Source organism: Nonomuraea sp. NPDC001684, from assembly GCF_053596515.1.
In genome coordinates this window covers 1-45,074 of the sequence record NZ_JBSFGJ010000029.1, presented here as the reverse complement: position 1 = coordinate 45,074, position 45,074 = coordinate 1, and the positions used below count along the sequence as shown (strand labels likewise).

Sequence of the window (45,074 nt, the reverse complement as noted above, 5' to 3'; positions counted from 1 at the left end):
GCTCCGACGACGCCACCTGCGACTTCACCAAGAAGGCCACGTCGTACGACCTGATCCTGGTGGCCGGCTCGGCCAAGGACAGCCTGGCCGAGCTGCTCGACCTGGCCGACCAGTTCAGCATGCGGGTCTTCCCTGCGCTGCCGCTCGCCCCGCGCGACTCCGAGACGCCGACCAGGGCGAACAAGCGGCACATCGGCACCCTCACCACGCTGACCCGGCGCATCCTCCAGGACTACGGCGTGCGCTTCGCCGACCGGCAGGCCCTGGGCGGCGTCTACCAGCCGTTCGAGGTCCAGATGGGGGCCACGCTGGCCACCAACCCCACCCTTGAGGTGTACGCCGACCAGCACCGGATCGTGGAGCAGGAGCTGGGCAAGCCGATCCTGATCAGCCCGTACCTGGACGCGCGCAAGCGGGTCGGCTTCGGCCAGACGCCGGCGCAGGTGGCCGAGGCGTTCAAGGCGCTGGCCCGGACCGGCGTCGGCATCATCGCTCCGCAGGACAGCCGGGGGACCGGCAAGGTCGGCCTGTTCTGGCCGGACGAGCGCGACACCGAGGTGGACGACCGGCTGCGTCCGGTGGTCGGCGAGGCCACGTACGGCACCGCGTACCACGGCTCGACCCGCGACTACTACCGGGAGATGGCCAAGGCCCGCGACGAGATGCTCCAGGCCGGTCACGAGGTGGAGCTGTGGGCGAACGTGGAGGCGTTCGAGCCGTCCGGCAAGCAGCCGTGCGCCCCGCAGGGCACCCGCGGCCAGACGGACAAGAAGCGCCTCGACCAGGCCGTCACGATGGCCGGCCGGTACGTCCAGAAGATCGTCTCCTACATGTGGAGCGACTTCATGACCTGCGGCGACCCCTCGCTCCAGGACGAGATCGCCGGCGACTGGCAGCGCCCGATCGCCGTGGACGCCATCAGGCGGCCCCGCGACCCCCAGGACGGCGTCGAGGTGCGCGGCTACAACCTGGACGGCAGCACCGTGCTCGTCGAATGGTCCGGCGGCACCAAGGAACTGGTGGTCGCGGCCGTCGGCTGGCTGGACAAGGACCCGCTGGACGAGCACCCGGCCCGGATGGCTACGGCCTGGGTGCCGTTCGACTGGACCCAGGTGCCGCCCGGGGAATGGGTCAAGATAGGGATCAAGGGGGCGTCCGGCAAGGAGGCCACGACGCCCCTCCACGTACGCATATCCGCATAGGGCAGACGGGACTCCGTGTAACGTGCCGTCCATGGTCCCGAGCATCCCGGTCAGCGTCGACCTGGTCGTGCTCACCGTGCGCAACCATGCGCTCAGCGCCCTGGTGTGGCGGCGCGACAACCCGCCGTTCATGCGCCGCTGGTCGCTGCCGGGTGGCTTCATCCAGCTCGACGAGGACCTGCCGGCCGCCGCCCACCGCATCCTGGCCGAGCGGGCCGGGCTCCCGGGCGCCCCGGTGCACCTGGAGCAGCTCCAGACGTACGGATACCCCGACCGCGACCCGCGCCAGCGCGTGCTGAGCGTCGCCTACCTGGGCCTGGCCCCCGACCTGCCGGCCTCGGAGAAGGCGCACATGAGCTGGCAGCCGGTCGAGGCGCTGTCCGTCATGGCCTTCGACCACCGCCGCATCATGCTCGACGGCGTCGACCGCGCCCGCGCCAAGCTGGAGTACACGTCCCTGGGGGCGGCCTTCTGCCCGCCGGAGTTCACCGTCGCGGATTTGCGCCGGGTGTACGAGATCGTCTGGGGGCGTCCCCTCGATCCCCGCAACTTCCACCGGAAGGTCACCAAGGCGGAGGGCTTCCTGGTGGAGACGGGCGCCACCACCACCAGAGACGGCGGCCGCCCCGCCAAGCTCTTCCGCCGCGGCCCCGCCGAACTCCTCCACCCGCCCATGCTCCAGGAGTGACCATCCCGGACGACCTCATCGACGTCATCGAGACCCCTCGCCTGTCGCTCGTGCCCCTGCGGGTCGAGCACGCCGCGGAGATGGCGGCCGTGCTCGCCGACCCGCGCCTGCACGAGTTCATCGGCGGCGCCCCCGTCACCGAGCAGGAGCTGCGCGCCCGCTACGAACGCCTGGCCGCGGGCCCGCCCGGGTGGCGCAACTGGGTGCTCCGCCTGCGCGCCGACGGCCGGCTGACCGGCTACGTGCAGGCGACCGTCGAGGCGGGCACGGCCGAGATCGCCTGGGTGGTCGGGGTGCCCTGGCAGGGCCGCGGCCTGGCCGCCGAGGCCGCCCGCGCCCTGGTCTCCTGGTGCGACGCCCACGACATCGGCACGGTCGTCGCCCACATCCACCCCGGCCACGCGGCCTCCGCCGCGGTCGCCGCCCACGCCGGCCTCCACCCCACCGACCTCGTGCACGACGGCGAGACGCGCTGGGAACGCGTCCGGCCGTGAGCCCTCTCGACGTGCGGGGGCTGGCGGATGCTTCATCGGGCGTGGCCTTTTAAGGTAGTTCTATGCCTCGTTTCCGCCACATCCTGGACACCATGCCCCCCTACAAGCCGGGCAAGGCCGTGGTCTCCGCCGACGGCCGGTCGTACAAGCTCTCCTCGAACGAATCCCCCTACGACCCGCTGCCTTCCGTGGTGGAGGCCGTCGCCGAGGGCGCCCGGCAGATCAACCGCTATCCCGACCCCGGCGCCGTCGGGCTGACCGAGGCCATCGCCGAGCGGTACGACGTGCCGGTCGAGCACATCGCGCTGGGCGCGGGCTCGGTCACGGTGGCCCAGCAGCTGTTCGAGACGGTCGGCGAGCCCGGCGTCGAGGTCGTCTACGCGTGGCGGTCGTTCGAGGCGTACCCGTTGCTGGCGGACCTGTCGGGGGTCACGTCCGTCCAGGTGCCGCTGGCGGGCGAGGACCACGACCTGGACGCCATGGCCGAGGCGATCACCGACCGCACCCGCATGGTCTTCGTGTGCAACCCCAACAACCCCACCGGCACCGCGATCCGCCGCGACGCCCTGGTGTCCTTCCTCGACCGCGTGCCGGAGAACGTGCTCGTGGTGCTGGACGAGGCCTACCGCGAGTACGTCCGCGACGAGGACGTCCCCGACGGCCTGACGCTCTACCGCGACCGGCCGAACGTCTGCGTGCTGCGCACCTTCTCCAAGGCGTACGGGCTGGCGGGCCTGCGGGTCGGCTACCTGATCGGGCACGAGCCCGTGGCGGCGGCCGTCCGCAAGACGATCATCCCGTTCGCCGTCAACCACCTCGCGCAGGTCGCCGCCATCGCCTCGCTGAAGGCCGAGGACGAGCTGCTGGAGCGGGTCGAGCGGGTGGTCAAGGAGCGCGGCCGGGTCCGCGAGTCGCTGATCGAGCAGGGCTGGACGGTGCCGCCGACCGAGGCGAACTTCGTCTGGCTGCGGCTCGGCGAGCGCACCCTCGACTTCGCCGCCGCCTGCGCGGTGGAGGGCGTGGCCGTACGGCCGTTCGCGGGCGAGGGGGCCCGGGTGTCCATCGGCGACCCCGAGGCCAACGACGCCTTCCTCGCCGCCGCCAAGGAGTTCCGCGGTTAGGCGCTGACCTCTTCGGCGAGGGCTGCGGTCCTGGCTTTGGCGCGTCGTTCGGTGGAGACCACCAGGGCGACGCCCACCAGGATCACCGCCCCGCCGGCGATGATCTGCGGGGTCACCTGCTCGTTCACGACCAGCACGCCGAGGAGCACGGCGACGACCGGGTTGACGTAGGCGTACGTGGAGACCAGCGAGATCGGCGCGTTGCCCAGCAGCCAGGTGTAGGCGGTGAAGCCGACCAGCGAGCCGACCAGCACCAGGTAGGCCAGCGCCGCCCAGGAACGTCCGGAGACCGCCGCCAGGTCGAGCCGTTCGCCGAGCACCGTGCCGGTCACGGCCAGGCCGGCGCCGCCGACCAGCATCTCGATCGAGCTGGCCGCGAAGGGGTTGGCGGGCATGGGGATGCGCGCCGACAGGAACGAGCCGACCGACCACGAGAACGAGGCCACCAGGATCACCACGATCCCGGTGGTGTCCACCGACTGGCCGCCGGTCAGCGACAACGCCGCGACGCCGGCGAACCCGACGAGCACGCCGGCCAGCGTCAGCACGGCCGGCCGGTCCCTGACCAGGATCCGGAACACGACGAGCCAGAGCGGCACCGAGGCCACGAGCAGCGCGGCCAGGCCGCTGGAGATGTGCTGCTCGGCCACGGCGACCATGCCGTTGCCGCTGGTCAGCAGGAGCAGGCCGACCAGCCCGGCCCCGCAGACCTGCCGCCACGACACCCGGAACGGCTCCAGGCCCTTCCTGATCAGCAGGAAGCCGCCGAGCAGCAGCGCGGCCGTCACGAATCGCAGCGCGCCGCTCAGCATGGGGGGCATGGTCTCGATGGCGATCCTGATGCCGAGGTAGGTCGAGCCCCACACCACGTACACGATCGCCAGGGCGCTCCAGACGAGGACGGGAGCCCGGCTGTCAGTGGTGTTCGCACTCATGGGTCATGACTTTATCGGGCGACCACGACAAAGCACCTGCGGGTATCGGACTTAGGGATTTGGCGCGATATTAGCGACAGGCGGCTTTCGTGCCACTGTTGAGCGGACGGGCCGGTTGAGACGATCGGAACTGACCAGCAATGAAGGGACATGTCGTAGATGTCAGCCGTCACCTCCACCCCTGCCGCCCCCAACGCCGCCGCCCTCGCCCACTTCGCCGCCCGCCTGGCCTTCGAGACCGACGTCTCTGACGTGGCCGCCGACCTGGCCGCCGGCGCGCCGGGCGTCGTGGTCGTGGACTCGCGCAGCCGGGAGAGCTGGGACCAGGGGCACGTCCAGGGGGCGGTGCACCTGCCGACGGCCGAGATCGCCGCCGGGGCGGCCGTGCTGATCCCCCGGGAGGCCACCGTCGTCACCTACTGCTGGGGGCCCGGCTGCAACGGCGCCACGCGGGCCGCCCTGGAGTTCGCCCGGCTCGGCTACGCGGTCAAGGAGATGCTCGGCGGCTTCGAGTACTGGGCCAGGGAGGGCTTTCCGGTCGAGACGGCGTCGGGCGTGACCCGGCGACCGATCGACGCCCTGACGGCGCCGGTGTCGGGGATCGCGTGCGCCTGCTGACGCCGGTGTGGGATGGCGTGCGCCTGCTGACGCCGGTGTGGGTGGCGTGCGCCTGCTGAACGGCGATGGGCGGGCGCCTGCTGAAAGCGTCCCAGGCGGGTTGTGGTGACCGGCTATATCCGGACATGCCCGCCGGTCCGACAGTGCCGCCAAACGGCCTCACAGCCCCGTCCGGACGCCTTCCGTAAAAAGGGTGGCGGCGAAGGGGCTGTGCGGGAAAGTTTGGCGCCCCCGTCCGAATCCCGTCGATCGGGGGCGTGGGAGAACATACCCGCATCTACTCGGGTCAACCAATAAGACCACAAGAGTCAAGCGGATTGTCTGTACCTTTGACTCCCCAGGTCAAGAACCGGGCACCCGTCGCCCCTGAAATGGGACGACGGGCCCCGTACGGTCACCGCGGTCCGAGCTTCTCCACGATGAGCCGGTAGAGCTGGCGCGGACGCCCCGGCTGCGGGGTGCGGTTCGGCGGAAGCGGCCACGCGAGTCCCTCGTCAACCAGCGTGCGCAGCAACCGCCGAGCCGTGCGCGGCGTCACCCCGAGCATCTTGCCCGCGCCCTCGGCGTCGACCACCGTGTCGCCGCCTTCGAGCTTGGCCGCCAGCCTGGCCAGCACCTCCACGCCCTTCGGCTTGAGCGCGGTCGACCCGGAGGGTGGCATCCGGGGGGCCGGGATGAGGGCCCGGCCCTCGCGGTCCACCGCGAACCCCTGCGCCTGCTTGCCCGCCTGGGTACGGGCCAGCGCGGCCCGCGCGTGCGACTCCGCGTCGTGTGTCGTCCGCCCCATTCCGACGCCCACCTCGACCGCCAGCCCGAGTTCGTCCCGGATCCTGGCCGCGAAGGGCAGCACCCTGAACCCGTCGGTGGCCGCGGCGATCGAGCCCCTGGTCGCGGTGACCAGGTAACTGTGATCGTCGATCGGCCAGACGGTCGCGTTGATCCGGTTCGCCTCCTGGACCAGTAACCGGTGGAGCGACAGCCGCAGCTCGTCGCGCCAGTAGCGCGGCGCCGCGCGCCGCACGGGCTCGCGCAGCGTCGGCACCTCCACCAGCACCACGGTGAGCTGCGACTCCTCCAGCCGGTGATGCGCCCCGAGCAGCGCCGCGGTGTGCAGCGCCGTCCGGACCGCGGCCGAGGTCGGCCTGATCCTGATGACCGGCACGCCGGCTGCGTGCAGGCGTTCGGCCACCGCGGGCAGGCACGTCAGTGCCCCCGAGGTGGCGCCCTGGCGGGCCAGCCGTTCGTGGTAGGCCGCGATCGTGCCCGTGGCTCCGGGCTCGTCGCGGCTGTGCACGTCCGTGGCCGGTATGCCGAGGTCGGTGTACGCCTCCTCGACATCCGCCCTGCTGACCACGTCCACGCTGACCCGTTGCGGGTCCATCCGAGTGTCAAGTGCGGCCTTCGCCAGCGCCGCCACCAATGCCGCTCCGCCGAGTTGCACGTAGGTCGCGGGCATCGTCAGCACGCCTGATCGCCTGGCCAGGTCATAAGGGACCGGGCTGGCGAACAGGCACGCGTCGACACCGGGACCGAGCCGCGTCACCTTGTCGGGCGCCTCCTGCTCATCGCGGTACGCGGCCGCGACCAGGCGACACGGCAGCGGTGCCGCGGCGTGACCCATCAGCATGACTCGCTCGACCAGGTCGTGGGGTCCGACCACGCCGATGGTGAGGTCCGGTGTCATGGCGCCCGGGCGTGACACTCGGGGAGTTTCTTCGGCCCTCTCGACCAATGTTCGTCCCATCCTGCCGTCCGTTGCAGTGCTCTCTTTTGGAACGATCGCTCGCGGGGGCCGTAATGTCACGCCCGACTTTTCCGGAAAGTCGTTCTGGTTGACCGCCCGACAAGATGTCTCAGCAGCTCAACGCGGTTTTTCTCATGTTTTTTAGCGCTCAGAAATCTCTCGTGTAATGTCCGCGCCGAGCGCGCGCATTCGCGCCGCGAGATGTGCGTGGCCGCGATCGATGAGGTATCCGGACTCGATGACGGTCTCTCCTTCGGCCGCCAGACCGGCGAGCACGAGCGCGATACCGGAGCGCAGATCGTGCGCCGTGACTTGCGCGCCCTTGAGCGGCGTGCGCCCGCGCACGACGGCCCTGCTGTCGTCGACCTCGACGTCGGCGCCCATCTTGTTGAGCTCGCCGGCCAGGGCGAAACGGCCGTCGAAGATGCGCTCGTGGATGTAGCTCGTGCCGTCGGCCAGGGCGGCCACCGTCATCATCGGCGACTGCAGGTCGGTCGCGAAGCCGGGATAGGTGTCGGTGATGATGTTGATGGGCCGCAGCGGACGGTCGCACCGCACGTGCAGCACCGCGCCCTGCCGGGCGAAGTCGACGCCCATCTGCTCCAGCTTGTAGCGGACGACGCCCAGGTCGAGGCCGGTGCCCACGAGGCTGAGCTCGCCGCCGGTGATCGCCGCGGCCATCGCGAACACGCCCGCGTCGAGCCGGTCGGGCATCACGGTGTGCTCGACGGCGTGCAGCTCCTCCACGCCCTCGACGGTGATGAACCCGGTGCCGCCGCCGCTGATGCGCGCGCCCATCTTGGTGAGCATGTCGATGACGTCGAGCACCTCCGGCTCAAGAGCCGCGTTCTCGATCACCGTCGTGCCCTTGGCCAGCGCGGCGGCCATGATCAGGTTCTCGGTGCCGGTGTGGGAGGGCGTGTCCAGGTAGAGCGTCGCGCCGGTCAGGCCGCTGGCCTTGACGTGGATGACGGTCTCGCCCTCGTCGACGACCGCGCCCAGCCGCTTGTAGCCCAGGTAGTGGAAGTCGAGGTTGCGGCTGCCGAGGTTGCAGCCGCCCACGCCCTCGACGATCGCCTCGCCCAGCCGGTGGAGCAGCGCGGGGGTGAACAGCACCGAGCCGCGGAACCGGCGCGCGATCTCGGCCGGCAGCACCGGGCTGCTCAGCCGGGAGGCGTCGATGACCAGCGTGCGCTCGGACTCGTGCAGCTCCACGTACGCGCCGATCGCCTCGGCCAGCTCGACCGCGCGCCGGACGTCTTCGATGATCGGCACGTTCCGCAGCACGGTACGGCCCTTGGCGGCCAGCAGAGCCGCACCGATCATGGGAAGCACGGCGTTCTTCGCGCCCTGGATGAACGCGGTTCCACGCAGTGCGTTGCCACCGCGCACGCGGTAACGGACCATTTCGTGCGGCTCCTTGAAATCAACGGTGAGGCTCGATCGGGCCAACAGTAGTGGCTGACACCAGGTGACCCAGCCGAATCATCCGCTAAAGGGAGCCCCCGTGACGCGCTCATACGCTTCTAGGTATCGCTGCCTTGTGCGCTCGACAACATGCTCGGGAAGCCGAGGTGGGGGGTTTCCGGAGGATTTGTCCCATCCGGATTCGGGCGAGAGCAGCCAATCACGTACATATTGCTTATCGAAAGAAGGTTGCGCCCTGCCCGGCTGCCATTCGTCGGCCGGCCAGAACCGCGACGAGTCCGGCGTCAGCACCTCGTCGCCCAGGGTCAGCACGCCGTCGGCGTCGAAGCCCAGCTCGATCTTGGTGTCGGCCAGGATGATGCCGCGCTCGCGGGCGATCTCCGAGCCGCGCGTGTAGACGTCGAGCGTGATGCGCCGCAGCTCGTCGGCCGTCTCCGCGCCGACCTCGGCGACCACCTGCTCGAAGGAGATCGGCTCGTCGTGCTCTCCCTGGGGGGCCTTCGTCGAGGGGGTGAAGATCGGCTCCGGCAGCCGGGAGCCGTCCTCCAGACCGGGGGGCAGCGGCACCCCGGAGACCGTGCCGGTCGCGCGGTACTCCGACAGGCCGCCGCCGGTCAGGTAGCCGCGGGCCACGCACTCCACCTGGACCATGCGCAGCGGCTTGCACAGCACGCTGCGCGCGTCGTCGCCCCTGGCCAGGATGTGGTTGGGCACGACGTCCTTGAGCTGGTCGAACCACCACAGCGACATCTGCGTGAGGATCGCGCCCTTGTCGGGGATGCCGGGCTCCAGCACGTAGTCGAAGGCCGAGATCCGGTCGGAGGCGACCATCAGCAGCAGGCCCTCGTCGGTCTCGTAGAGGTCGCGTACCTTGCCGGAGTGCAGATGCTTCATCGGGCGATGTCCGTCCTGTGGTGCGAGCCGCGCAGCTCGACGCGGTCGACGAGGTCGTAGGCGTTGCGGCGGGCGCTCGCCTGGTCGGGGCCGTGACCGACGACGGTCAGCACCCGGCCGCCGTTGGAGACGACCTCGCCGCCGGGGCCGCGCGCGGTGCCGGCGTGGATCACGTACGCGTTCTCGGTCTCGGTCAGGCCGGTGATCACGTCGCCCTTGACCGGGGTGTCGGGGTAGTTCTCCGCCGCGATCACCACGGTCACCGCCGAGCCGTCCTTGAACACCGGGTCGAGGCCGAGCTCGCCGGTTGCGCAGGCCATCAGCAGCCCGCCGAGCGGCGTCTCCAGCCGGTCGAGCAGCACCTGCGTCTCGGGGTCGCCGAACCGGGCGTTGAACTCGACCACCTTCGGCCCCTTCTGGGTCAGGGCCAGCCCCACGTAGAGCACCCCCTGGTACGGCAGCCCGCGCCGGCCCAGCTCGGCGATCGTCGGGTGCACGACCTCGCGCATGACCTGCTCGGTCAGCCCTTCCGGCGCCCAGGGGAGCGGTGTGTACGCGCCCATGCCGCCGGTGTTGGGCCCCTCGTCGCCGTCGTAGGCGCGCTTGAAGTCCTGGGCGAGCTGGAGCGGCACCGCCGTGCTGCCGTCGCAGAGCGCGAACAGCGACACCTCGGGCCCGTCGAGGAACTCCTCGATGACCACCCGCTCGCAGGCCCGCGCGTGATCCAGCGCCTGGTCGCGGTCGCGCGTGACGACCACGCCCTTGCCCGCGGCGAGGCCGTCGTCCTTGACGACGTAGGGGGCGCCGAACTCGTCGAGCGCGGCGGCGGCCTCCTCCTCGGTCTCGCAGGTGCGGGCCCGGGCGGTGGGCACGTCGGCGGCATTCATGATCTCCTTGGCGAACGCCTTGGAGCCTTCGAGCATGGCCGCCTCACGGGTCGGCCCGAAGCAGGCGATGCCGGCCTCGCGCACGGCGTCGGCCACGCCCGCGACGAGCGGCGCCTCCGGCCCGATGACGACGAGGTCGGCCCCCAGCCGCCCGGCCAGCTCGGCCACCTGCGCGGGATCGACGGGATCGACGGGATGAACGGTCGCGACGCCCTCGATGCCCGCGTTACCGGGAGCACAGTGGAGCTCGCTGACCTGGGGATCGAGTTTGAGCGAACGGCACAGGGCGTGCTCACGCCCTCCGGAACCAATGACTAGAACGCGCACGTGCCCCATTGTCGCAGGCCCGGCCCCCTCGCCCGGCGCGGGTCCCGGGCGGGTTGCAGGCACGTCGAATGCCGGAACAAGCCCGCATCTTTGTGCGGTTCTACCTGAACCGAGCACCCTCCGGCGAGTATCGTCGTTTGGGTTCACCCGCCTGTGGTAGGTTAAGGCGGCTTTGCGGCGTCTCTTGTGATTGGAGGTGGTCCGGGATGAAACCTGGCGATCCCAGCAGTACGTGCTCTCCCACGTACGCCCCAGTTACCCCCGACCACTCCAATCCGGCAGCCTGATCGTGCCTCCACGCATTTGTGTCGATTGAGGTGACTTTTCATCGCGCGTGGAGCGTGCCAGGTCGGGCGGAAAGGGACTGCCATGCGCTCGTCCACGCTTTTCCGTCGCATCAACCGTCACCCTGTTCAGCCGCATGCCGCACGCCCGCTCACCAAGCCGGTGCGTGAGGTCTGCGTGCCCCCTGTCGACTCCATCGTCGAATTCGGCGCCTACATCCAGGGCAAGAAGGTCTGCGCCCCGGGCATCGTCGAGTCCCTCGACCTCGTCCGCGAGCACAACAAGAACTCCGATGGCGCGAACGCGTTCGTCTGGGTCGGGCTGCACGAGCCCGAAGCGCCCGAGGTGGAGTGGTTGTCCGAGGTCTTCGGGCTGCACCCGCTGGCCGTCGAGGACGCGGTCAAGGCCCACCAGCGTCCCAAGGTCGAGCGCTACGGCGAGTCGCTGTTCATGGTGCTGAAGACGGTCGCCTACCTCGACCACGACGAGCTGACGGCCAACAGCGAGATCATCGCCACCGGCGAGATCATGGTGTTCCTCGGGGTCGACTTCGTGGTCACCGTGCGCCACGGCGAGCACTGCCCGCTGACCCTGGTCCGCGAGCGCCTTGAGGACAAGCCCAAGCTGATGAACCGCGGCCCGGCCGGCGTGCTGCACGCCATCGCCGACCACGTCGTCGACCAGTACCTCCAGGTGGCCGACCTGATGCAGCTGGAGCTCGAAGAGGTCGAGGCGACCGTCTTCGCCGACGTCAGCTCCCGCGACATCAACCGGATCTACCAGCTCAAGCGGGAGATGCTGGAGATGAAGCGGGCCGTGACCCCGCTGCAGTCGCCGCTGTCGGCGCTGCCGCAGCGCCGCGTCATCCCCTCGGAGATGCGCGAGTACTTCCGCGACGTCGGCGACCACCTGTCCCGCGTGTGCGAGCAGGTCGAGTCCTCCAACGAGCTGTGCAGCTCGATCCTGCAGGCCGCCCTGGCCCGCTCGAACGCCCTGGCCAACGAGGACATGCGCAAGATCTCGTCGTGGGTCGCCATCCTGGCCGTGCCGACGATGATCGCCGGCATCTACGGCATGAACTTCGACTTCATGCCCGAGACCAAGCAGGTCTGGGGCTATCCGGCGGTGCTGGCCGTGATGATCACTGCCTGCGTGCTGCTGCACCGCGGCTTCCGCCGCAACGGCTGGCTCTGAACGGCGCGTCCGGACGCTCGGGGGCTCGCGCGGTGCTCAGACGCTCACGGGCTTGAGCGGCGCTCAGACGCTCACGGGCTTGAGCGGCCGGACGCCCTCCGGCAGTTCGAGGCCGCGCTCGCGCCACAGCTCCCGCATGCGGTCGGGGTAGTCGGTCACGATTCCGGCCACGCCGAGGTCGATCAGGCGGCCGGCCAGGGCCTGGTCGTTGACCGTCCAGACCGCCACGTCGAGGCCCGCCGCGGCCGCCTGGGCCATCAGCTTCTCGTCGACCATCACGTGCTCGGGCGAGAGCGTGGTGGCTCCGGCCTCGCGGGCGGCGGCCGGGATGTCGTCGCCCAGCCCGCCCTCGTGCCAGTGGAGCGTGTCGAGCTCGATCAGCGCGAACCGCCTGGCCGCCGGCGCCAGCCGGGCCGCGTGCCTGATGACGCGCCAGTCGAAGCTGAGGACGGCGGCGTTGCCCAGCCGGCCGTGCCGGTCGAGCTCCTCGACCACCAGCTCGGTGAACATCTCCGGATCGGCCGTCAGCTCCGGCCTGGTCGGGTCGGACTTCAGCTCGACGTGCAGCCGCACGTGCTCTGCCTCGTAGGCGTTGACCAGCCCGAGCACCGCGCCGAGCGTCGGCATCCTGGTCTCCGGCATGGCGACCTGGGTGAGCGCGAACGGGTCGTCGAGGTGACGCGGCAGTCGTACGCCCACGTCGAGCGTGCGCAGCTGGGCGAGGCTGAGCGCGTTGATCGGCTTGCCCACGTACGGGAAGAGCGGATCGCCCTGCCGCAGCGGACGGCGGTCGGCACTGGTGACGGCCGAGACCGTCAGGTCGTGCGTGAGCACGAGGCGGCGATCGGCGGTGAGGGCGACGTCGAGCTCAAGCGCGTGAACGCCCAGCTCCATCGTGCGGCTCAGCCCTGGCAGGGTGTTCTCCGGCCACAGGCCCCGCGCTCCTCGGTGACCATGAATCTCAACGCGCACACCGGGGACACTACCCGGCGCGAGGCCCGCTGAGGCAGTGCCACGCCGTGTCCTTTTTATCCTGCTACGCCCCGGTCGGAAGGGAAGGCGCCAAGAGGGCTCTCCGCCCGCTTATTGCACGATAAATGCAACTACCTTGCAATAAGCTGGAGCTCATGACGGAGGTTCTCAAACATGCCCATTCAGCAACAGTCCGGGCATGGGTGGACGGCTGGGTGATCTCCCGCAACGCCCCGCGGCCCGTACCCGAACCGTGGGGCCTCAGAGTGGACGTCGGCCTTCCCGGCCACGTGGCGCGGCACGTCGTCCCCACCCCTACCGCGGAGATCCTGGACCACCTGACCGGCACCCTCACCGTCCCCGGCACCTGGCTCAAGCTCTGCGCCCCCGCCGAGGCGGTCGCCCCCTCCCTGCCCCCGCGGTGGTCCGTGCAGGAGCAGGAGTACATGATGACCACCGCGTCCCTGGCCCGCACCACCCCGAAGGCCCCCGCGGGCTACACCCTGGCGATCACCACCAGGGCGGGGGTGACCGTGGCCCGGCTGCTCACGGCCGCGGGCGAGGTCGCGGCGCGCGGCCAGTTCGCCGTCGCGGACCGGGCCGCCGTGATCGACCAGGTGGAGACGGCCGCCGAACACCGCCGGCGCGGCCTCGGCACGGTCGTCATGGCCGCGCTCGCCGCCGCCGCCGTCTCCCGGGGCGCTCGCACGGGCATCCTGGTCGCCACCGAGGCGGGCCAGGCCCTGTACGAGACCCTGGGCTGGACCCTGCACACCCCGATGACCGCCGCCGTCCTCACCGCCGGAGGCCCGGCGGAGGAGGAGCCCGCCGTCCGGCCGTAGTCCGGTGACACGCGAGGAGCCTGCCGTCCGGCCGTAGTCCCCTGACACGTGAGGGGCCCGCCGTCCGGCCGTAGTCCCTTTCGCACGCGAGGGGCCCGGCGCGTTCCCGCGCCGGGCCCCTCGTCACGTGCCGGTCAGACCAGCGACCGCACCACGACGGTCTGGTCGCGGCCGGGCCCGACGCCGATCGCCGAGATCGGCGCCCCGCTCATCTCCTCCAGCGCCCGCACGTACGACTGCGCGTTCGGCGGCAGGTCGTCGAACGACTTCGCGTTGGAGATGTCCTCCTTCCAGCCCGGCAGCTCCTCGTAGACCGGGACCGCGTGGTGGAAGTCGGTCTGGGTCATCGGGATCTCGTCGAACCGCTCGCCGTCGACCTCGTAGGCCACGCACACCGGGATGCGCTCCAGCCCCGACAGGATGTCGAGCTTGGTGAGGAAGTAGTCGGTGACCCCGTTGATCCGGGTCGCGTAGCGGGCGATCACCGCGTCGAACCAGCCGCAGCGACGGTCACGGCCGGTGGTGACGCCGTACTCGCCGCCGGTCCTGCGCAGCCACTCGCCCGTCTCGTCGGTCAGCTCGGTCGGGAACGGCCCCGAGCCCACGCGGGTCGTGTACGCCTTCAGGATCCCGATGATCTTCGTGAGCCGGTTCGGCGGGATGCCCGCCCCGGCGCACGCGCCCCCGGACGTCGGCGAGGAGGAGGTGACGAACGGGTACGTGCCGTGGTCGATGTCCAGCAGCGTGCCCTGACCGCCCTCCAGCAGCACGAACTTGCCCTCGTCCAGCGCCTTGGAGAGCACCAGCGAGGTGTCGGCGATGTGCGGCTTGAGCCGTTCGGCGTAGGCCAGGTACTCCTCCAGCACGGCGGCCGGGTCGATGCCGCGCCGGTTGTAGACCTTGGTCAGCACCTGGTTCTTCTCGGTCAGCGCGACCTCGATCTTCTTGGCCAGGATGCCCGGGTCGAGCAGGTCCTGGACCCGCACGCCCATCCGGGCGATCTTGTCGCCGTACGCGGGGCCGATGCCGCGTCCGGTGGTGCCGATCTTGGCCTTGCCCAGATAGCGCTCGGTGACCTTGTCCAGCGCCTTGTGGTGCGGCATGATCAGGTGCGCGTTGGAGGAGATCAGCAGGCGTTCGGCGGAGATGCCCCGCGCGGCCAGCCCGTCGATCTCGCTCAGCAGCACCCCCGGGTCGATCACCACACCGTTGCCGATCACCGGTACGACGTCCGGCGACAGGATCCCCGTCGGCAGAAGATGCAGAGCGTATTTCTGGTCACCGATGACGACGGTGTGTCCCGCGTTGTTGCCACCCTGATAACGGACGACGTAGTCGACGTCGCCACCGAGCAGGTCGGTGGCCTTGCCCTTGCCCTCATCGCCCCACTGGGCCCCAACGAGAACGGCAGCCGGCATTGTTCAGTCTCCCGAGCACAAAACGAAACCCCTGGCGCAAGTGCGACAGGGGCTCTTGCGTAGAGAGACTACCCGAGTCTGCCCATTCGTCCCAAGGCGCGTGGGCCCAATGCGGGCCCAATGCGCTGCTAACCCTTGGTCAGCGCCTCATATCCGGTCTCGCTGCTGTCCTTGAGGAACTGCAGGCAGCGCTCGGCCTCGTCCTTCTCGCCGATGGACTGCGCCGCTCTGGACAGGGCGTGCAGGCAGCGCAGGAAGCCGCGGTTGGGCTCGTGCTCCCAAGGGATGGGACCGTGGCCCTTCCAGCCGTTCCTGCGCAGCTGGTCGAGGCCGCGATGGTAGCCCGTGCGGGCGAAGGCGTAGGAGGTGACGGCATGGCCCTGCGCGAAGTACTCCTCCGCGAGCGCGGCCCAGGCCGCCGGGTGGGCGGGGAAGCGGGCGGCCACGTCGGCGGCCTTGGCCCCGGATTCCAGCGCCTCCCTGGCCTCGGGCAGGTCCGGCAGGTGAGTCGGGGGCGGCCCGGCGAGAAGGTTATCCATAGGACAAGTCATACCCGCCGTGCCGCCCAAGTGGCTAGGAGATCTTCGTCCCACTGCTCTTGAGGTTGTGGCAGGCCTCCGCCACGCGGGCCGCCATGCCGGTCTCGGCGCTCTTGCCGTAGGCGCGCGGGTCGTAGGCCTTCTTGTTGCCGACCTCGCCGTCGACCTTCAGCACGCCGTCGTAGTTGCGGAACATGTGGTCGGCGATCGGCCTGGTGAAGGCGTACTGGGTGTCGGTGTCGACGTTCATCTTCACCACGCCGTAGGAGATGGCCTCGTGGATCTCCTCCAGCAGCGAGCCGGAGCCGCCGTGGAAGACCAGGTCGAACGGCTTGTCCTTGCCGTACTTGGCGCCGACCGCCTCCTGGATCTCCTTCAGCACGCTCGGCCGCAGCTTCACGTGGCCCGGCTTGTAGACGCCGTGCACGTTGCCGAACGTGGCGGCCAGCATGTAGCGGCCCCGGTCGCCGACGCCGACGGCCTCGGCCGTGGCCAGCGCGTCCTCGGCGGTGGTGTAGAGCTTCTCGTTGATCTCGCCGACGACGCCGTCCTCCTCGCCGCCGACGACGCCGATCTCCATCTCCATGATGATCCGGGCGCGGGCGCACTTGTCCAGGAGCTCCTTGGCGATCTCCAGGTTCTCCTCCAGCGGCACGGCCGAGCCGTCCCACATGTGCGACTGGAAGAGCGGGTCGAGGCCCTTGGACACCCGCTCCAGCGAGATGTCGATCAGCGGCCGCATGTAGCCGTCGAGCTTGTCCTTCGGGCAGTGGTCGGTGTGCAGCGCCACCGTGACCGGGTACTTGGCGGCCACCACCCGGGCGTACTCGGCCAGCGCGGTCGCGCCCGTCACCATGTCCTTGACCGTCGTGCCGGAGAGGAACTCGGCGCCGCCGGTGGACACCTGCACGATGCCGTCGCTCTCGGCCTCGGCGAACCCGCGCAGCGCGGCGTTCAAGGTCTGAGAAGAGGTCACGTTGATCGCCGGATAGGCGAACCCGCCCGCCTTGGCACGGTCGAGCATCTCGGCGTAGACCTCTGGAGTCGCGATGGGCATGAGTCATCTCCCTGAGAAGTACGGCTTCGCGCCTGCCCAGTATCCCGGCTCCCAACCACAACTGGTAGTGACAACGCGTGCCGGATGGCCACATCCGATTCGCTCGGCTCCAGGTAGGCTCACGGGGTGGACTGGCTCTGGAATCTCCTCGACCCGACGTGGTGGCTCACCATCCTCGGCGCCTTCGCCACCATCGGCGTCCTGGCGATCATCTTCGCCGAGACGGGTCTGCTGCTCGGCTTCTTCCTGCCGGGCGACTCGCTGCTGGTGGCGGCGGGGATCTTCAGTTCCGCGTCGCTGGTCGTGGGCGAGGCGCCGCCGATCTCCTTCCCCGTCCTGGTGATCGGCACACCGTTGTGTGCCATCGCGGGCGCCCAGCTCGGCCACTTCCTGGGGGCCAGGTTCGGCAGGAAGATGTTCGACCGGCCCGACTCGCGGCTGTTCAAACGCGAACACGTGGTGCGCGCCGAGGAGTTCTTCCAGAAGTTCGGCCCGGCGCGGGCGGTCGTGCTGGCGCGGTTCGTGCCGATCGTCCGCACGTTCATGAACCCGGTGGCCGGCGTCCTGGAGATGCCCGCCAGGCGCTTCTTCCTGTGGAACGTCATCGGCGGCGTGGTCTGGGTCGAGGGCCTGGTGCTGCTCGGCTACTTCCTCGGCAGCAAGGTCGATCCCAAGCAGATCGACAAGTACATCCTGCCGGGCGTGTTCATCATCGTCTTCATCTCGCTGATCCCGATCATCGTCGAGGTCGTCAAGAAGCGCCGCGAGCGCAAGCGGCTGCCGCTGCCCAACGGCAAGCACCACCGCGTGCCCTCCAGCACCGACCCCCAGCACTGACACCGGGCACCGGCCCCCGGCGCTGACCGGGGGCCCTTGAGTTACCACCGGGTACAGTGCCCCCTGTGGGACGCCACAGGTCAGATCCGATGGGAATCGCCCGATCCGCCCTCGTCGTCCTCGCGGTGGGGGCCGTGGTGACGCTGGTGGTCGTCGGCGTGCGCGCCCTGATCGGCTCGTCCGGCTCGCAGCCGGAGCGGCCGCCCTCCGCGGCAGGGTCCACGGTCGTGCGGGCGAGCGAGGGCAGGGCGCCGACCGTGCGCATCGAGTGCGTGGCCGAGGTCTGCCCCACCGTGACCGTCCGCGTCCCCGGCGGGGACGTGCTGCACCATCGCGAGATGAGCGGGGGCGAAGAGGTCAGCTACTTCGAGCCCGAGCTCGACGTCGTGCTCGGCGACGCGGGCACCGTCCGCGTCACCGAGAACGGCAGCCCCCGCGCCCCCGGCGAGCAGGGCGCGAGGGAGGCCTTCACAGCCCGAGGTCCTGGAGGGTGAAGGCGGTGCGGTAGTCGAGCCCCTCCTCCGCCATCCGCGCGCCCGCGCCCCGGTCGACGATCGTGGCCACGGCCACCACCTCGGCGCCCGCCTCCCGCAGCGCCTCCACGGCGGTCAGCGGCGAGCCGCCGGTCGTCGAGGTGTCCTCCACGGCCAGCACCCGGCGGCCCTTCACCTCGGGCCCCTCGATCCGGCGCTGCATGCCGTGCGACTTCTGCGCCTTGCGCACCACGAACGCGTCGAGCGTGCGCCCGCGCGCCGCCGCCGCGTGCAGCATCGCGCAGGCCACCGGGTCGGCCCCCATCGTGAGCCCGCCGACGGCGTCGAAGTCGAGATCGTCGGTCAGGTCGAGCATCACCTTGCCGACGAGCGGCGCGGCCACCCCGTCGAGCGTGATCCGCCGCAGGTCGAGGTAGAAGTCGGCCTCCTTGCCCGAGGAGAGCGTGACCTTGCCGTGGACGACGGCCTTGCGCTTGATCTCGGCCAGCAGGTTGTCGCGGTCTGTCATGCGCCCAAGCTTAGGGTCCCAGGCTCAGCGTCCTGATGAGAGCCAGGGCCTGCGCGTGCGCGCGGGGGAGCCGGCGCACCCGGACGCGGGGGTGGCGGCCGTACAGGATCTCCGTGGCCCGCAGGTCGGCGACCTTGCCGGCCAGCCGGTCGTCCTCCCTGGTCACCGCGCCGACGCGGGTGGGCGCGAGCAGCGCCAGCGTCTCGTCGCCGGTGAACGCCCTGCGCAGCGCCGTGGCCAGGTTGAGCGCCGCCGCCAGCCGCTCGGCCAGTTCGGCGATCTGCCCGTACGGCTCGGCCACCACCAGCAGGTGCCCGCCCGCGACCGCCCCCCGGTAGAGCTCGCCCAGCCTGGTACGCAGGTAGGCCACCGTGGCCAGGCCGGTCAGCGGGTCCTCGCACTGCAGGTCGTTCATGGGCGCGAAGCTCTGCTCGGCCCACCCGGCCGCGTACGCCCGTACCAGCGGGAACGTCGGCTCTCCTCGATCGGTGACGGCGAACAGCGCCGCCAGGTCGCCCAGTCCCTCGCTGATCCCCACCCCCGCCCCGGCGCGCGCCGCGCCCAGCTCCTCGCAGGCGCGCGGCAGGTCGCCGCCGTCCGTCACGGCCTTGATCGCGTACGCCGCCGCCGGGGTCCACCAGTCGTCGGCCAGCGACCAGCCCTCCGCCATGCTCCGGCCGCGCCAGCGCGACAGCACGTCCTCGTCCATGCGTCCTCCCGTGGTCCTCAGAGGTAAAGACGGCGCTGCGGTTTAGTCATGACGGAGAATGCGGAATGATTGCGCGGGGCAACCCACCGTAATCGTGAGGTCACAATGAGTGTGGAATCGCCGCGAAGCGATGCGGACCTGCTGAAGGAGGTCCGCGCCGGCGACGCGACCGCGTACGGACGGCTCTACGAGCGTCACGTGGCCGCGGCCCGCGCGCTGGCCAGGCAGCTCGTCAGGGGCGAGTCCGAGGTCGAGGACGTCGTGGCCGAGTCGTTCACGAAGATCCTCGACCTGGTGGGCAGGGGCGGCGGGCCCGAGTCGGGGTTCCGCACGTACCTGCTGACCGTCGTGCGCCGTACCGTCTACGACCGCGGCCGGGTCGAGAGCCGCCAGGTGACCACCGGCGAGATCGAGCGCTACGACGCGGGCGTGCCCTTCGTCGATCCCGCGCTCGTCGGCCTGGAGCGGTCGATGATCTCGCGCGCGTTCCTGTCGCTGCCCGAGCGGTGGCGGGCGGTGCTCTGGCACACCGAGGTGGAGAAGTGCAAGCCCGCCGAGGTCGCGCCGCTGCTCGGCCTGTCGGCCAACGGGGTGGCGGCGCTGGCCTACCGGGCGCGCGAGGGGCTGCGGCAGGCGTACCTGCAGATGCACCTGCGCGCGGCGCCGCAGCACGAGTGCCGTCCGGTGCTCGGCAAGATGGGCGCCTACGTCAGGGGCGGCCTGGCCAGGCGCGACTCGCGCGCGGTCGACGACCACGTCAACGACTGCGAGGAGTGCCACGGCGTCCTGCTCGAACTGACCGACGTCAACCGCGGCCTGCGCGTCATCGTCGGCCCGCTGATCGCCGGCCCGGTGTTCAGCGGCTACGCCGCGGCGCTGGCCAAGGCGGGCGCGGCCGGCGGCGGAGCGGGCTGGCTGCTGCGGCTGTTCGGCTGGTTGCGGCGGGCGCCCTCGCGGCAGCAGGTGGTTGCCGCGGGCGGCGTCGCGGTCGCGTCCGCGGCGGTGGCGGCGTTCGTGCTGGTGTCCGGGGAGTCGCCGGTGGCCGAGCGGCCGGTGGCCACGCCCACACTGGTGGCCCAGCCCCCGGTGTCGGTGCGGCCGGTGCCGCTGCCCGTGGCGAGCGAGCCGCCGGCGCGCGTCCCGCCGCCGCGGAGGGAGCCGCGGGGCAGGGCCCGGCTGCGGGCCACGATCGGCGCGCTCGGCGCCCTCGTACGCGCCCAGCCCGGCATCGTCGGCATGCGCCTGCGCAACGACGGCGACGGCCCGAGCGGCGAGCTGGCCGCGACCGTCGAGCTGCCGCCCGGCGTGACCCTCCTGCCGCCGGCCAGGCGCGGGCACGGCGTGGCGCTGCTCGAACCCGTGGGCACGGTCGACGGCTGGTCCTGCCGGCAGGCCGGGCAGGGCGCGCGGTGCGCCAGGCAGCCGCTGGCCGCCGGGCAGGGCACGGCGGTGTTCCTGCGCGTGCTGGTGTCGGAGCTGGCTCCGGAGGGCGCCGGGCCCGCCGTGCGCGTCGACGCCGACGACCTCCACGTCGACGCGCGGGCCGCGCAGGGCGTGCGCACGGTGGGGGCGTCGGCCAGGTTCGCCACCGAGGGCAGGGTGGCCGTCCGGGCGATCGGCAACACGCTGCTGAGCTGTCCCGAGGAGCACGACGGCTGTCCCGAGGCCAGGCGCCGCCAGGGCGACCAGCGCGACAACGACCTGTGGTCGATGACCCCCCTCGACCAGGACGCCAGCCCGGCCACCAGCGCCTCCAGCGCGGCCCGGCTCACCCTGCCCAAGGACAGCCGGGTCGTGTGGGCCGGCCTCTACTGGTCGGCGAGCGGCGCGGCGGCGGGGCCCGTCAAGGTCAGGGCGCCGGGCCGGCGCACGTACGTGTCGGTCCGTCCCGACCACGTCACGGCCCTCGACATGCCGCTCGGCCCGGCCTACCAGGCGTTCGCCGACGTCACCGCGCTGGCCGGGCAGGCGCGGCCGGGCGGCCTGTGGTGGGCGGCCGACGCGCCGATGGCGGAGGGGGCCTCCAGCCACGCCGGGTGGAGCCTGGTGGTGGTCGTGACCGGGCCGCGGCAGCCGTACAGCCAGGCCGTGGTGCTCGACACGGCGACCGTGATCGGCGGCGCGGACCGGAAGGTGCGCATGCCGCTCGGCGGCCTGAGCCCGGCCGCCGCGCCGGCCAGGGCCGAGCTGGTGACCTGGGAGGGCGACGCCGATCTCCAGGGCGACAAGGTCTCCCTCGGCACCGGCGCGATCGTCCCGGAGGGCGGCGACCGCGAGCGCGCCAACGTCTTCGACGGCTCCGCCAACGGCGCCGGGGGCATGACCTTCGGCGTCGACGTCGACACGGTCGACGCCGAGCTGGGCCGCGATCCGGCGCTGACGATCGTGACCGACAAGGACATCGTGCTCTTCGGAGCGGCCGCGCTGACCGTCAGGGCACGTTCATGACCGCAAACAGGACGAACTGGTACGGTCTGCCTAAATGGTCCGGCTGCACGGCGGCCCGCGGTCGAATCGTCGGGATTCACCCTCGCGCGATCACCTGCTTTCATTACCCTGAAAGAGGGCCGCCGAGTCCGGTCTCTGACGGTGCAGAGCCAGCAAGGTCGGACCACCAGGAAAGGGGCGGTGTCAGTGGATCGCTGTGCGCTGTTCGTGGACGCCGGCTATCTGCTGGCGGACGGAGCGATGGCCGTGCACGGCACTCGCCATCGAGAGGCCGTCGCCTGGGACTATCCCGGGCTCCTCCAGCTGATGACCAACCTGTCGCGCGAACGCACGGGCCTGCCGCTGCTGCGGTGCTACTGGTACGAGGCGACCGTCGAGGGCCGCCGCACCCCGGAGCACGACGCGCTGGCCGACATCCCGGGCCTCAAGCTCAGGCTCTCGCGCATCCGGCCGGGCCGCCGCGAAGGCGTCGACGCCCAGGTCCATCGCGACCTCATGACCCTCGCCCGCAACAACGCCATCTGCGACGCCGTCGTCGTCAGCGGCGACGAAGACCTCGCCCAGGTGGTGTGCGACGCACAAGACCTCGGCATCAGGGTCACCGTCATCCACATCGCCGCCGACGGCGGGTGGGCCGTGTCCCGGTCGCTGCGGCAGGAGTGCGACGACCTGGTCGAGCTGGGCAACGCCCACCTGCGGCCCTACGTCACGATGGTGAGCGGCGTCACCGAGTCCTCCAACGGCCACCACCAGCCGCTCAGCAACGGGCACGCCGCCCCCTCGCTGCCGCCCGCGCCGCCGGCCGCGCCCCCGGCGACCCCGACGGCCTCGCTGCCGCCGGCGCCGTCCGCGGGCAGCCACGCGGCCGGGCAGCACTCCGGGAGCCACGCGGCCCCCTCCTCCGGCCAGTCGTCCGCCAACGGGCAGGCGTCCTCGGGCGGGCGGTCGGCCACGCCGCCGGTGCTGCCGTCGTACTCGGGGTACCAGGAGCAGCCGTCGTCGATCCCGCCGTCCGTGCCCCCGTCCGTGCCCCCGTCCGTGCCCCCGTCCGTGCCGCCGTCCGCGCCGGCGACCGGGCCGCTGCAGCAGCCGCAGTCCGCCTCGCCCAGCACCGGGCAGTTCGCCACGCCGTCCTCGGGGGGCGCCTACCAGCCGGCGCAGCTCGGGCCGTACACCGGGCCGCAGGCCGCGCCCGTCTCCCCGCCGCCCGCCGCCACCGCCGGGGCCACCACGCTGGCCGACGCCGTGAAGGCCGCCCATCGCGAAGGGCACGACTTCGGCGAGTCCGTGGCCCGCGACGCGCCCGCGCTGTGGCTGGAGGCGGTGCTGGCCCGCAAGCCGCGCATGCCCTCCGACCTGGAGGCCCGCCTCCTGCAGGGCTCCTCGCTGCCGATCGACTTCCTGCTGCACGACGAGGTCCGCCACGCCCTGCGCCGCGGCTTCTGGGACGCCCTCGAACGCGCCCGCCACTGACCCACCCGCGCACGGCAAGCCGGACGCCCGGGCGCCAAGAGCGGCGGCCCGGGCGTCGGACGGGACGAGATCAGGAGAGCGCGTCGAACCCGGCGCGCAGGTGGGCGACCCGATCGCCCAGGTCGGCCAGCGGCACGGCGAGCGCCGGATCCTGCGACTTGCGGGCCAGCTCCCGCACCCGGGCCAGCTCGTCCTCCACCGCCGTCAGCCGCCGGGACAACTCCGGCAGGACCGAGGCGTGGTCACCCGCTCCGGGCGGCAGCTCGCCGGTCAGCCGCTCGCGGAGCAACGACGCCTGCTCGGCCAGGCGCTTGTTCATGTTGTAGAGCTCGGTGAACACCGACACCTTCGCCCGCAGCACCCAGGGGTCGAACGGCTTGGTGAGATAGTCGACCGCCCCCGCCGCGTATCCGCGGAAGGCGTAGTCGGGGGCGCTGTCGACCACGGTCAGGAAGATGATCGGGATGTTCCTGGTCCGCTCCCGCCGCTTGATGTGGGCGGCCGTCTCGAAGCCGTCCATGCCCGGCATCCGGACATCGAGCAGGATCAGCGCGAACTCGGTGTTGAGCAGCGCCTTGAGCGCCTCCTCGCCGGACCTGGCGCGTACGGGCACCAGGTCGAGCGAACTGAGGATCGCCTCCAGGGCGATCAGGTTCTCCTCGCGGTCGTCGACCAGGAGGATCTTTGCACGGTCCGGCATCGATCACGACCCTTCAGCGGTTGAGGGCGACGAGTCGGTCGTGGCTCCCCGCCCACGGCTGAGCCAGCCGCGCAGCCGTTCGAGCAGGCGATCGACGTCGACCGGCTTGGGCACGTAGTCGGACGCGCCCGAGGCGATGCTCTTCTCGCGATCACCACGCATGACCTTAGCGGTCAGCGCGATGATCGGCAGGTCGGCGAACTGGGGCATGCGCCGGATGGCCGAGGTCGTGGCCCAGCCGTCCATCTCCGGCATCATGATGTCCATCAGCACGAGCGCGACGTCCTCGTTCCGTTCGAGCTGCTCGATCCCCTCGCGGCCGTTCTCGGCGTAGACGACCGTCGATCCGTGTCGTTCCAGCACGCTGGTGAGGGCGAACACATTGCGGATGTCGTCGTCGACGATGAGGATCTTGGCGCCGTTGAGCGGGTCGTCGCCCTGCCACTGGGCGGGCGTCTCCACCGGCGGCTCGACCAGCTCGGGCATCGGCATGTCCAGCGGCGGCGGCTCGGGCAGGGTCGCGGCGGCGGCCTGCTCCTCGGCGGGCGAGGTCATGAGCTGCCGGCGCGGGGCCGTGCTGCCGTCGGTGGCGGCCAGCGGGCCGGTGTAGGAGGCCGGCAGGTAGAGGGTGAACGTGCTGCCCCTGCCCAGCTCGCTCTCGACGTGGATCTCGCCGCCGAGCAGCCGGGCGATGTCGCGGCAGATGGCCAGGCCGAGGCCGGTGCCGCCGTACTTGCGGCTGGTGGTGCCGTCGGCCTGCCTGAACGCCTCGAAGATGACCTCGCGCTTGTCGGGCGCGATGCCGATGCCGGTGTCGATCACCTGGAAGGCCAGCAGGTCGGTGGCGTCGTGGAGGGTGTCGTCGTCGAAGTCGACCCCTCGGGGGGCCGCCGCGACCCGCAGCTTGACCTCGCCCTTCGGGGTGAACTTCACCGCGTTGGACAGCAGGTTGCGCAGCACCTGCTGCAGGCGCTGCTCGTCGGCCCGCAGCTCGCTCGGCACGTCGGAGGCCACCTCGACGCCGAAGGACAACCCCTTGTCCTGGGCCAGCGGCGCGAAGGCCGCCTCCAGCAGGTCGACCATCTTGGGCAGCGACACCTGGATCGGATGGATGTCCATCCGGCCCGCCTCGACCTTCGACAGGTCGAGCATGTCGTTGATGAGCTGCAGCAGCGCCGAGCCCGCGCTGTGGATCGTGCGGGCGAACTCGACCTGCTGGGACGTCAGGTTGCCCTCGGCGTTCTCGGTCAGCAGCTTGGCCAGCACCAGCAGGCTGTTGAGCGGCGTGCGCAGCTCGTGGGACATGTTCGCGAGGAACTCGGACTTGTACCGCGAGGAGACCGCGAGCTGCTCGGCGCGCTCCTCCAGGGTGCGGCGGGCCTGCTCGATCTGGAAGTTCTGGATCTCGATCGCGCGGTTCTGCTTGGCCAGCAGCGCCGCCTTGTCCTCCAGCTCGGCGTTGGACCTGCGCAGCTCCTCCTGCTGCCGCTGGAGCTCGTCGGAGCGCTCCTGCAGCTCGCGGGTGAGCCGCTGGGACTCGGTCAGCAGGTCCTCGGTGCGGGAGTTGGCGATGATCGTGTTCATCGTGACGCCGATGGTCTCGACGAGCTGCGTCAGGAAGTCGAGGTGCACCTCGCCGAACGGGGTGAAGGAGGCCAGCTCCAGCACGCCGAGCACGCGGTTCTCGAACAGGATCGGCAGCACGACGATCTGCGCGGGCGTGGACTGGCTGAGCCCGCTGTCGATGGTGATGAACTGCGGCGGCACGTCGTCGAGGATGATGTGCCTGCCCTCGGCCGCCGCCTGGCCGACGATGCCCTCGCCGATCGCGAAGCGCCGGCGCGGCCCCCGGTCGGGACGCACCCCGTAGCCGCCGATCAGCGTCAGCTCGTGGTCGCCCTCGGGGTCGATGCCGTAGAAGGCGCCGTAGCGGGCCGAGACCAGCGGAGTGAGCTCGCTCATCGTCAGCTTGGCCACCTCGAACAGGTCGCGGTGGCCCTGCATGAGCCGGGAGATGCGGGCCAGGTTCGACTTGAGCCAGTCCTGCTCCTGGTTGGCCTGGGTCGTCTCGCGGAGGTTGGCCACCATCGAGTTGATGTTGTCCTTCAGCTCCGCCAGCTCGCCCTGCGCCTCGACGGCGATCGACCGGGTCAGGTCGCCCCGGGCCACGGCGCTGGTCACGGTCGCGATGGCGCGCACCTGCGTGGTCAGGTTGCCGGCCAGCTCGTTGACGCTCTCGGTGAGCCGCTTCCAGGTGCCCTCGACGCCCTCGACCCGGGCCTGGCCGCCGAGCTGGCCCTCCGAGCCCACCTCGCGGGCCACGCGGGTGACCTCGGAGGCGAAGGAGGACAGCTGGTCGACCATCCGGTTGATGGTGGTCTTCAGCGCCAGGATCTCGCCCTGGGCGTCGACGTCGATCTTGCGGGTCAGGTCGCCGTTGGCCACGGCCGTGGTGACCTCGGCGATGTTGCGCACCTGATAGGTCAGGTTGTTCGCCATGAAGTTGACGTTGTCGGTGAGGTCCTTCCACACGCCCGACACGCCCTGCACCCGCGCCTGGCCGCCCAGCTGCCCCTGCGTGCCCACCTCGCGGGCCACGCGGGTGACCTCGTCGGCGAACGACGACAGCTGGTCGACCATGGTGTTGAGGGTGTCCTTGAGCTGAAGGATCTCGCCCTGCGCGTCAACGGTGATCTTCTTCGACAGGTTGCCCTGCGCCACCGCGGACGAGACGGCCGCGATCTGGCGCACCTGCGAGGTGAGGTTGTTGGCCATCGAGTTGACGTTGTCGGTGAGGTCCTTCCAGACCCCGGACACGCCGCGCACCTGCGCCTGGCCGCCCAGCTGGCCCTCGGTGCCCACCTCGCGGGCCACGCGGGTGACCTCGGAGGCGAACGAGGACAGCTGCTCGACCATCGTGTTCATGGTCGACTTGAGCTCGAGGATCTCGCCCTGGGCGTCGACGTCGATCTTGCGGGTCAGGTCGCCGTTGGCCACGGCCGTGGTCACCTGGGCGATGTTGCGCACCTGGTAGGTCAGGTTGTTGGCCATCGAGTTGACGTTGTCGGTGAGGTCCTTCCAGACGCCCGACACGCCCTTCACCTCGGCGCGCCCGCCGAGCTTGCCCTCGGTGCCGACCTCGCGGGCGACTCGGGTGACCTCGTCGGCGAAGGACGACAGCTGGTCGACCATGGTGTTGAGGGTGTCCTTGAGCTGCAGGATCTCGCCCTCGGCGTCAACGGTGATCTTTTTCGACAGGTTGCCCTGGGCGACCGCCGTCGCGACGGTGGCGATCGAGCGCACCTGCGAGGTCAGGTTGTTGGCCATGAAGTTGACGTTGTCGGTGAGGTCCTTCCAGACGCCCGACACGCCGGTGACCTGTGCCTGGCCGCCCAGCTGGCCTTCCGTGCCCACCTCGCGGGCCACGCGGGTGACCTCCTCGGCGAAGCCCGAGAGCTGGTCGACCATCGTGTTGACGGTGTTCTTCAGCTCGAACATCTCGCCCACGGCGTCGACCGTGACCTTGCGGCTCAGGTCGCCCTTGGCGACCGCCGTGGTGACCACGGCGATGTCGCGGACCTGCGCGGCCACGCGCGAGGACATCGTGTTGACGGCCTCGGTGAGGTCGCGCCAGCTTCCCGACATGCCCCGCAGGTTGGCGCTGCCGCCCAGCCGGCCCTCGGTGCCCGCCTCGCGGGCGACCCTGGTGACCTCGGAGTTGAACAGGGCGAGCTGGTCGACCATGCCGTTGATGGCCTTGCCCAGGCGGCGCACCTCGCCGCGGGCCGACCGGTCGAGGTCGATGCGCCGCGACAGGTCGCCCTTGGCCACCGCGTCGATCACGTCGGCCGCGCCGCTGACCGGGCTGACCAGGGCGTCGATCAGCATGTTGACCGACTCGACGCTCTCGGACCACGCCCCGACGCCCGGGCCGGGCGTCAGCCGCTCGCCGAAGCGCCCTTCCTTGACGACTTCTTTGCGAACTCTCGCCAGCTCGTTCGCGAGGTGTTCGCGGCGGTCGGCCACTTCGTTCAGCAGCAGGCGCACTTCGCTGAGGATGCCGGGAGGAGCGTGCGGGACCCGACGCCGGAAATCGCCGTCACGCCAGGAGAAGAGAGTCTCCAGCACGGGAACGAGATCCGATTCCGTATAGGTCCGCTCCTCCGGGCTTGATGCGGCCTTGGCCGTGGTCATGGGGCCTCCTTCACTCGCGACGGGTCCCGGCGAGTGAGTCAAGTCTGTCACGATGAGTAGCTCGTAGTCCTGCCCTTGGATTTACCCCAAGTCAGTGAGAAGTGTGGTAGGCACGATGGGATGACTGCTTCTCCCCACGCGGTCCTGGCCGCGACCTTCGCGCCTGGCGATACCGCTGTGACGGCTGCGATGAGGTTCACGCGCGAGGTGATGACCGCGTGGGCCACCGTCAGCGTGCTCCACACCGCCGAGCAGGTGGCCGGCGATCTGGCGGAGCAGGTCTCTGACGAGCCGTTTGAGGTGATTTGGAAGCATTACGGGGACTCAGTCCAGGTCGAACTGCGGCAGCGGATCACCGCGCACGGTGACCCGAAGGCTCCTTCCGTGAACGTGGAGGAGTGGGGAGTCACCTTCGCGGGCGATTCCCGTGTCCATTGGGCAAGGCTCACGCTACCCGGCTCCGTGGACCAGGTGGCCGCCGAATGGGCGGAGGAGAGCGCTCGTGGCCCCCACTGGCTCGGCTTCCTGGCCGACGCCAGCGACCTGCTGGCCGGCACCCTCGACCCCGACATGGTCCCGGCGATCATCGCCCAGATCGTCGTGCCCCGCCTGTCGAGCTGGTGCGCGGTCTACACCGCCGGCAACTCGGGCGGCCCGCTGCGGCTGGTCTACCTCTGGCACGCCGACGAGGCCCGCATCGACGGCCTGCGCGAGCAGCTCACGGACATGGACGTCGGCGCGGCCGACACCAGGGCCACGTCCGTCATCCACCTGAACGACTCCCAGGTGCTGGCCGTGCCGCTCACCGCGCGCGGCCGCGGGCTCGGCATGATGTGCCTGGGCCGGTCCGACCGCTTCCCCGACGAGGTCATCCAGTTCGCCGACGACATCGGCAGGCGCGCCGCGCTGGCCATGGACAACGCCCGGCTCTACGCCCAGCAGGCCGCGGCCAACCGGGCGCTGCAACGCAGCCTCCTGCCGCCCAACGAGCCCGAGGTGCCCGGTCTCGACTACGGCGTCATCTACGAGCCCGCCGGCGAGGCCAACGAGGTCGGCGGCGACTTCTACGACCTGTTCAAGGCGGGCGACGACTCCTGGCGCTTCGCGATCGGCGACGTCTGCGGCACCGGCCCCGAGGCCGCCGCGGTGACCGGCCTGGCCCGCCACACGCTGCGCCTGCTGGCCCGCGAGGGCTACGGCGTCGCCGCGGTGCTCGGCCGGCTCAACCAGGCGATCCTGGAGGAGGGCGAGCGGGCCAGGTTCCTCACGCTGCTCCACGGCGACATCACGCCCGTGGCGTCCGGCCTGGAGGTGCGGCTGGTGTCCGCCGGCCATCCCGAGGCGCTGCGGCTCAGGCCGAGCGGCAAGGTGGAGGCGGTGACCACGCCGCAGTCGCTGCTCGGCGTCTTCCACGAGGTCGTGTTCGAGGCCGACACCATCCATCTCGACCACGGCGACGTGCTGCTGGCGGTGACCGACGGCGTGACCGAGCGGCGCTCGGGCGGGCGGCTGCTCGACGACGACGGCGGTCTGGCCAAGCTGCTGGCCGAGTGCGCCGGGCTGTCGGCCAGGGCGGTGGCTGAGCGCATCCGCAGGGGCGCGGCGGAGTTCGCCGCCGAGCCGAGCGCCGACGACCTCGCCATCGTGGTCCTGCGCGCGCGCTGACCGGTGTGGGAGCGCCCCCGCAGGAGCGCTCCCACGACGTGCGCGAGTGGTCAGCCGACGTGCACGTGCTTGCGGGCGAACTCCAGTTGCAGGGCCGTCTGGGCGATGCGCTCGGCGACCACGAGCGAGCCGCGGATGGCGCCGTAGGTGTAGAGCTCGTGCTCGCGGCCGTGCTCGGCGAGCTTGGCCACGTACTTCTCGATCTGGCGCAGCGGGCAGCGGGTGTCGTTCTCGCCGGCGAGGATCAGCAGGGGGCTCTTGATCTGGTCCACGTACGTGATCGGCGAGCAGAACGCGTACCGCTCGGGCTGCTCGTCGGGGGAGCCGCCGAGCAGGGCGCGCTGGTAGGCGCGCAGGCTCTCGGCCTCGTCCTCGTAGCAGGTCTGGTGGCAGGCGATGGGCACCGCGGCGATGCCCGCGGCCCACAGGCCGGGCTGGACGCCCAGGCCGAGCAGCGAGAGGTAACCGCCCCAGGCGGTGCCGGCCAGGATCAGCCGGGCGGGGTCGATCGTGCCCCGGTCCACCAGCGCCTGGCGCACGGCGGCGATGTCGGCCAGCTCGATGTGCCCGACGTCGCCGTGCAGCGCGTCCCGCCAGGCGGAGCCGTAGCCGGTCGAGCCGCGGTAGTTGACGCGGACGACGGCGAAGCCCGCGTCGACCCAGGCCGCGACCTCGGGGGAGAAGGCGTCGCGGTCGTGGTCGGTCGGGCCGCCGTGCATGAGGAAGACCGCCGGGTGGGGCGCCGCGCCGGTCTCGGGCTTGGACACCAGCGCGTGGATGCGCCCGCCTGGCCCTTCGACGTCGAGGTCCTCGACGGGGACGCTCGGCGGCGCCGGCGGGCCGCCCGCGTTGAGCACGACCTGGCCGTTGCTCGACCGGATGACCGGCGGGCGCGAGCCGCTGGACCAGGAGTACTCGATGTGGCCGCCGGGCCGCGGCGCGGCCTCGTCGATCACGCCGTGCGGGGTGTCGATGAGGGTCAGGACGCCGCCCGCCAGGTCGTAGCGGTGCAGGTAGCTGCGGGCGCGGTGGTCGCGCACGATCAGCAGGCCGCGGCCGTCGTCGAACCACTCGGCGGCCAGGTCGCCGGGGTCCTTCAGCCAGATCTCGCGCTGCTCGTCGGTGACCGGGTCCCAGACCAGGGGCTCGTGGCGCTGGCGGCGCTCGTGCAGGGTCAGCAGGCGGCGGTCGCCGAGCACCGGGGCGAAGCGGAGGCCGTGCACGCCCTTGTCGGGGCCGTCGTAGAGCTCGCCGACGGTCTCGCCGTGCTGGTCGACGACGCGCAGCGCCGGACGCCGGAAGTCGCCGTACTCGCCGTGGTTGATGGCGATGAGGGAGCCGTCGAGGGACATGTCGGTCACCCAGGCGGCCTCGGCGTGCTCGTACAGCAGCTCGGCCGGCGCGCCGGGGCGTACCAGATGGATCCGGAACGTGCCCTCGCTGGCCAGGCTGATGGCGGCCAGGCCGGTCGCCGACAGCGCGATGCCGCCCGGCTGGCCCGGCGGCAGGCCGGGCGCGGCCGGCTCGCTCGGACCGCCCGCGAACGGCTGGCGCCACCAGGTGCCGAACTCGTCGCCGTCGGTGTCGGCGAACCAGTAGATCCACTGTCCCGCCGGGTCGATCGCCGCGTACGCGGTGCCCTTGGGCCGGTCGGTGACCTGGCGCACGGCGCCGGTCGCCCGGTCCCAGGCGTAGACCTCCCACGTCCCGGTGGCGTTGGAGCGGTAGATGGAGCGGTTCGGGGCCTGGCGGGCCCAGGCCGGCAGCGTCATGCGCGACGCGCGGAACCTGGCCTGCCAGCGTTCCTCCGCCTTCATCCGGCGCGCCCCCTCCCATCGATGGCCCACGCCCTCTGGGTGCGGGATGCCGTCCAGTATTGCGCCTGAGTCGGGGAAATACTCGGGGAATGTGGGGGAATTTCGGACTAAATGCCCCATCAGTAACACCAGTCGCAGATGCCCGTCAAGGAACAGGTCTTGAACGGGGCTCAGGCTCGAAGATAGACAGATGAAACGCGGCTCTGACCGTAACTTTCTTCTGGCCATTCTTGGCATGCCGGCTGAAATAACCGGATATGCGGGCGGCCAGCTCGGCGGAATCAGTGTGCCACGCGCTCGGGCCCATTCCCACGACCTGGACCAGCTCGTCCGGTCCGAGCTCCATGTCGAACTCGATCGCGCGCCGCCCGGTCCGGGCGAACCCCTGCATGCTGCGGGCGACCCGGAGATCCTTCTCCTCGTCCACCGAGAGCAGCCCCAGCTCCCCGACCAGCGGGCTCAGGTGCGCCGCCGCCGGGGTCGCGACGACCGCGGCCCCTCCAGGGCGCAGGATCCGCCGGAACTCGGGCCCGTTCCTGGGCGCGAACACATCGATCACCACATCGGCCACCCCATGCCGGATCGGGAGCGGCCGCCACACGTCCGCCACGAACGCCCCCAGCCTCGGATGCGCCCGCGCCGCCCGCCGTACGGCGTGCTTGGAGACGTCGAACGCCATCCCGATGCCATCGTCCACCGCATTGAGCACGGCCGCCAGGTAGTGCCCGGTGCCCGTGCCGGCGTCGACGATCAGCGGTGCGACCCTGCCCGCCGCGCCGAGACCTTCGACGGTCACCGGCCCACCTTGCGGACCGGCCTCCACTCCCGCCCCACCGTACGCTCCCGGCCCGGTTTCGTCATTCGATTCAGTAGAAGATTCACGTTTTTCTCCGGCCGCCACCCGTACGCGTACGGTTTCCGCCAGCGCCTGCGCCAGCGGGGCATAGTGCCCGGCCGCCAGGAACTCGGCCCGCGCGGCCACCATCGCGGCGCTGTCGGCGGTGCCGGGCGGGCGTGACCCGGTGAGCAGGCTGACGTACCCCTGCTTGGCCACGTCGAAGGAGTGCCCCCGCGCGCACCGCAATGCGCCCTCGGCGAGCTCCACGTCCGCGTGGCAGACGGGGCAGATCAGGTGTTCGACGATGTCGGCCAGCATGCGCCCATTCTCCAGCGGCCTCACGCCGCCGCGCGCAGCGCCTCCAGCAGGAACGCGGCGTTGGACGGCGTCGCGCGCAGCTTGCCGACGAGCGTCTCCAGGGCCTGCTGCCGGTCCAGCCCGGCCAGCGTGCGGCGCAGCCGCCAGATCACCTGCCGCTCCTGCGGGTGCAGCAGCAGCTCCTCGCGCCTGGTGCCGGAGGCCTCCAGGTCGACCGCCGGGAACAGGCGTCGCTCGGCCAGGTCGCGGGCGAGGTGGAGCTCCATGTTGCCGGTGCCCTTGAACTCCTCGTACAGGCTGTTGTCCATGCGGGAGCCGGTGTCCACGAGGGCGCTGGCGAGGATGGTCAGCGAGCCGCCGCCCTCGACGTTGCGGGCCGCGCCGAAGAAGCGTTTGGGCGGGTAGAGGGCGCGGGCGTCGATGCCGCCGGTGAGCACCCGGCCGCCGCCGGGCGCGAGGTTGTTGTAGGCCCGGCCGAGCCGGGTCAGCGAGTCGAGTAGCAGCACGACGTCGCGGCCGCCCTCCACCAGGCGCTTGGCGCGTTCGAGGGCCAGCTCCGCGACGGCGGCGTGGTCGCGGTCGGGGTGGTCGAAGGTGGAGGCGAAGATCTCCCCCTGGACGGAGGCCCGCATCTCGGTCACCTCCTCGGGCCGCTCGCCCACGAGCACGACGATGAGGTGCACCTCGGGATGGTTGCGGGTGACCGCGGCGGCCAGCGCCTGCAGCACCATCGTCTTGCCGGCCTTGGGCGGCGCCACGATGAGACCGCGCTGTCCCTTGCCGATGGGCGCGACCAGGTCGATGACCCGGGTGCTGAGCGACCCGGTCTCGATGACCAGCCGCTCGTCCGGGTGGACGGGCGTCAGCTCCTCGAAGCGCGGCCGGTCCCGCCACTCGGCCAGGCCGTTGACGGACTGGACGCCGGCCAGCTTGTTCCCGGCCACGGTGGCCACGACGCGGTCGCCGCGCCGCAGCCCGAGCTGCCTGACCCGCTCGGGCGGCACGCGTACGTCGCCCGGCCCGGGAAGGTGTTCCGCGCGGATGAAGGCGGACTTCTCCTGTACGTCGAGGAGGCCGCTCACCTGCCCTGCGGGCGTTTCCGCGCGCTGTTGCGGAATGGTGTGAACAGACATGATGAGCCCCTTTGGGGGAGATGCGCCGACCGGAGATCGGCGAGTGCGATGAAGAAGCCGGGCCCGGAGAAACCTGGGCGGGGCTGGAGCAGAACCAGCGGAGCGGAAGCTCAACGCTTGTGGGGAAGATACCACACGTTCCGCCCCATCAAACGCCTAGCCCTCTTGGACTATTCCCGGACGGTTCTGGTGTGTTCTGCCGCGTGTCCCGGCCCGTACGCGTGACAATGTTCTTCATCGCACCACGCCGTGAGGAAGACCCCCGGCCGGCGGTGCGGCGAAGGCACACAACCCCCATCAGCGCAGCGGCACCGTGTCAAGTGACATGCAGGACCCCTGCAACTCGGCGGGGGTTCCATGGACACATCCGAGCTCCTTGGGGGAACACCATGAACACCGTCCACTGCCCGCAGTGCCAGCACACGCTCGACGAGGGCCCGATCATGTACCGGTGCGCCCACTGCTGCCGCGCCGTCTACGCCGCCGACCTGGAGAACGAGTACGTTCCCCGGCAGCCCGTCGCCGCCTAACCTAGGCGGGATGAAGCACAGCCCCATCACCGTCTCCGGCGTCGAGGTGACGCCGCTCTGCGACGCGGTGGGCCCGATGGGCCCCGCGATCCGCCTCCCGCTCGCCGAGATGTTCCCCGGATCCGGTCCGGCGGACGATCCGTGGGTCCTGCACTTCCACTGCTACCTGCTGCGCGACGGCGCAGGCCGCCTCACCCTCGTCGACACCGGCATCGGCGGGGAGGACTCCCCGGCGGCCGGCTGGGCGCCCGTGCCCGGCGTCCTGACGGACGAGCTGGCGGCGGTGGGCGTCGCGCCCGCCGACATCGGCACCGTCGTCCTCACCCACCTGCACAGCGACCACGCGAGCGGCGCGGTCACAGGCGGCCGGCCGGTGTTCGAGAACGCGCGCCACGTGCTCCAGCGGGCCGAGGTGGACTCGGCCTCAGGAGCCATGTCCAACCTGCTGACCCCGCTCAAGGACCAGCTCCACGTCGTCGAGGGGCAGGCCGAGATCGCGCCGGGCATCCACGTCCGGCACACGCCCGGCCACACCCCCGGTCACCAGATCGCCAGGGTCGGCGACCTGGCCATCACCGGCGACCTCGTGCTCCACCCGGTGCAACTGGCCGACCCGGGCATCCACTACGCCTACGACGACGACCAGGAGACGGCCGCGCGCACGCGCACCGAGGTCCTGGCGGCGTTGCGGGCCGAGCGGGCGACGATCGCCACCGCGCACTTCAGCGAGCCGTTCATGCGTCTTTGATCCGTTACGGCACCATTGGCTGTCATGAAGATTCGTGTTGTGGCCGGGATCGCCCTCGGCGCCGCGCTGCTGGCCCCCGCCCCTGCGTCGGCGGCCACCGCGCCCGAGCTCTCGGGCGCCGCCGTCTACGCCGACGACGGCCACCGGCTCGCCCGCTACGAAGGCGGTGAGTGGAGCACTCTCGCCAAGATCGGCGCGCTGCCGCAGTTCGCCGTCTCGCCGGACGGCAGGAAGGCCGCCTGGGTGACCGACGGCGGCGACCTCCAGGTCAAGGACGGCGCCAAGACCGTCACCGCGGCCACGAAGCTCCAGGGCGGCACGCCGTGCCTGACCCCCGTCTGGTCGCCCGACTCGACGCAGGTCGCCTACGTCGGCAAGGGCGAGACCGTCATGGCGGTCAAGGCCGACGGCACCGGCGGGCGCAGGCTCGGCACGTCCAAGGGCGTGTGCCATCTGGCGTGGGCGGCGGGCGGCCGTTACCTCGCGGGCTACACCGGCGAGGCCGACGCCGTCTACCGGCTCGACGTCAGGACAGGGAAGGCCGCCAGGGCCAAGGGCGTCCAGCTCGTCACCCACGTGCAGAGCCTGTCGCCGAACGGCCGCAACGCGGTCGTCGCGGTCCCGGCCGATCCCGCCGCGCTCGGCGACGGGACCTGGCCGGCGGCCTTCAAGCCCGCCGTGGTCGACCTGGTGACGGGCCGGAAGCTCACCCCGGCCGTCAAGGGCCGGCTGATCGGCGCGTTCTACCTGGCCGACGGGCGGCTGGTGGTCCGCGTGGCGGGCGGCGCGCACAACACGCTGGTCGTGCTGGACGCGGCGGGCAAGGAGAGCCAGCGGATCGAGGAACCGGCCAGGGCCAGGACCCAGGCGCTGCTGCAGGTGCTGCCGTAACGTTGGCCCGGTGAACGATTTCTGGTCCACCGTCAACCGGGTCGTCACCGGAGCCGCGGCCTACATCACCGACGAGCGGGGCCGGGCCCTGCTCGTCAAGCCCAACTACCGCGACCACTGGTCCTTCCCCGGCGGCATCATCGACGCGGGGGAGCACCCGGCGCAGGCGTGCGCCAGGGAGGTCGCCGAGGAGCTCGGCCTGGTGCTGGAGGTCGGCCGGCTGCTCGCCGTGAGCTGGGTCGACGGCCTGGCGTACGTGCCGTACGCGATGGTCAACTTCATGTTCGACTGTGGCGAGCTGCCGTCGGGCACGGTGATCACCTTGCAGGCCGAGGAGCTGGACGACCACGGGTTCTACACCCACGAGGAGGCCGCCCGCCTGCTGCCCGCCCACGGCCACCGGCGGCTGCTGGCGGCCGCGCGGGCGCGGGCCTCGGGCGGGACGGCCTACCTAGCTCCCGGCGAGGACCGGCTGGTCGGCGAGGAGGGCTGAGGGCAGGAAGACCATCGCGGTCAGGCCGCCGTAGGGCGAGGGCGCGAGGGTGACCTTGATGTCGTGCCGGGCGGCCAGCCGGCCGACCACGAACAGGCCCAGCCGGTCGCTCTGCGCCAGGTCGAACTCCGGCATCTTGGCCAGCCGGTCGTTGAGCTCGTCCAGCTCGACGCGGGGCAGGCCGAGGCCGCGGTCCTCGATCTCGATCATCAGGCCGTTCGGGGTGCTCGAACTGCGCACGTCCACCCTGGTCTGCGGGGGTGAGAAGAGGGTGGCGTTCTCGACCAGCTCGGCCAGCAGGTGGGCCACGTCCGTGACGGTCGCGCCGAGCAGGGCGGTCTGCGGCGGCGGCAGGATCTCGACGCGTTCGTACTCCTCGACCTCGGCGACGGCCGCGCGCAGCACGTCGAGGATGGCCACCGGGTTGCGCCAGCCGCGCCCGGGGGCCTGGTCGGACAGGATGATCAGGCTCTCCGCGTGCCTGCGCATGCGGGTGGTGAGGTGGTCCAGCTTGAACAGGTCGGCCAGCAGGTCGGGCTCCTCGGTGGCCCGCTCCATGCTGTCGAGCTGGAGCAGCTGGCGGTGCAGCAGCGACTGGTTGCGCCGGGCCAGGTTCACGAAGACCTGGCTGACGCCGTGCCGCAGCCTGGCCTGGTCGACGGCGGCCTCCACGGCCGTGGACTGCACGTGGTTGAAGGCCCGCACGATGTCGGCGACCTCGGAGGTCTCCGTCCTGACCTCCAGCGGCGCGACCTCGGCGGCCGTGGGCGGGCGGGTGTTCGTGCGCAGCCGCTCGATCAGCCCGGTCAGCCGCACCTCGGCCAGTTCGGTGGCCGCGTCGCGCAGCCCGGCCAGCTCGCGGACCAGCCGCCGGCGGAAGCGCAGCGACAGCAGGATCGAGGCGAGCACGGCGAGCAGGCCCACGCCGCCGGCCACGCCGATCTTGATCAGGATGCTCTCGGCGGCCGGCGTCACCCGGGCCACGATGCCCTCCACGGCCTGGCCCTGGTCGCGTTCGAGCACCGCCCACAGGTTCTGGCCGTCCACCTCCCAGGTGGCGGCGGTGGCGGGCAGGCCGTTCATCGCGGCCTGGCCCCGGATGGCGTCCTCGGCGTCGAGGAACTCCTTGTAGACGGGTGAGGTGGCCAGCTGCGCGTACGGGCCGCGCAGGCCGCCGTCCAGGTGCGAGAGCGCCTGCGCGTACAGCAGCCGCCGGGTCGCCACCATCCCGGTGAACGCCTCCCGCTCGACGGCCTCGACCCGCCCTCTGGCCAGCACCACGACGATCATCGCGCGCTCGCGCGAGACCAGGTCCTTGGCCTCGCCGAGCATGGTGACCGCCCGCGCCTGCCGGTACAGCGACATGTCGGGCACCAGCACCATCGCGTCGTACATGCGGAAGGAGGCGTCCACGATCTGGCTGTAGCCGTCGATCACGGCCAGCGGCGCGACCGTGCCGCCGTCCACCTCGGCGCGGATGCCGGACAGCAGGTCGAGCTTGGCGTTGAGGACGTCGAGCTGCGTGCGCATCTCGGGCGACATCCCGCGCTGGTCCTTGGCCAGCTTGCGGAAGGCCGCCACCGCCCGGTCGGTCTGCCCGCGCTGCCTGGCCAGCTTGTCCGCGCCGCGGTGGGTGGCCAGGAACTCGACCGAGGCCAGCCGCTCGTCCTGGAGCTCGGCGTTGATCCGCTCCGACGGCGTGGCCAGGTTCGAGGCCAGCTTGTTGATCTCCAGCAGGCGAAGGCCGTCGCCGCCGGTCAGGCCCGCCGCGAACGCCCACAGCCCGACCAGGGACAGCAGCGGCACGAGCAGGAGGATCAGGAGCTTCAGAGCAATGGGACGGCCACGCGTGGGGGGCATGCGACCTCCGGGTGCATGATGAGATCGCCTCGCAGATTACACCCCCCTTTGGAAGGATTTCTGTGCGTCTTCCGCGTTCCGCCGCCGGTTGGACCATCGGCGTCTTCGGCGTGCTCGCCTTCGCACTCGGGCTCGTCGGGCTGCTGTCGCCGGACTCCCTGCTGGTCCTGCTGGGTTTCGAGGTGCTCGACGTACGCCCGTCCGGCGACTACACGCTGGTCTACATGGCGGCTTCGTCGATGGCGGCGGTGAACATGGGGGTCTATTACGTTTTCGCGGCATCCGCCGACTACACGCCGTTCTTCCGGTGGACCGTGCCGTTCCGGCTGGTGACGTTCGCGGTGTTCACGACGCTGGTGCTGACGAGGGCGGCGCCGGGCGAGTTCTTCGGCGTGGGGCTCTGGGAAGGCGTGGGAGCGCTGGTCACGGGGTTCGCGCTCTGGCGCGAGGGCAAGCTGCTGCCCTCGCGCCCATGAGCTCACGGCCTGGTGTCGTCGGGGCGGCCGCCGGCCACCAGCCGGTCGCCGTCCACCGGTTCGTGCGCGGCCCGCTCGCTCGCGACCCGTTCGTGCGCGACGCGGCCGTCCGTTCCGCCGTCCGTCACGCCGTCGTGCGCGGCGCGGTTGCGGTCGCGTTCGAGCCGCCGTTCGAGGTCGCGCTTCTCGTCCTCCAGGCGGGAGACCCGGTCGGACGCCTCGGCGCGGACGGCCCGCAGCCTGCGGCGCTTCCTGGCGGTCCTGCGCGACCCGGCGCCGATCAGCCAGATCCCCGCCAGCAGGGCGGCCGCGACGACCGCTCCGGCGAGGAACATCTGGACGTGGTCGAGCTGGTAGGTGTTGCCGAACAGGATGTACCTGGAGCTCTCCTCCGTCACCACCAAGGCGACGGCGCCGCCGGCGAGCAGGACCAGGATCAGACCCAATAAGACCATCCGAACTCACCCCTTGTCGTCTGAGCGCGTTTCTTCTGCCCTGACGGAGACGGGGTATGCGCATGATGGCGGGTATGAGACCCGAGCCCGGCCAGGTGCTGCACTTCTCCGAGGACCCGACCATCGAGCGGTTCGTGCCCCAGGTCGCGGTGACGTCCTCGCTCGGCGAGCCGTACGTGTGGGCGGTCGGCCACGACCGCTGCCCCGACCACTGGTTCCCGCGCGCCTGCCCGCGGGCGATGGCCTGGCGCGGGCCGGACACCACCGACGAGGACGTGGCCAGGATCGCCGGCGTGGGCTGCGGCGACCGCGTGCACGCCGTCGAGTACGCCTGGCTCAAGGCCATCATGGACGTCCGCCTGTACGCCTACCGCCTGCCCGCGGCCGGGTTCGCGCCGATCGGCGACCCGCCGCACGCCGTGGTGTCGCGGGAGCCGGTCGTCCCGATCGGCCCGCCCGAGCCGGTGGGCGACCTGTTCGAGCTGCACGAGCAGGCCGGCATCCAGCTGCGCGTGCTGGACAACCTGTGGCCGTTCTGGCACGAGGTGACCGGCAGCAGCATGGAGTTCAGCGGGATCAGGCTGCGGAACGCGCGTCGATGAGCGCGGTCAGCTCGGCCACCGGCATCGAGGCGGGCGGCAGCTTCTCGCGGGCGACCCGGTTGGCCTCGCGGCGCAGCACTTCGTTGACCGGCGTGGGCACGCCGTGCTCGCGGCCGAGCAGGACGATCTCGCCGTTGAGGTAGTCGGCCTCGATCGAGCCGCTGCCCCTGGCCAGGCTCTGCCAGGACGATCCGCCGCCCCGCCGGACGCCTTCGATCGGCACGACGTCCACCTGGTGGCCGCGGACCCGGCGCTCGTCCTCGGCGGTGGAGTAGGGGATGCCCGCGTGCTCGAACACGCCGACGGCCTCGGCGCGGGCCCGGTCGGCGAGCTCGGCCATGCCGTCGGCGTGCCCGACGAGGGCTTCGACGGCGTTGCCGAGGTTGTTGAGCAGCTTGCCGTGCTTCCAGCGCATGACGTCGGGGGTGGCGCGGGCGAGCAGCCCGTGTTTGCCGAGGTCGTCGGCGATTCGCCCGGCGAGGTCGTCCACACCCTGAGGGTAGCGCCCGACGTGCAGCAGGCCCGAGTACGGCCGGCCGTGGGCGGCCACGACGCCGGGTTCGAGGTGCTGGGACGGCAGCCACACGCACATGCCGTAGACCCGCTCGGACCTGCGCAGGACGGTGCGCTCGTTGGCCACGCCGTTCTGCGCGCACACGACCGGCAGATCCGTCGGCCAGGGATCGAGGGCGGCCAGGGTGTCCTGGGACTTGGTGGCCAGGATCAGCACGTCGTCGTCGCGGGTGGGGATCGGGCCGGAGGCCGCGGGGATGCGCAGGGTCTCGTCGGAATCGGGGGTGATCAGGCGGAGTCCGTCACGCTTGAGCGCCTCGTGGTGCGCGCCTCTCGCGACGAGCACGACCTCGTGCCCGCCCTGGTGGAGGCGGGCGCCGATGGTGCCGCCGACTGCTCCTGCTCCGATCACTATGTAGCGCATTGTCCGAGAATGTCACTTCCTACTTCGCGAGCGCCACCTCGGTCTGCGGCATCAGGGCGGTCCCGCGCGTACGCTCGCGCATGATCGTCTTCAGTACGCGCCAGCCGTCGCGCACCGCGTGCAGGTTGCTCGCGCCGTGGATCCGGGAGCGCTCGTGGCTGGGCACCTCGTGGATGACCAGGCCGGCCTGGGCGGCCCGGACGTTCATGAGGGTCTCGATCTCGAAGCCGTCGCAGTCGAGCTCCATGACGTCCAGGTGGTCGCGCCAGAAGGCGTTGTAGCCGTAGCACAGGTCGGTGAAGCGGGTGCCGTACAGCATGTTGGTCAGGCCGGTGAGGAACTTGTTGCCCAGCGACCGGATGGGGCTGAGGTCGTCGGAGCCGCCGCCGGGGGCGTACCGGGAGCCCTTGGCGAAGTCGGCGCCGTCGATGAGGGTCTCGACGAACGAGCGGATCTCCTTGCCGTCGGTGGAGCCGTCGGCGTCGATCATGACGATGATGTCGCCCCGGGCGGCCTGGAAGCCCTCGATGAGGGCGTTGCCCTTGCCGCGCCGGCTCTGCACGACGACCCGGAGGTCGGGGCGCAGCCTGCGCGCGACGGCGACGGTGTCGTCGGTCGAGTTGCCGTCGACCAGGATCACCTCGTCGATCCAGTCGGGCAGCGTGGCGAAGACGTGGGGAAGGTTCTCGGCTTCGTTCATCGCGGGGACGATGACACTGACACTGGCGGCGAAGGGCTGCTTGTTCATGGGTACAAGGTGCACCTGCACACATGCAGCCCACTTGACACTGCCTTGCAGTGATCCTACTTATATGCGATCTCCGCCGACCAATGCCTCGTCCGCCCGCGCGAGGATCTCCTCGACGGTCTCTGCGGGGGACTGGGCGGAGGTGTCCAGCCACAGGCCGATGCGCGGCGTTTCGGCCCGCAGGGCGGCGTCGAGCTGGGCGATCGTCCAGGCGCCGTAGCCGGTCTTGGCGCGTTCGCGCTCGCGGCGCTCGACGGCGGCGGCGTCGGGGGCGAGCACGACCACCCGGAGCGGACGGGTGCGGATCCACCCGGTGAACCGCTCCAAGTCCTCTCCAAGGACCACATCTTGCACAATTGCTGTAAATCCGGCTTCGAAATACAAGTCCGCCGTTTGGGCCGCGAGCCGGTAGCGCAGCTGCAACTGGCGCACCGCCTCCTCCTCCGACCCGGGCGTCATCTCGGCCCGGCCGCCCACGACCATGCGGCGGAAGGCGTCGCCCCGGACGTGGGCCGACCGCGGCAGGCGCTCGGCCAGCGCCTGGGCGACCGTGGACTTGCCGGCGGCCGAGATCCCGGTGACCAGGACGACGCCGTTCACCCGCGGCCGCCCCTCACCCGCCGACCAGCTTCCGCACCCGGTCCGCGCCCACCGCCATGAGCAGCGTGGGCAGCCGCGGCCCGGTGTCGCGGCCCACCAGCAGCCGGTAGAGCAGGACGAAGAACGAGCGCTGGGCCGCCTTCAGCTCCGGCGTGGGCTTGGCGTCGGCGTCGAGGCCCGCCTGGAGCTTCGGCACGCCGTAGACCAGGCTGGTGAGACCGTCGAGCGTCCAGTCGTCGAGGCCGTCGGCCAGCAGCCGCAACGACTCGCGCTCGGTCTGGCCGAGGGAGTCGAGCAGGTCCTGGTCGGGCGTCTCGCGCACGTGGGTGCGCTGGTCGGCGGGCAGGTGGTCGGCCACCCAGCGCTGCGCCCGGTCGAGCCGGGGGCGGGCCTGGTCGAGCCGGTCGACGGCGTCGAGGTCGCGCAGGATGCGCAGCGCCTGCTCGTCGTGGCCGGTGGTGATGTCGAGGATCGAGGCCAGCGTGCGGTAGGGCACCGGGACCGGCGTGGCCGGCAGCGGCCCGGCGGCGGTGCCCACGGCGCGGGCGTGGGCGGCCAGCTCGGCGGGCTGGGCCTGGCCGGAGTCGACCTTGCGGGCCAGGGCGTCCCACTCGTCGTAGAGGCGCTGGATCTCCTGGTCGAAGGCGATCTTGAAGGACTGGGCGGGCTTGCGGCGGGCGTACAGCCAGCGCAGCACGGGCGCCTCCATGATCCCCAGCGCGTCGGCCGGGGTCGGCACGTCGCCCTTGGAGCTGCTCATCTTGGCCATGCCGGTGATGCCGACGAAGGCGTACATCGGGCCGATCGGCTGCTCGCCGCCGAACACCTCGCCGACGATCTGGCCGCCGACGACCCAGGCCGAGCCGGGGGAGTGGTGGTCGACGCCCGACGGCTCGAAGACCACGTCCTCGTACGCCCACCGCATCGGCCAGTCGACCTTCCACACCAGCTTGCCGCGGTCGTGCTCGGCCAGGCGCACGGTCTCGCCGAACCCGCACTCGCAGGTGTAGGCCAGCTCGCTCGTCTCGTCGTCGTACGCGGTGACCTTCGTGAGGTCGCGCTCGCACAGCTCGCAGTACGGCTTGTACGGGAAGTAGTCGGCCACCTCCCGGCCGCCGTCCTTGGTCCGGTACGCCGCCAGGATCGCGTCGATCCGCGACCGCTCGCGCACGGCCAGCAGGATCTGCTCCCGGTAGACGCCCGAGGTGTACTGCTCGGTCTGGCTGATGCCCCGGTAGTCGACGCCCAGCTCGGCCAGCGCGGCGGTCATCGGCGCCTTGAAGTGCTCGGCCCAGTTGGCGTGCGGGCTGCCCGGCGGGGCGGGCACCGAGGTCAGCGGTTTGCCGATGTGCTCGGCCCAGGACGGGTCGACGCCCGCGGGCACCCTGCGGAAACGGTCGTAGTCGTCCCAGGACAGCAGGTGGACGCAGTCGAGGCCGCGCCGCCTGATCTCGTCGGCGACGAGGTGGGGGGTCATGACCTCGCGCAGGTTGCCCAGGTGGATGGGGCCCGAGGGGCTGAGCCCGGAGGCGCAGACGATCGGTTTGCCCGGGGCACGACGCTCCGCCTCGGAGATCACCTCGTCCGCGAACCTGGAGACCCAGTCGGCCTCTGCACTTTCCACCATTGAGCCATTGTCGCGGCTCGCCCGGGTCATACGCGAACCGGCCGAAAATCCGGTGCGTCGCCGGCGAGCCCTGCAGTAGCCTCCCGCGCATGACGCCACCCCGTGTACGTCCGCCCTTCGTGGCCGACGAACGTACCCAGCTCGTCGGCTGGCTGGACATGCAGCGCTCGATCGTCCACTGGAAGTGCGAGGGGTTGTCCGAGGCCGACGCCCACCGGCCGGTCCTGCCGACCTCGCCCCTGATGACGGTGGCCGGTCTGGTCGCCCACATGCGCTGGACCGAGCACTGCTGGTTCGAGGTGCTCTTCCTGGGCGGCAGCGCCGAGGGCAACCCGCAGTTCCTGGAGGAGCCCGAAGACGCCGACATGCTGGTCGAGGGCGTCACGCTGGCTCAGCTCCTCGACGACTACGCCAAGCAGTGCGAGCGCTCCAACGAGATCGTCGCCGCCCACTCGCTCGACGACGTCGGCAAGCACCCCGACTTCCGGTCGGCGGCGTCCTCGCTGCGCTGGGTGCTGATCCACATGGTCGAGGAGACCGCCAGGCACGCCGGCCACCTCGACATCGTCAGAGAGCTGGTCGACGGGAACAAGGGCTACTACTGACCCGTCACACGCCCAGCACGTCCGCCGGGTCGGCGACGATCCGCTGGATGATCAGCCCGGCCGCCCCCAGCACCGCCGCGTCGGCGCCGTTGGCCGAGACGACCAGGGCGGGCGGCGTGCCGCGCATCTGCCCCAGCCGGGCCGCCAGCACGTCCCGGGCCGGGGTCTCCAGCCACGGGAACAGCGGGGCGAAGACGCCGCCGAGCACGATCCGGCCGGGGTCCATCAGGTGCACGGCCGACGTGAGCGCCACCCCGAGCGCCTCCCCGGCCCGCGCGCAGGCGGCCAGCGCGCGCCGGTCGCCCGCGGCCAGCGCGTCGGCCAGGGCGGCGACCGAGTCCAGGTCGCCGAGCAGGGCGTCCTGGCCCGCGTACACCTCCAGGCAGCCGCGGCCGCCGCAGCGGCAGGCGGGGCCGTCGGGGGTCACGACGACATGGCCCAGCTCGCCGGCCAGCCCGTACGTCCCCCGGAACACGGTCCCGTCCACGACCAGGCCGGCGCCGACGCCGATCTCGCCGGAGACGTAGAGGAAGTCCGTCGCCCGCGAGCCGAACCACAACTCGCCCAGCGCCGCCAGGTTCGCCTCGTTGTCGACCGCGCACGGCAGGTCGAGCAGGTCGGCCACCCGTACGTCCCGCCAGCCCAGGTGGGGGGCGTTGCGCAGCAGGCCGTCCTCGACCGTGCCGGGCACGGCCAGGGCGGCGCCGATGATCCGCAGCCCGG

At 71.4% G+C, this 45,074-nt stretch carries 42 protein-coding genes; 19 read left to right on the top strand and 23 right to left on the bottom strand.

All coding sequences use genetic code 11. The features are described 5' to 3' along the window. From ACWCSD_RS09025 to hisC, 4 genes are all read left to right on the top strand, one after another. The coding region (locus ACWCSD_RS09025) for a DUF4434 domain-containing protein (RefSeq protein WP_449913796.1) at nucleotides 1-1,202 on the top strand (1,202 nt) is incomplete at its 5' end. 31 nt (nucleotides 1,203-1,233) lie between these two features. Then, nucleotides 1,234-1,890 carry an NUDIX hydrolase gene (locus ACWCSD_RS09020; protein WP_387677565.1) on the top strand — a complete coding sequence of 219 codons (657 nt, stop codon included), beginning with the start codon at nucleotides 1,234-1,236 and terminating at the stop codon, nucleotides 1,888-1,890. Next, nucleotides 1,887-2,384 (top strand): GNAT family N-acetyltransferase, encoded by a 498-nt coding sequence (locus tag ACWCSD_RS09015; protein WP_397154815.1) that lies wholly within the window; start codon nucleotides 1,887-1,889, stop codon nucleotides 2,382-2,384. Before ACWCSD_RS09020 ends, ACWCSD_RS09015 begins: the two co-directional genes overlap by 4 nt. 62 nt (nucleotides 2,385-2,446) lie before the next feature. Then, nucleotides 2,447-3,505 carry a histidinol-phosphate transaminase gene (gene hisC / locus ACWCSD_RS09010; protein WP_449913793.1) on the top strand — a complete coding sequence of 353 codons (1,059 nt, stop codon included), beginning with the start codon at nucleotides 2,447-2,449 and terminating at the stop codon, nucleotides 3,503-3,505. Here the strand turns inward: hisC and ACWCSD_RS09005 are convergent. Then, nucleotides 3,502-4,440, bottom strand: a complete 939-nt coding sequence (locus ACWCSD_RS09005) for an EamA family transporter (RefSeq protein WP_449913791.1) — start codon at nucleotides 4,438-4,440, stop codon at nucleotides 3,502-3,504. The two genes, hisC and ACWCSD_RS09005, sit on opposite strands and share 4 nt — an antisense overlap. A gap of 159 nt (nucleotides 4,441-4,599) precedes the next feature. Between ACWCSD_RS09005 and ACWCSD_RS09000 the strand changes: the two genes are divergently transcribed. Next, a complete protein-coding gene (locus ACWCSD_RS09000) occupies nucleotides 4,600-5,058 on the top strand; it encodes a rhodanese-like domain-containing protein (protein ID WP_397154809.1) in 459 nt (152 codons plus the stop codon). Nucleotides 5,059-5,452: 394 nt separating this feature from the next. Here the strand turns inward: ACWCSD_RS09000 and ACWCSD_RS08995 are convergent, their stop codons facing one another. The 4 genes from ACWCSD_RS08995 to purD all read right to left on the bottom strand — a co-directional run bounded on the left by ACWCSD_RS08995 (nucleotide 5,453) and on the right by purD (nucleotide 10,338). Further along, nucleotides 5,453-6,742, bottom strand: coding sequence for a GTP cyclohydrolase IIa (locus ACWCSD_RS08995; RefSeq protein WP_352357559.1), 1,290 nt, complete (start codon nucleotides 6,740-6,742; stop codon nucleotides 5,453-5,455). Between the two features lie 201 nt (nucleotides 6,743-6,943). Beyond that, the gene (murA, locus tag ACWCSD_RS08990; RefSeq protein WP_358290635.1) at nucleotides 6,944-8,209 is read right to left on the bottom strand and encodes a UDP-N-acetylglucosamine 1-carboxyvinyltransferase; all 1,266 of its coding nucleotides are present in this window, start codon (nucleotides 8,207-8,209) and stop codon (nucleotides 6,944-6,946) included. Between the two features lie 78 nt (nucleotides 8,210-8,287). Further along, the gene (locus tag ACWCSD_RS08985; protein WP_358290632.1) at nucleotides 8,288-9,124 is read right to left on the bottom strand and encodes a phosphoribosylaminoimidazolesuccinocarboxamide synthase; all 837 of its coding nucleotides are present in this window, start codon (nucleotides 9,122-9,124) and stop codon (nucleotides 8,288-8,290) included. After that, nucleotides 9,121-10,338 (bottom strand): phosphoribosylamine--glycine ligase, encoded by a 1,218-nt coding sequence (gene purD, locus ACWCSD_RS08980; RefSeq protein WP_449913788.1) that lies wholly within the window; start codon nucleotides 10,336-10,338, stop codon nucleotides 9,121-9,123. Before purD ends, ACWCSD_RS08985 begins: the two co-directional genes overlap by 4 nt. Nucleotides 10,339-10,800: 462 nt before the next feature. Here purD and corA point away from each other — a divergent pair, with 462 nt between their 5' ends. After that, nucleotides 10,801-11,817 (top strand): magnesium/cobalt transporter CorA, encoded by a 1,017-nt coding sequence (gene corA / locus ACWCSD_RS08975; protein WP_352357551.1) that lies wholly within the window; start codon nucleotides 10,801-10,803, stop codon nucleotides 11,815-11,817. A 63-nt stretch (nucleotides 11,818-11,880) separates the two neighbouring features. Here corA and ACWCSD_RS08970 read toward each other — a convergent pair whose 3' ends face one another. Further along, entirely contained in the window at nucleotides 11,881-12,789 is a 909-nt protein-coding gene (locus ACWCSD_RS08970; RefSeq protein ID WP_397154801.1) for a glycerophosphodiester phosphodiesterase family protein, read from the bottom strand. 155 nt (nucleotides 12,790-12,944) lie between these two features. Between ACWCSD_RS08970 and ACWCSD_RS08965 the strand changes: the two genes are divergently transcribed. Further along, the gene (locus ACWCSD_RS08965; RefSeq protein ID WP_397154799.1) at nucleotides 12,945-13,631 is read left to right on the top strand and encodes a GNAT family N-acetyltransferase; all 687 of its coding nucleotides are present in this window, start codon (nucleotides 12,945-12,947) and stop codon (nucleotides 13,629-13,631) included. Nucleotides 13,632-13,765: 134 nt separating this feature from the next. Here the strand turns inward: ACWCSD_RS08965 and ACWCSD_RS08960 are convergent, their stop codons facing one another. The 3 genes from ACWCSD_RS08960 to fbaA all read right to left on the bottom strand — a co-directional run bounded on the left by ACWCSD_RS08960 (nucleotide 13,766) and on the right by fbaA (nucleotide 16,645). Further along, complete coding sequence (locus ACWCSD_RS08960; protein WP_358290619.1) at nucleotides 13,766-15,049, bottom strand: adenylosuccinate synthase; 1,284 nt, start codon at nucleotides 15,047-15,049, stop codon at nucleotides 13,766-13,768. 128 nt (nucleotides 15,050-15,177) lie between these two features. Then, nucleotides 15,178-15,588, bottom strand: coding sequence for a DUF3151 domain-containing protein (locus tag ACWCSD_RS08955; protein WP_352318011.1), 411 nt, complete (start codon nucleotides 15,586-15,588; stop codon nucleotides 15,178-15,180). Between the two features lie 34 nt (nucleotides 15,589-15,622). Beyond that, on the bottom strand, nucleotides 15,623-16,645 hold the full coding sequence (gene fbaA / locus ACWCSD_RS08950; protein WP_352318009.1) for a class II fructose-bisphosphate aldolase: 1,023 nt from the start codon (nucleotides 16,643-16,645) through the stop codon (nucleotides 15,623-15,625). 126 nt (nucleotides 16,646-16,771) lie between these two features. Between fbaA and ACWCSD_RS08945 the strand changes: the two genes are divergently transcribed. Beyond that, nucleotides 16,772-17,482, top strand: coding sequence for a DedA family protein (locus tag ACWCSD_RS08945; RefSeq protein ID WP_358290615.1), 711 nt, complete (start codon nucleotides 16,772-16,774; stop codon nucleotides 17,480-17,482). An 89-nt stretch (nucleotides 17,483-17,571) separates the two neighbouring features. Beyond that, on the top strand, nucleotides 17,572-17,976 hold the full coding sequence (locus ACWCSD_RS08940; RefSeq protein WP_449913785.1) for a hypothetical protein: 405 nt from the start codon (nucleotides 17,572-17,574) through the stop codon (nucleotides 17,974-17,976). Here ACWCSD_RS08940 and pyrE read toward each other — a convergent pair. Both pyrE and ACWCSD_RS08930 read right to left on the bottom strand, forming a co-directional pair. Then, the gene (pyrE, locus tag ACWCSD_RS08935; RefSeq protein ID WP_352357535.1) at nucleotides 17,951-18,484 is read right to left on the bottom strand and encodes an orotate phosphoribosyltransferase; all 534 of its coding nucleotides are present in this window, start codon (nucleotides 18,482-18,484) and stop codon (nucleotides 17,951-17,953) included. The two genes, ACWCSD_RS08940 and pyrE, sit on opposite strands and share 26 nt — an antisense overlap. A gap of 10 nt (nucleotides 18,485-18,494) precedes the next feature. Beyond that, a complete protein-coding gene (locus ACWCSD_RS08930) occupies nucleotides 18,495-19,193 on the bottom strand; it encodes a hypothetical protein (protein ID WP_397154794.1) in 699 nt (232 codons plus the stop codon). A 111-nt stretch (nucleotides 19,194-19,304) separates the two neighbouring features. Here ACWCSD_RS08930 and ACWCSD_RS08925 point away from each other — a divergent pair, with 111 nt between their 5' ends. Both ACWCSD_RS08925 and ACWCSD_RS08920 read left to right on the top strand, forming a co-directional pair. After that, a complete protein-coding gene (locus ACWCSD_RS08925) occupies nucleotides 19,305-21,641 on the top strand; it encodes a sigma-70 family RNA polymerase sigma factor (RefSeq protein WP_449913784.1) in 2,337 nt (778 codons plus the stop codon). Between the two features lie 186 nt (nucleotides 21,642-21,827). Continuing rightward, complete coding sequence (locus ACWCSD_RS08920) at nucleotides 21,828-23,114, top strand: NYN domain-containing protein (RefSeq protein WP_449913783.1); 1,287 nt, start codon at nucleotides 21,828-21,830, stop codon at nucleotides 23,112-23,114. 70 nt (nucleotides 23,115-23,184) lie between these two features. On the opposite strand, the gene ACWCSD_RS08915 is transcribed toward ACWCSD_RS08920, so the two are convergent. Together ACWCSD_RS08915 and ACWCSD_RS08910 are read right to left on the bottom strand one after the other, a co-directional pair. Continuing rightward, complete coding sequence (locus tag ACWCSD_RS08915; protein ID WP_364327633.1) at nucleotides 23,185-23,814, bottom strand: response regulator; 630 nt, start codon at nucleotides 23,812-23,814, stop codon at nucleotides 23,185-23,187. A 3-nt stretch (nucleotides 23,815-23,817) separates the two neighbouring features. Next, entirely contained in the window at nucleotides 23,818-28,008 is a 4,191-nt protein-coding gene (locus tag ACWCSD_RS08910; RefSeq protein WP_358290600.1) for a HAMP domain-containing protein, read from the bottom strand. A gap of 462 nt (nucleotides 28,009-28,470) precedes the next feature. Here ACWCSD_RS08910 and ACWCSD_RS08905 point away from each other — a divergent pair, with 462 nt between their 5' ends. After that, the gene (locus ACWCSD_RS08905; protein WP_358290597.1) at nucleotides 28,471-29,673 is read left to right on the top strand and encodes a PP2C family protein-serine/threonine phosphatase; all 1,203 of its coding nucleotides are present in this window, start codon (nucleotides 28,471-28,473) and stop codon (nucleotides 29,671-29,673) included. 50 nt (nucleotides 29,674-29,723) lie between these two features. On the opposite strand, the gene ACWCSD_RS08900 is transcribed toward ACWCSD_RS08905, so the two are convergent. The 3 genes from ACWCSD_RS08900 to rho all read right to left on the bottom strand — a co-directional run bounded on the left by ACWCSD_RS08900 (nucleotide 29,724) and on the right by rho (nucleotide 33,779). After that, nucleotides 29,724-31,490: a S9 family peptidase gene (locus tag ACWCSD_RS08900; RefSeq protein ID WP_358290594.1), complete on the bottom strand. Its 1,767-nt coding sequence runs from the start codon at nucleotides 31,488-31,490 to the stop codon at nucleotides 29,724-29,726. A gap of 145 nt (nucleotides 31,491-31,635) precedes the next feature. Further along, the gene (locus ACWCSD_RS08895; RefSeq protein WP_449913781.1) at nucleotides 31,636-32,646 is read right to left on the bottom strand and encodes a putative RNA methyltransferase; all 1,011 of its coding nucleotides are present in this window, start codon (nucleotides 32,644-32,646) and stop codon (nucleotides 31,636-31,638) included. 20 nt (nucleotides 32,647-32,666) lie between these two features. Beyond that, nucleotides 32,667-33,779 (bottom strand): transcription termination factor Rho, encoded by a 1,113-nt coding sequence (rho, locus tag ACWCSD_RS08890; protein WP_449913780.1) that lies wholly within the window; start codon nucleotides 33,777-33,779, stop codon nucleotides 32,667-32,669. A gap of 389 nt (nucleotides 33,780-34,168) precedes the next feature. On the opposite strand from rho, the gene ACWCSD_RS08885 reads away from it, so the two are divergent. From ACWCSD_RS08885 to ACWCSD_RS08870, 4 genes are read left to right on the top strand one after another with little or no spacing between them, the layout of a single operon-like run. Then, nucleotides 34,169-34,309, top strand: a complete 141-nt coding sequence (locus ACWCSD_RS08885; protein ID WP_352321299.1) for a hypothetical protein — start codon at nucleotides 34,169-34,171, stop codon at nucleotides 34,307-34,309. A 10-nt stretch (nucleotides 34,310-34,319) separates the two neighbouring features. Beyond that, nucleotides 34,320-35,057 (top strand): MBL fold metallo-hydrolase, encoded by a 738-nt coding sequence (locus ACWCSD_RS08880; RefSeq protein ID WP_449913778.1) that lies wholly within the window; start codon nucleotides 34,320-34,322, stop codon nucleotides 35,055-35,057. 24 nt (nucleotides 35,058-35,081) lie between these two features. After that, entirely contained in the window at nucleotides 35,082-35,948 is an 867-nt protein-coding gene (locus ACWCSD_RS08875; protein ID WP_449913776.1) for a TolB family protein, read from the top strand. A 10-nt stretch (nucleotides 35,949-35,958) separates the two neighbouring features. Beyond that, nucleotides 35,959-36,441 carry an NUDIX domain-containing protein gene (locus tag ACWCSD_RS08870; protein WP_449913774.1) on the top strand — a complete coding sequence of 161 codons (483 nt, stop codon included), beginning with the start codon at nucleotides 35,959-35,961 and terminating at the stop codon, nucleotides 36,439-36,441. On the opposite strand, the gene ACWCSD_RS08865 is transcribed toward ACWCSD_RS08870, so the two are convergent. Then, nucleotides 36,400-38,301 (bottom strand): sensor histidine kinase, encoded by a 1,902-nt coding sequence (locus tag ACWCSD_RS08865; protein ID WP_449913773.1) that lies wholly within the window; start codon nucleotides 38,299-38,301, stop codon nucleotides 36,400-36,402. The genes ACWCSD_RS08870 and ACWCSD_RS08865 overlap by 42 nt on opposite strands. 62 nt (nucleotides 38,302-38,363) lie before the next feature. Here ACWCSD_RS08865 and ACWCSD_RS08860 point away from each other — a divergent pair, with 62 nt between their 5' ends. Continuing rightward, nucleotides 38,364-38,777 carry a hypothetical protein gene (locus ACWCSD_RS08860; RefSeq protein WP_397154776.1) on the top strand — a complete coding sequence of 138 codons (414 nt, stop codon included), beginning with the start codon at nucleotides 38,364-38,366 and terminating at the stop codon, nucleotides 38,775-38,777. A gap of 2 nt (nucleotides 38,778-38,779) precedes the next feature. Here the strand turns inward: ACWCSD_RS08860 and ACWCSD_RS08855 are convergent, their stop codons facing one another. Then, a complete protein-coding gene (locus tag ACWCSD_RS08855; RefSeq protein ID WP_397154774.1) occupies nucleotides 38,780-39,232 on the bottom strand; it encodes a hypothetical protein in 453 nt (150 codons plus the stop codon). 74 nt (nucleotides 39,233-39,306) lie between these two features. Between ACWCSD_RS08855 and ACWCSD_RS08850 the strand changes: the two genes are divergently transcribed. After that, nucleotides 39,307-39,834: a DUF6886 family protein gene (locus ACWCSD_RS08850; RefSeq protein ID WP_449913771.1), complete on the top strand. Its 528-nt coding sequence runs from the start codon at nucleotides 39,307-39,309 to the stop codon at nucleotides 39,832-39,834. Here the strand turns inward: ACWCSD_RS08850 and ACWCSD_RS08845 are convergent. From ACWCSD_RS08845 to lysS, 4 genes are read right to left on the bottom strand one after another with little or no spacing between them, the layout of a single operon-like run. Next, nucleotides 39,809-40,771: a ketopantoate reductase family protein gene (locus ACWCSD_RS08845; RefSeq protein ID WP_449913769.1), complete on the bottom strand. Its 963-nt coding sequence runs from the start codon at nucleotides 40,769-40,771 to the stop codon at nucleotides 39,809-39,811. The genes ACWCSD_RS08850 and ACWCSD_RS08845 overlap by 26 nt on opposite strands. A 19-nt stretch (nucleotides 40,772-40,790) precedes the next feature. Next, the gene (locus ACWCSD_RS08840; RefSeq protein WP_352321313.1) at nucleotides 40,791-41,519 is read right to left on the bottom strand and encodes a glycosyltransferase family 2 protein; all 729 of its coding nucleotides are present in this window, start codon (nucleotides 41,517-41,519) and stop codon (nucleotides 40,791-40,793) included. Nucleotides 41,520-41,579: 60 nt separating this feature from the next. Further along, a complete protein-coding gene (locus ACWCSD_RS08835) occupies nucleotides 41,580-42,119 on the bottom strand; it encodes an AAA family ATPase (RefSeq protein WP_397154769.1) in 540 nt (179 codons plus the stop codon). A 13-nt stretch (nucleotides 42,120-42,132) separates the two neighbouring features. Further along, on the bottom strand, nucleotides 42,133-43,746 hold the full coding sequence (lysS, locus tag ACWCSD_RS08830; protein ID WP_449913768.1) for a lysine--tRNA ligase: 1,614 nt from the start codon (nucleotides 43,744-43,746) through the stop codon (nucleotides 42,133-42,135). Between the two features lie 89 nt (nucleotides 43,747-43,835). Between lysS and ACWCSD_RS08825 the strand changes: the two genes are divergently transcribed. Continuing rightward, nucleotides 43,836-44,351, top strand: a complete 516-nt coding sequence (locus tag ACWCSD_RS08825) for a DinB family protein (RefSeq protein WP_358006890.1) — start codon at nucleotides 43,836-43,838, stop codon at nucleotides 44,349-44,351. Between the two features lie 4 nt (nucleotides 44,352-44,355). Here the strand turns inward: ACWCSD_RS08825 and ACWCSD_RS08820 are convergent. Beyond that, the coding region (locus ACWCSD_RS08820) for an ROK family protein (protein WP_449913766.1) at nucleotides 44,356-45,074 on the bottom strand (719 nt) is incomplete at its 5' end.

Excerpts from the sequence above, each read along its gene's own strand:
- ACWCSD_RS09020 (WP_387677565.1), top strand. The coding sequence starts at position 1,234 with ATGGTCCCGAGCATCCCGGTCAGCGTCGACCTGGTCGTGCTCACCGTG.
- hisC (WP_449913793.1), top strand. The coding sequence starts at position 2,447 with ATGCCTCGTTTCCGCCACATCCTGGACACCATGCCCCCCTACAAGCCG.
- ACWCSD_RS09005 (WP_449913791.1), bottom strand. The coding sequence starts at position 4,440 with ATGAGTGCGAACACCACTGACAGCCGGGCTCCCGTCCTCGTCTGGAGC.
- ACWCSD_RS09000 (WP_397154809.1), top strand. The coding sequence starts at position 4,600 with ATGTCAGCCGTCACCTCCACCCCTGCCGCCCCCAACGCCGCCGCCCTC.
- ACWCSD_RS08995 (WP_352357559.1), bottom strand. The coding sequence starts at position 6,742 with ATGACACCGGACCTCACCATCGGCGTGGTCGGACCCCACGACCTGGTC.
- murA (WP_358290635.1), bottom strand. The coding sequence starts at position 8,209 with ATGGTCCGTTACCGCGTGCGCGGTGGCAACGCACTGCGTGGAACCGCG.
- ACWCSD_RS08985 (WP_358290632.1), bottom strand. The coding sequence starts at position 9,124 with ATGAAGCATCTGCACTCCGGCAAGGTACGCGACCTCTACGAGACCGAC.
- ACWCSD_RS08965 (WP_397154799.1), top strand. The coding sequence starts at position 12,945 with ATGACGGAGGTTCTCAAACATGCCCATTCAGCAACAGTCCGGGCATGG.
- ACWCSD_RS08960 (WP_358290619.1), bottom strand. The coding sequence starts at position 15,049 with ATGCCGGCTGCCGTTCTCGTTGGGGCCCAGTGGGGCGATGAGGGCAAG.
- ACWCSD_RS08955 (WP_352318011.1), bottom strand. The coding sequence starts at position 15,588 with ATGGATAACCTTCTCGCCGGGCCGCCCCCGACTCACCTGCCGGACCTG.
- fbaA (WP_352318009.1), bottom strand. The coding sequence starts at position 16,645 with ATGCCCATCGCGACTCCAGAGGTCTACGCCGAGATGCTCGACCGTGCC.
- ACWCSD_RS08940 (WP_449913785.1), top strand. The coding sequence starts at position 17,572 with ATGGGAATCGCCCGATCCGCCCTCGTCGTCCTCGCGGTGGGGGCCGTG.
- pyrE (WP_352357535.1), bottom strand. The coding sequence starts at position 18,484 with ATGACAGACCGCGACAACCTGCTGGCCGAGATCAAGCGCAAGGCCGTC.
- ACWCSD_RS08930 (WP_397154794.1), bottom strand. The coding sequence starts at position 19,193 with ATGGACGAGGACGTGCTGTCGCGCTGGCGCGGCCGGAGCATGGCGGAG.
- ACWCSD_RS08915 (WP_364327633.1), bottom strand. The coding sequence starts at position 23,814 with ATGCCGGACCGTGCAAAGATCCTCCTGGTCGACGACCGCGAGGAGAAC.
- ACWCSD_RS08910 (WP_358290600.1), bottom strand. The coding sequence starts at position 28,008 with ATGACCACGGCCAAGGCCGCATCAAGCCCGGAGGAGCGGACCTATACG.
- ACWCSD_RS08900 (WP_358290594.1), bottom strand. The coding sequence starts at position 31,490 with ATGAAGGCGGAGGAACGCTGGCAGGCCAGGTTCCGCGCGTCGCGCATG.
- ACWCSD_RS08895 (WP_449913781.1), bottom strand. The coding sequence starts at position 32,646 with ATGCTGGCCGACATCGTCGAACACCTGATCTGCCCCGTCTGCCACGCG.
- rho (WP_449913780.1), bottom strand. The coding sequence starts at position 33,779 with ATGTCTGTTCACACCATTCCGCAACAGCGCGCGGAAACGCCCGCAGGG.
- ACWCSD_RS08885 (WP_352321299.1), top strand. The coding sequence starts at position 34,169 with ATGAACACCGTCCACTGCCCGCAGTGCCAGCACACGCTCGACGAGGGC.
- ACWCSD_RS08880 (WP_449913778.1), top strand. The coding sequence starts at position 34,320 with ATGAAGCACAGCCCCATCACCGTCTCCGGCGTCGAGGTGACGCCGCTC.
- ACWCSD_RS08875 (WP_449913776.1), top strand. The coding sequence starts at position 35,082 with ATGAAGATTCGTGTTGTGGCCGGGATCGCCCTCGGCGCCGCGCTGCTG.
- ACWCSD_RS08865 (WP_449913773.1), bottom strand. The coding sequence starts at position 38,301 with ATGCCCCCCACGCGTGGCCGTCCCATTGCTCTGAAGCTCCTGATCCTC.
- ACWCSD_RS08855 (WP_397154774.1), bottom strand. The coding sequence starts at position 39,232 with ATGGTCTTATTGGGTCTGATCCTGGTCCTGCTCGCCGGCGGCGCCGTC.
- ACWCSD_RS08850 (WP_449913771.1), top strand. The coding sequence starts at position 39,307 with ATGAGACCCGAGCCCGGCCAGGTGCTGCACTTCTCCGAGGACCCGACC.
- ACWCSD_RS08845 (WP_449913769.1), bottom strand. The coding sequence starts at position 40,771 with ATGCGCTACATAGTGATCGGAGCAGGAGCAGTCGGCGGCACCATCGGC.
- ACWCSD_RS08840 (WP_352321313.1), bottom strand. The coding sequence starts at position 41,519 with ATGAACAAGCAGCCCTTCGCCGCCAGTGTCAGTGTCATCGTCCCCGCG.
- lysS (WP_449913768.1), bottom strand. The coding sequence starts at position 43,746 with ATGGTGGAAAGTGCAGAGGCCGACTGGGTCTCCAGGTTCGCGGACGAG.
- ACWCSD_RS08825 (WP_358006890.1), top strand. The coding sequence starts at position 43,836 with ATGACGCCACCCCGTGTACGTCCGCCCTTCGTGGCCGACGAACGTACC.